The organism is Kitasatospora sp. NPDC001309, assembly GCF_042896295.1.
GTDB lineage: Bacteria > Actinomycetota > Actinomycetes > Streptomycetales > Streptomycetaceae > Kitasatospora.
On the sequence record NZ_JBIAXC010000017.1, the window covers coordinates 113159 to 155941 of the forward strand.

Annotated in this window: 41 protein-coding genes and 1 pseudogene (1 of these 42 running past the window's edge); 14 read left to right on the forward strand and 28 right to left on the reverse strand. The window is 74.1% G+C overall.

Features of this window, described 5'->3' with window-relative positions; genetic code table 11:
• The 5 genes from ACFY2K_RS19180 to ACFY2K_RS19200 all read right to left on the reverse strand — a co-directional run.
• Window positions 1-644: the 5' portion of an SGNH/GDSL hydrolase family protein gene (locus ACFY2K_RS19180; protein ID WP_387712688.1), read on the reverse strand. The gene continues 241 nt to the left of window position 1, outside the view; only the first 644 of its 885 coding nucleotides appear in the window; the start codon lies at window positions 642-644; the stop codon falls past the left edge of the window.
• On the reverse strand, window positions 619-1815 hold the full coding sequence (locus ACFY2K_RS19185; protein WP_387712691.1) for a glycosyltransferase: 1197 nt from the start codon (window positions 1813-1815) through the stop codon (window positions 619-621). The genes ACFY2K_RS19180 and ACFY2K_RS19185 overlap by 26 nt, the downstream gene beginning before the upstream one ends.
• Window positions 1812-3134 (reverse strand): glycosyltransferase family 4 protein, encoded by a 1323-nt coding sequence (locus tag ACFY2K_RS19190; protein ID WP_387712693.1) that lies wholly within the window; start codon window positions 3132-3134, stop codon window positions 1812-1814. The genes ACFY2K_RS19185 and ACFY2K_RS19190 overlap by 4 nt, the downstream gene beginning before the upstream one ends.
• 108 nt (window positions 3135-3242) lie before the next feature.
• On the reverse strand, window positions 3243-3431 hold the full coding sequence (locus ACFY2K_RS19195; protein ID WP_375885888.1) for a YegP family protein: 189 nt from the start codon (window positions 3429-3431) through the stop codon (window positions 3243-3245).
• A gap of 123 nt (window positions 3432-3554) precedes the next feature.
• Window positions 3555-4388 (reverse strand): helix-turn-helix transcriptional regulator, encoded by an 834-nt coding sequence (locus ACFY2K_RS19200; protein ID WP_387712696.1) that lies wholly within the window; start codon window positions 4386-4388, stop codon window positions 3555-3557.
• A 160-nt stretch (window positions 4389-4548) separates the two neighbouring features.
• Between ACFY2K_RS19200 and ACFY2K_RS19205 the strand changes: the two genes are divergently transcribed.
• The 3 genes from ACFY2K_RS19205 (at window position 4549) to ACFY2K_RS19215 (ending at window position 8212) form a co-directional block, all read left to right on the forward strand.
• Window positions 4549-5283 carry an SDR family oxidoreductase gene (locus ACFY2K_RS19205; protein WP_380526768.1) on the forward strand — a complete coding sequence of 245 codons (735 nt, stop codon included), beginning with the start codon at window positions 4549-4551 and terminating at the stop codon, window positions 5281-5283.
• Between the two features lie 206 nt (window positions 5284-5489).
• Window positions 5490-6896 carry a hypothetical protein gene (locus ACFY2K_RS19210; RefSeq protein WP_387712699.1) on the forward strand — a complete coding sequence of 469 codons (1407 nt, stop codon included), beginning with the start codon at window positions 5490-5492 and terminating at the stop codon, window positions 6894-6896.
• Complete coding sequence (locus ACFY2K_RS19215) at window positions 6893-8212, forward strand: MFS transporter (RefSeq protein WP_380526766.1); 1320 nt, start codon at window positions 6893-6895, stop codon at window positions 8210-8212. Before ACFY2K_RS19210 ends, ACFY2K_RS19215 begins: the two co-directional genes overlap by 4 nt.
• Before the next feature lie 14 nt (window positions 8213-8226).
• Here the strand turns inward: ACFY2K_RS19215 and ACFY2K_RS19220 are convergent, their stop codons facing one another.
• Window positions 8227-8895 carry a TetR family transcriptional regulator gene (locus tag ACFY2K_RS19220; RefSeq protein WP_375885901.1) on the reverse strand — a complete coding sequence of 223 codons (669 nt, stop codon included), beginning with the start codon at window positions 8893-8895 and terminating at the stop codon, window positions 8227-8229.
• 149 nt (window positions 8896-9044) lie between these two features.
• Between ACFY2K_RS19220 and ACFY2K_RS19225 the strand changes: the two genes are divergently transcribed.
• Window positions 9045-9962: an SDR family NAD(P)-dependent oxidoreductase gene (locus tag ACFY2K_RS19225; protein ID WP_387712739.1), complete on the forward strand. Its 918-nt coding sequence runs from the start codon at window positions 9045-9047 to the stop codon at window positions 9960-9962.
• 82 nt (window positions 9963-10044) lie between these two features.
• Here the strand turns inward: ACFY2K_RS19225 and ACFY2K_RS19230 are convergent, their stop codons facing one another.
• Both ACFY2K_RS19230 and ACFY2K_RS19235 read right to left on the reverse strand, forming a co-directional pair.
• A complete protein-coding gene (locus tag ACFY2K_RS19230) occupies window positions 10045-10692 on the reverse strand; it encodes an HNH endonuclease family protein (protein WP_380526764.1) in 648 nt (215 codons plus the stop codon).
• 267 nt (window positions 10693-10959) lie between these two features.
• Window positions 10960-12450 (reverse strand): amino acid permease, encoded by a 1491-nt coding sequence (locus ACFY2K_RS19235; protein WP_387712742.1) that lies wholly within the window; start codon window positions 12448-12450, stop codon window positions 10960-10962.
• A 401-nt stretch (window positions 12451-12851) separates the two neighbouring features.
• Between ACFY2K_RS19235 and ACFY2K_RS19240 the strand changes: the two genes are divergently transcribed.
• Window positions 12852-13076: a hypothetical protein gene (locus tag ACFY2K_RS19240; protein WP_375885909.1), complete on the forward strand. Its 225-nt coding sequence runs from the start codon at window positions 12852-12854 to the stop codon at window positions 13074-13076.
• Between the two features lie 69 nt (window positions 13077-13145).
• On the opposite strand, the gene ACFY2K_RS19245 is transcribed toward ACFY2K_RS19240, so the two are convergent.
• Together ACFY2K_RS19245 and ACFY2K_RS19250 are read right to left on the reverse strand one after the other, a co-directional pair.
• Entirely contained in the window at window positions 13146-15233 is a 2088-nt protein-coding gene (locus ACFY2K_RS19245; protein WP_387712703.1) for an MMPL family transporter, read from the reverse strand.
• Between the two features lie 108 nt (window positions 15234-15341).
• Window positions 15342-16286, reverse strand: a complete 945-nt coding sequence (locus ACFY2K_RS19250; protein WP_387712706.1) for a deoxyribonuclease IV — start codon at window positions 16284-16286, stop codon at window positions 15342-15344.
• A gap of 304 nt (window positions 16287-16590) precedes the next feature.
• Here ACFY2K_RS19250 and ACFY2K_RS19255 point away from each other — a divergent pair, with 304 nt between their 5' ends.
• Together ACFY2K_RS19255 and ACFY2K_RS19260 are read left to right on the forward strand one after the other, a co-directional pair.
• A complete protein-coding gene (locus ACFY2K_RS19255; protein ID WP_387712709.1) occupies window positions 16591-17670 on the forward strand; it encodes a nitrous oxide reductase family maturation protein NosD in 1080 nt (359 codons plus the stop codon).
• Window positions 17671-17708: 38 nt separating this feature from the next.
• Window positions 17709-18743, forward strand: coding sequence for a methyltransferase (locus ACFY2K_RS19260; RefSeq protein WP_375885920.1), 1035 nt, complete (start codon window positions 17709-17711; stop codon window positions 18741-18743).
• 67 nt (window positions 18744-18810) lie between these two features.
• Here ACFY2K_RS19260 and ACFY2K_RS19265 read toward each other — a convergent pair whose 3' ends face one another.
• From ACFY2K_RS19265 to ACFY2K_RS19305, 9 genes are all read right to left on the reverse strand, one after another.
• Entirely contained in the window at window positions 18811-19503 is a 693-nt protein-coding gene (locus ACFY2K_RS19265; protein WP_380531181.1) for a class F sortase, read from the reverse strand.
• 109 nt (window positions 19504-19612) lie between these two features.
• Window positions 19613-20080 (reverse strand): hypothetical protein, encoded by a 468-nt coding sequence (locus tag ACFY2K_RS19270; RefSeq protein WP_375885925.1) that lies wholly within the window; start codon window positions 20078-20080, stop codon window positions 19613-19615.
• A 351-nt stretch (window positions 20081-20431) separates the two neighbouring features.
• Complete coding sequence (locus ACFY2K_RS19275; RefSeq protein ID WP_030287701.1) at window positions 20432-20725, reverse strand: TcmI family type II polyketide cyclase; 294 nt, start codon at window positions 20723-20725, stop codon at window positions 20432-20434.
• Between the two features lie 32 nt (window positions 20726-20757).
• The gene (locus ACFY2K_RS19280; protein ID WP_375885927.1) at window positions 20758-21213 is read right to left on the reverse strand and encodes an SRPBCC family protein; all 456 of its coding nucleotides are present in this window, start codon (window positions 21211-21213) and stop codon (window positions 20758-20760) included.
• 1 nt (window position 21214) lies between these two features.
• Window positions 21215-21475, reverse strand: a complete 261-nt coding sequence (locus ACFY2K_RS19285; RefSeq protein WP_375885930.1) for an acyl carrier protein — start codon at window positions 21473-21475, stop codon at window positions 21215-21217.
• 43 nt (window positions 21476-21518) lie between these two features.
• Window positions 21519-22760: a beta-ketoacyl synthase N-terminal-like domain-containing protein gene (locus tag ACFY2K_RS19290; protein WP_380531176.1), complete on the reverse strand. Its 1242-nt coding sequence runs from the start codon at window positions 22758-22760 to the stop codon at window positions 21519-21521.
• Window positions 22761-22765: 5 nt separating this feature from the next.
• Entirely contained in the window at window positions 22766-24022 is a 1257-nt protein-coding gene (locus ACFY2K_RS19295; RefSeq protein ID WP_375885935.1) for a beta-ketoacyl-[acyl-carrier-protein] synthase family protein, read from the reverse strand.
• Window positions 24019-24462 carry a cupin domain-containing protein gene (locus tag ACFY2K_RS19300; RefSeq protein ID WP_380531173.1) on the reverse strand — a complete coding sequence of 148 codons (444 nt, stop codon included), beginning with the start codon at window positions 24460-24462 and terminating at the stop codon, window positions 24019-24021. The genes ACFY2K_RS19295 and ACFY2K_RS19300 overlap by 4 nt, the downstream gene beginning before the upstream one ends.
• Before the next feature lie 32 nt (window positions 24463-24494).
• Window positions 24495-25661 (reverse strand): SchA/CurD-like domain-containing protein, encoded by a 1167-nt coding sequence (locus ACFY2K_RS19305; protein ID WP_375885940.1) that lies wholly within the window; start codon window positions 25659-25661, stop codon window positions 24495-24497.
• Window positions 25662-25963: 302 nt separating this feature from the next.
• Here ACFY2K_RS19305 and ACFY2K_RS19310 point away from each other — a divergent pair, with 302 nt between their 5' ends.
• Complete coding sequence (locus tag ACFY2K_RS19310; RefSeq protein WP_387712717.1) at window positions 25964-27589, forward strand: FAD-dependent oxidoreductase; 1626 nt, start codon at window positions 25964-25966, stop codon at window positions 27587-27589.
• A 128-nt stretch (window positions 27590-27717) separates the two neighbouring features.
• On the opposite strand, the gene ACFY2K_RS19315 is transcribed toward ACFY2K_RS19310, so the two are convergent.
• Window positions 27718-29376, reverse strand: a complete 1659-nt coding sequence (locus tag ACFY2K_RS19315; RefSeq protein WP_375885944.1) for an APC family permease — start codon at window positions 29374-29376, stop codon at window positions 27718-27720.
• A gap of 455 nt (window positions 29377-29831) precedes the next feature.
• Between ACFY2K_RS19315 and ACFY2K_RS19320 the strand changes: the two genes are divergently transcribed.
• Window positions 29832-30695: an EamA family transporter gene (locus ACFY2K_RS19320; protein ID WP_387712720.1), complete on the forward strand. Its 864-nt coding sequence runs from the start codon at window positions 29832-29834 to the stop codon at window positions 30693-30695.
• Window positions 30696-30786: 91 nt separating this feature from the next.
• The gene (locus tag ACFY2K_RS19325; protein WP_360237083.1) at window positions 30787-31038 is read left to right on the forward strand and encodes a hypothetical protein; all 252 of its coding nucleotides are present in this window, start codon (window positions 30787-30789) and stop codon (window positions 31036-31038) included.
• Between the two features lie 10 nt (window positions 31039-31048).
• Here the strand turns inward: ACFY2K_RS19325 and ACFY2K_RS19330 are convergent, their stop codons facing one another.
• The gene (locus ACFY2K_RS19330) at window positions 31049-31378 is read right to left on the reverse strand and encodes a hypothetical protein (RefSeq protein WP_375885950.1); all 330 of its coding nucleotides are present in this window, start codon (window positions 31376-31378) and stop codon (window positions 31049-31051) included.
• Window positions 31375-31701 (reverse strand): SAV_915 family protein, encoded by a 327-nt coding sequence (locus tag ACFY2K_RS19335; protein WP_375885953.1) that lies wholly within the window; start codon window positions 31699-31701, stop codon window positions 31375-31377. The genes ACFY2K_RS19330 and ACFY2K_RS19335 overlap by 4 nt, the downstream gene beginning before the upstream one ends.
• Before the next feature lie 413 nt (window positions 31702-32114).
• Between ACFY2K_RS19335 and ACFY2K_RS19340 the strand changes: the two genes are divergently transcribed.
• On the forward strand, window positions 32115-34334 hold the full coding sequence (locus ACFY2K_RS19340) for an NADP-dependent isocitrate dehydrogenase (RefSeq protein WP_380526075.1): 2220 nt from the start codon (window positions 32115-32117) through the stop codon (window positions 34332-34334).
• A 121-nt stretch (window positions 34335-34455) separates the two neighbouring features.
• On the opposite strand, the gene ACFY2K_RS19345 is transcribed toward ACFY2K_RS19340, so the two are convergent.
• Together ACFY2K_RS19345 and ACFY2K_RS19350 are read right to left on the reverse strand one after the other, a co-directional pair.
• Window positions 34456-35094 (reverse strand): YdcF family protein, encoded by a 639-nt coding sequence (locus ACFY2K_RS19345; RefSeq protein ID WP_380526073.1) that lies wholly within the window; start codon window positions 35092-35094, stop codon window positions 34456-34458.
• 134 nt (window positions 35095-35228) lie between these two features.
• Entirely contained in the window at window positions 35229-36233 is a 1005-nt protein-coding gene (locus ACFY2K_RS19350) for a cytochrome c oxidase assembly protein (protein WP_380526071.1), read from the reverse strand.
• A 268-nt stretch (window positions 36234-36501) separates the two neighbouring features.
• Between ACFY2K_RS19350 and ACFY2K_RS19355 the strand changes: the two genes are divergently transcribed.
• Window positions 36502-37443: an NAD-dependent epimerase/dehydratase family protein gene (locus tag ACFY2K_RS19355; RefSeq protein WP_380526069.1), complete on the forward strand. Its 942-nt coding sequence runs from the start codon at window positions 36502-36504 to the stop codon at window positions 37441-37443.
• 79 nt (window positions 37444-37522) lie between these two features.
• On the opposite strand, the gene ACFY2K_RS19360 is transcribed toward ACFY2K_RS19355, so the two are convergent.
• A complete protein-coding gene (locus ACFY2K_RS19360) occupies window positions 37523-38737 on the reverse strand; it encodes an RNA polymerase sigma factor (protein ID WP_380526068.1) in 1215 nt (404 codons plus the stop codon).
• Entirely contained in the window at window positions 38734-39105 is a 372-nt protein-coding gene (locus tag ACFY2K_RS19365) for a YciI family protein (protein WP_375885966.1), read from the reverse strand. The genes ACFY2K_RS19360 and ACFY2K_RS19365 overlap by 4 nt, the downstream gene beginning before the upstream one ends.
• Window positions 39106-39358: 253 nt before the next feature.
• Between ACFY2K_RS19365 and ACFY2K_RS19370 the strand changes: the two genes are divergently transcribed.
• Together ACFY2K_RS19370 and ACFY2K_RS19375 are read left to right on the forward strand one after the other, a co-directional pair.
• Window positions 39359-40906 carry an MFS transporter gene (locus ACFY2K_RS19370; protein WP_387712728.1) on the forward strand — a complete coding sequence of 516 codons (1548 nt, stop codon included), beginning with the start codon at window positions 39359-39361 and terminating at the stop codon, window positions 40904-40906.
• Between the two features lie 134 nt (window positions 40907-41040).
• Window positions 41041-41943, forward strand: a complete 903-nt coding sequence (locus ACFY2K_RS19375) for a UTP--glucose-1-phosphate uridylyltransferase (protein ID WP_375886200.1) — start codon at window positions 41041-41043, stop codon at window positions 41941-41943.
• Between the two features lie 27 nt (window positions 41944-41970).
• Here ACFY2K_RS19375 and ACFY2K_RS19380 read toward each other — a convergent pair whose 3' ends face one another.
• Window positions 41971-42474, reverse strand: a complete 504-nt coding sequence (locus tag ACFY2K_RS19380; protein ID WP_360237055.1) for a DinB family protein — start codon at window positions 42472-42474, stop codon at window positions 41971-41973.
• A 36-nt stretch (window positions 42475-42510) separates the two neighbouring features.
• Window positions 42511-42783 (reverse strand): annotated as a pseudogene (locus ACFY2K_RS19385) (2-hydroxyacid dehydrogenase); the annotation flags it as partial.

Consider the following 42783-nt stretch of genomic DNA (forward strand, 5'->3'; position numbering starts at 1 on the left):
CCCTGGGTGGCGAGCAGTTCGTGGAAGCGGCGGGCGATCAGGTGGTGTCCTTCGGCACTGGGGTGGAGGCGGTCGACGCTGAGCAGGCCGCGCTGCTCGCACCAGGGCAGTTCGGCGATGTGCAGGTGGACGGCCCGGTGCCGGGTGGTGAGGGCGTGGACGACGGTGTTGACGGCGCGCATCCGTCGGGCCAGTGGTCGGGCGAGCGGGGCGGGGAGCCGGAGGAGGGTGCCGGGGTCGGGCAGGCAGGCGGTGAGCAGGACGGCGCCGTGGCCGGAGAGTTCGCCGAGGGTGGCGTCGAGTTCCCGGGTGGTGCGGCGGATGTCGAAGCCGGCCCGCAGGGTGTCGTTGCCGCCGACCAGGACCGCCGCCAGCTGGGGCCGAAGGGCGAGTGCCGCCGGGAGTTGACGAGTCGTCAGATCTGCGGTCAGTGCGCCGCTGTACGCCAGGTTGGCGAATTCGACGTCCTGGCCCTCGGGGGCCAGTGACCGGGCGAGGACGGCGGCCCAGCCGCGCCACCGTTCGCCGACCTGGTCCCCGACGCCCTCCGTGAGCGAGTCGCCGAGCGCGACGAAGCGCAGCAGTTCGCCCGCGGTGGGCCGGTCGTCGGCGGTCCGGTCAGGCCCCGCGTCGAGCACGCTCATCCCCACTCCTCCCGGTGGCATCGGCGGTCCGGGCCCCGTGCGCGGCCAGGAAGGCGGCCACCGCCGCCGACCAGCCGTACCGTTCGGCCTGGGCCCGGGCGGCGGCCCGCCGGGCCGGTTCCGGTCGGCGGAGCAACTCCGTGACGGCGGCGGCGAATCCGGCCCCGGTGTCGGCGGCGGCGATCCCGGCGGGCCCGATCAGGCCGGGCAGCGCGGAGGAGCGGCTGACCGCGACGGGGGTGCCGCAGGCCAGTGCCTCCAGGGCGGCCAGTCCGAAGGTCTCCACCGGTCCGGGGGCCAGCGCCACGTCCGCGCTGCCCAGCAGTGCGGCCAGCTCCGCCCGCTCGTTCAGGTGTCCGAGGAAGCGTACGGGCAGCCGCAGCCGGGCGGCCCGGGCGGCGAGCCGGGACCGCAGCGGTCCGGTCCCGGCCACCACCAGGACGGCGGGGAGCCCCCGCGCCCGCAGCCGGGCCAGTGCCTCGACGGCGCGTTCGGGCCGCTTCTCGGCGGAGAGCCGGGAACAGAGCACCAGCAGGACGTCCCCGGGCGCCGCGTACCGGGCCCGTTCCAGCGCCCGTACGGCCGTGGGCAGCGGGCGCATCGCCGCCAGGTCGACCCCGAGCGGGGCCCGGACCAGGTTGGGCACGCCGATCCGGCGGAACTCGGCCGCCGCCCAGTCGGTGGTGCAGAGCACCGAGTCGTAGCCGCGGGCGGTGGCCGCGTTGAGCCGGTCGGCGGCCGCGGCGGCGAGCGGGCCGGGCAGGCCCCAGGTCCGCAGCACTCCGGTGGCGCTCTCGTGCGAGACCATCACCGAGCGGACCCCGTGCCGACGGGCCCAGGCGCCGGTCCAGCGCAGGGTGGTGCGGTCGGAGACCTCCAGCCGGTCGGGGCCGAGCCGGGTCAGTTCGGCGGCGACCGCCCGTCGGTCGGCGAGCAGCCGGTAGCCGCCGCTGGCCGGCAGCACCGGGCCGGGCAGGGTGATCACCAGACCCTGCTCGGTGTCCTCCTCGGTGCGCCGTTCGCCGGGCACGATCAGGACGGGCCGGTGTCCGGCGGCCCGGTACCCGGCGCCCAGGTGGCGCAGCGCGGTGCGCAGGCCGCCGGAGACCGGGGTGACGAAGTTGGCGAGCCGCACGATGGTCAGCGGCCCGCCGCGGGGCGGCGCAGTCATGCCGGCAACTCCTCCGGCAGTACGGGCAGCACGGGCAGCACCGGCACCACCGTCCCGGCCGACGCCCCCGGCGGCCCGGGCTCGGCCTCGACCTCGGTCCCGGCCCCGATCCCGACCTCGGCCCCGACCTCGGCCCCGACCCCGGACGGAGCCGCCGAAGGAGCCACCCCCACCCCCCGGTGCTCCGCCAGCACCTCGGCGTAGTGCCGCAGCAGCAGGTCCCCGACCGCCTCCCAGGTCCGGGCGGTCACCTCGGCCCGTCCGGCCTGCCCGTACCGGGCCCGCCGGGCCGGGTCGGCGGCCAGTTCGGCGACGGCCCGGGCGACCGCCGTGCCGTCGCGGGGCGGCACCAGCAGTCCGGTGCGGTGGTGGGAGACCAGGTCGAGCGGGCCGCCGGCGGCCGGGCCGATCACGGGGACGCCGCTGGCCATCGCCTCCTGGATGGTCTGGCAGAAGGTCTCCAGCGGGCCGGTGTGGACGAACACGTCGAGGGTGGCGAAACATCGCGCGAGTTCCTCGCCGGTGCGGCGCCCGAGGAACACCGCGCCGGGCATGGCGGCCCTGAGGCCGGGCGCCGAGGGGCCGTCCCCGACCACCACCACCCGCACCCCGGGCAGCGCGGAGGCGGCGGCCAGCAGGTCGACCCGCTTCTCGGGCGCGAGCCGCCCGACGTACCCGACCAGCACCTCCCCGCCGGGGGCGAGGGCCCGGTGCAGCGCCTCGTCCCGGTGCCGGGGGTGGAAGCGCACCGAGTCCACCCCGCGCGGCCACAGCTGGACCCGGGGCACCCCGTGCGCGGTGAGGTCCTGGGCGGCGGGGGTGGACGGCGCCAGCGTGCGGGCGGCGGCCCGGTGCACGGCCCGGATGCGCCGCCAGGCGGCGGCCTCGCCGAGCCCGCGTCCGGCCCGGTAGGCGTGGGCGTACCCGGCGAGGTCGGTCTGGTAGACGGCGACGGCGGGCACGCCGAGCCGGGCCGCGACCTGCATGCCGCGCGCACCCAGGACGAACGGGCTGGCCAGGTGGACGATGTCGGGCCGGTGCCCGGCCAGCGCGGCCGCCAGCTGCCGGCTCGGCAGGGCGATCCGCACCTGCGGGTACCCGGGCAGCGGCACCGACGGGATCCGCACGACGGGGATCCGTTCCGCGTCGGCGCCGGAGCCGAAGGTCTGCGGCGGGCACTGGGCGCCCCGGGCCGGTGCGGGGGTGACGACGAGGGGCCGGTGGCCCCGACGGAGCAGGTGCTCGGCCGTCCGCAGCACGCTGTGGGCGACTCCGTTGACCTCGGGAGGGAAGGATTCGGTGACGATGGCGACGCGCATGCCTGTGTTGTCTCCGCGCACGGCGTGCACCCGGCCAAAGGGATCTGTCGTACAAGCGAACGCGGGTCGGCGATTTGCACCGCCGACCCGCGCCCCGGCACCGCCGCGTCACATCGACCCGGCCGCCTCCTTGAGCTCCGCGTACGGCGCGAGCTTACGGATCGACTCGATGCTCTTCAGGCAGTCGTCCTTGCTCTCCTGCGGGTCACCGGTCACCACGACGGTCCCGTTGCTCGCCTTGAGCCGGAACCGGTGCATCCCGCTCTCGTCCGTGTACAGCTCGAACTTCCCAGCCATGCCGTCAACAGCCTTTCGCTCGATGGCCCCCTGGGACCGCACCGTAGGCCCAAATCCGTTGGAACGCTCGCCAGTTGACCCAGTCGGGTGGCGACCGTTCGAGTCGCGGAGCCGACCTCCGGCTCAGCCGGCGGCGCGGTTCGCGGTGGCGCGCAGGGACCCGAGCAGGGCGAGGGCCTGGGCGCTGGAACTGCCGGGCTCCGCCTGGTAGACGACCAGTTGCTGGCCGGGAGCGTCGCGCACGTCGAAGGCCTGGTAGGTGAGGGTCAGCGGGCCGACGTCCGGGTGGAGGAAGTGCTTGGCCTCCTGGGTCTTTCCGCGTACGGCGTGGGTGTTCCACAGCCGGGTGAAGTCGGTGCTGTGGTCGGTGAGGGTGCGGACGAGCGCGCGCAGCCGGGGGCTGTCCGGGTCGAGCCCGGCGGCCTGCCGCAGATGGCCCACGACGGCTTGGGCCGTGTGGCCCCACCGTTCGTGGAACTGTCGGCCCGCCGGGTCGAGGAAGGCCATCCGGGCGAGGTTGTCCATCCGCTCGAAGGGCGAGTGCAGGGCCTCGGCCAGGGCATTGGCCGCCAGGACGTCCAGGGTCCGGTTGATGACGAACGCCGGGGCGGTCGGGTAGCCGTCCAGCAGCTGGCGCAGGGCGGGGCCGACCAGGTCGGTGGTGTGGGCGAACCGGCTGCCCGGCACCGTCCCCGCCAGCTGGTGCAGGTGCGCGTGCCCGTCCGGGTCGAGCCGCAGGGCGCGGCCGAGCGCGTCGAGGACCTGGGCCGACGGGTGGCGTTCCCGCCCCTGTTCCAGGCGGGTGTAGTAGTCCGCGTTCACCCCGGCCAGGACGGCGACCTCCTCCCGGCGCAGTCCGGCGACCCTGCGCACCCCGTGGCTCGCCACGCCGGCGTCCTGCGGCCGCAGGGCCGCGCGGCGTGCGCGTAGGAACTCTCCCAGGTGGTTGTCGGTCACGCCCTCACCCTAGGTGGCGCCGCCCGGGCCCTGCCTGGGTGTACCGCACCCAGGCGGGACACGTCCTGGTCGGTCGCCCGAGCCCCGCCCAGACTCGGTCCGGCGGAACGGATCCGCATCCGTCGACGAACCCCGTGCTCCACCAGGAGGAGAAGCAGGCATGACGCAGACATCCAAGGTCGTACTGGTCACCGGGGCGAGCAGCGGCATCGGGGAGGCCACCGCCCGCCGGCTCGCCGCCGACGGCCACCGGCTGTTCCTCGGGGCCCGGCGCACCGACCGCCTCGACGCGCTCACCGGCGAGCTGACCGCCGCGGGCGCCACCGCGGCGTTCCGGCGCCTCGACGTCACGGACGCCGCCGACGTCCGGGCCTTCGTGGCCGCCGCCGGTGAGCGCTACGGCCGGGTCGACGTCCTGGTCAACAACGCCGGCGTGATGCCGCTGTCGCCCCTGGAGGCGCTGAGGACGGACGAGTGGGACCGCATGATCGACGTGAACGTGAGGGGAGTCCTGCACGGCATCGCCGCCGCGCTGCCCGTGATGCGGGCCCAGGGCGGCGGGCACGTCGTGAACATCGCGTCCGTCGGCGCGTACGAGGTCTCGCCCACCGCCGCCGTCTACTGCGCCACCAAGTTCGCCGTCCGAGCGATCTCCGAAGGGCTGCGCCAGGAGTCGGCCGGCGACATCCGGGTCACCCTCGTCTCTCCCGGCGTGACCGAGTCCGAACTCGCCGACGGCATCGCGGACCCCGCCGCGCGGGAGGCCATGAAGGCGTACCGCGCCGTGGCCATTCCCGCCTCCGCGGTGGCGGGGGCCATCGCCTACGCGGTGTCCCAGCCCCGGGAGGTCGACGTCAACGAGCTGGTGGTCCGCCCCGCGGCGAGCGCCCAGTGACCAGGCCGCGTCGGTGGGCGGGGCGACGCGGACCGACCGGTGCAGGCAGTCCTGTGCGGGTCCGGTCCCCTCACTCGATCTGACGAACCGCGCGCTGCGGTCCACCGAGTCGTCCGCGGCTGGCTGGATACTCCGGGATCACATGTGTGCACCGGCCGTGGCGGGGCGCGGGCGCACGCCTCCCAACTGCGGAAGGACACCGGATCATGCAGTCGATTCCCGGCCCCGGCGGCCCCGGCGGCGACCAGGGCGCGGTCGGCGGGCCGACCGGCACGACCACGGTCATGCCGGCCCGACCCCACGTGCCGTCCCCGGACGGGCCCAGGGCCGGCGGGTACACCTGGCCCGGGCTGGACGAGGAGTTCACCCGGGAGGTCGTCGCGATCGCGCGGACGGCCGAGGGGCGCGAGCTCGCCGAGTCGCAGGTCTTCGAGATCGTCCGGGCGCAGCCGCAGCCGCAGGGGCTGCCGCTGCGGGTGCGCCCGCAGCTGCGCAGCGAGCTGGACGCGTTCGTCGCCTCGTACCACCGGGTGATCGAGACGCTGGTGGCGGCCTGGGACCACGACCGCGACCTGCGCGAGGTGCTGACGCTTCCCCAGGTGCTGCGCGAGCACGTGGACGCCGCCCGTGACACCCGGGTGCACCTGCTGCGGATCGATCTGCTGCCCCAGGCCGACGGCACGCTGCGGGTGCTGGAGACCAACGCCAACTGCCCCGGGGGCCTGCCCGGGGCCGGCCGGGGCCGGGCGGCCTGGCGGTCGCTGCTGGCCCGGCACGGCGTCGACGTGCCGGGCCCGCTGCCGGCCGACGACCCGCTCTGGCCGGGGAGTTGGCTGCTGCGCCTGGCGGAGCAGCACACCGGGACCCGTCCGGAGACGGTGGCCCTGCTCTGCCCGGACGGCAGCTACCGCGCCGACACCCGTGACTACGACACCGCCCTGACGGCCCTGGGCGTCCGGGTCCTGCACGCGGACCCGCGCGAGATCTCGCTCGACGGGCGCGGGGGCGTCGTCGTACGCGGGGAGGCGGTGCGGCACGCGTTCGCCAAGGTCGGCATCCAGGACCTGCTGCGGATGGGCGACGGCGCGGCGTCCTACCTGGAGGCCGTGCGCGAGGGCCGGCTGTTCGTGCAGAACGGGCTGCGCGGACGCCTGATCGGCGACAACAAGCTGTGCCTCGCCGTGCTCTCCGACCCGCGCTTCGCCCACCTCTTCGACGCCGCCGACTACCGCCGGGTCCGTCCGGCGATCCCGTGGTCGCGCAACCTCGCGCACTGCGACGCGGCGACGCTGCACGCCGTCGTCCGCGACCGCGACCGCTACGTCCTCAAGCGCCCGCTGGACACCCGCGGCAACGGTGTGGTGATCGGCCGGGAGGCCGCCGACGCACCGGCCTGGGAGGCCGCCGTCGACCTCGCGGGCGCCGAGGGCTGGCTCGTCCAGGAGTACGTGACCAGTCCCCACCTCCTCGGGGTCGTGGACGGGCCGGCTCCCCGCCACGACGTGGCCCTGGGCGCCGTCGACGGCCGGCTGGTCTCGGCCTTCTCCCGCGCCGGTTACGGGGAGCGCCACAACGTCGCGGGCTCCGGACGGCCGCACCCGCTGTACCTGTGAGCCGGCCGGTCGAGGTGGTCCCGCCCCCGGGGCCGGCCGCTCCCGCCCGGCCCCGGTCCCGGCCGCGGCCGGGACCGCTGGTCAGCGTCTGGCGGCAGCGGAACTTCCAGGTCCTGTGGGCGGCGCACACCGTCAGCGAGTTCGGGACGCGGATCACGTTCTTCGTCATCCCCGTGCTCGCCCTGACGACCCTGTCCGCCTCGACCGGCCAGCTGGGACTCGTCTCGGCGATGGAGTCCCTGCCGTTCCTCCTGGTCGGCCTGCCGGCGGGCGCGCTGCTCGACCGGTGGGACCGCCGGCGGGTGATGGTGGTGGCGGACGTCGGCCGGGCCGTGACCATCGCCCTGCTGCCGGCGGCCCACCTCGCCGGGGTGCTGAGCGTGCCGCTGCTCTGCGCGGTCGGGTTCGCCATCGGGCTGTGCACGGTCTTCTTCGACATCGCCGACCAGGCGTTCCTGCCGACGGTCGTGGCGCGGGAGCAGACCCCGGACGGCAACAGCCGGCTGGAGTTCTCCCGCTCGACGGCGGAGCTGGCGGGCCCCAGCATCGGCGGCCTGCTGCTGCAGACCGTCGCCGCGCCCCTGGTCCTGGCCGTCAACTCGGTGAGCTACCTGGTGTCCGCGCTGCTCCTCTGCCTCATCCGGACGCCCCGGGTGCCGGTGCCGCGGACGAGGGAGCGGATGCGCACCCGGATCGCCGAGGGGCTGCGGTTCGTCTTCGGCCACCGGACCCTGCGCTCGCTGACCCTGGCCACGGGCATCAGCAATCTCGTCGGCCTGAGCGGCGCGCTGGGCGCCGTCCTGACCGCGTACGCGCTGCGCGACCTGCGGCTCTCGCCGGGGGAGCTCGGGCTGGCCCTGAGCATGGGCAACTGCGGTGCGCTGCTGGGGGCCACGCTCAGCGGCCGGGTCATCCGGCGCGTGGGCCTCGGCCCCGTCCTGGTCGCGGCCAAGTCCATGTCGGGGATCGCCGTGCTGGTGCTCGCGACCGCGGCGCCGGCCCGTGCCGTGCCGACCCTGGGCGTCGCGACCGGCATCATGGCCTGCGGCATCACCGTCTACAACATCGGCCAGGTGAGCCTGCGCCAGGCCATCACCCCCACCGGCCTGCAAGGCCGGATGAACGCCTCCGTGCGGTTCGCCATCTGGGGCACCCGCCCGCTCGGGGCACTGGCCGGCGGCTACCTCGGCTCGGTCCTCGGCACCCGCCCCACGCTGTGGACGATCGCCGGGATCGGCCTGCTCTCCTGCCTGCCCCTGATCGCGACCGCAGACCTCCGGACGCTGCGGGCCTTCCCGTCCCGGCCGGCCGACTGAACGCGGGACGGACCCTAGCCCTCGGACTTCCCGGCCAGGCCGGTGATCGTCGCGGTGAGGATGCGGGCGAGCCGGGGTTCGACCTCGACGACGGCGTGGGCGAGGCGGGGGTCGCTGCGGTAGAGGGCGGCGACCTCGGGGCCCGGGTTGGCGATCTGCCACATGGCGCCGGCGAGGGAGACGGCGGTGGCGAACAGGTCGGTGACGTCCTGGTCGTCGAGAGTGGGGAGTTGTTCCCGTAGCGCGGCGGTGACGGGTTCGCGGGCGGCGACCGTGGCGAGCTTGAACTCGCGGACCGCGTCGACGGAGACGTGGCGTTCGAGGTTGAGCGGTGCGTGGGCGAGCAGGTCGCAGAAGCTCCCGCGCTCGGCGAGGGTGGCGGCGAAGGCCCGGGCGACGGTCGCCGGGCTCGGGTCCCCGGTCTCCCGCAGCCGCGCTGTGAGGGCCTGCGACCACTCGGCCCAGCCCTCGGCGGTGAGGCGCAGGAAGATCTCCTCGCGCGTCTCGAAGTACCGCAGCAGGGCCGACTTGTGCATGCCGACGGCGGAGGCGATGTCGGTCAGGGTGATCTCCCTGACGCCGCGCTCGCGGCCGAGTGCCGCGGCCGCTTCCAGGATCGCGGCTTCGCGTCGGCGCTTGGCCTCGGGCGAGCGTGCGCGCTGGAACTCCGGTGTGTCTGCCATCCACCCATGGTAGGGCAACGCCGTTGCCGTATTACCGCAACGGCGTTGCACTATTAGCGCAACGGTGTTCTACTAATGGCACGGCACGACACGGCACGACACGGCACGACACGGCACGCCGGAGAACGCGGAGGAGAGTCATGGAGAGCATGAAGAGCGCGGAGAGCATGGAGAACGCGGAGAGCGCACGCCGCCCCGAGGCGCGGGTCTGGTTCGTCACCGGCAGCTCGCGCGGCTTCGGCCGGAGCCTGGTGCGCGCGGCGCTGGAGGCCGGCGACCTGGTGGTCGCGACGGCCCGGCGGCCGGAGCAGCTGGCCGACCTCGTCGAGGAGTTCGGCGAGCGCGTCCGCCCGGTGGCGCTCGACGTCACCGATCCGGCGGCGGCCCGGGCGGCCGTCGCCCAGGCGCGGGAGGCCTTCGGCCGGATCGACGTGCTGGTCAACAACGCCGGGTACGCCAACGTCTCGCCGATCGAGACCACCGAGGACGCCGACTTCCGGGCCCAGTTCGAGACGAACTTCTGGGGCGTCTACCACGTCACCAAGGCTGCGATCCCGCTGCTGCGCGAGCAGAAGGGGGGCCTGGTGATGCAGTTCTCCTCGGTGGGCGGGCGGGTCGGCGGTTCGCCGGGCATCGCCTCGTACCAGGCGGCGAAGTTCGCCATCGACGGGTTCAGCCGGGTTCTGCGGGCCGAGCTCGCGCCGTTCGGCGTGAAGGTGCTGGTGGTCGAGCCGAGCGGCTTCCGCACCGACTGGGCGGGGGCGTCGATGGTGGTGCACGAGGTCCCGGAGGCCTACGTGGGAACGGTCGGCGCGGTCAACGAGCGGCTGCGCAAGGGTGTGGACGGCGCCGCCGGCGACCCGGACCGGGCTGCCGAGATCCTGGTGCGGATGGCCGGGCGCCGCGATGTCCCGGACCACCTGCCGCTGGGGGTCAACGCGGCCGAGGGTTCGATCGCGCAGGACCGCCGGCTGCTGGAGGAGGACAGCCGGTGGCGCGAGGTCTCCCGCTCGGCCGACTTCACCGAGCCCTATCCGGTGGCCTTCCCCGCGGACTCGGAGGGGTGAGCGGGGCCGGGGTCAGGGGGCGAGTGGGTCCGGCCCGGGGACGGGCGCCCGGGTCCGGCACCCGTCCCCGACGTTCGGCGGGTCAGCAGTTGTCGAGGATGCCGGTGAGCGCGGTCTTCTCGGTGCTGTCCACGCCGAGCCCGTAGTACTGCTTCACCTGCACCCAGGCGCGGGCGTAGGTGCAGCGGTAGGAGGCCTGGGGGAGCCACTCGGCCGGGTCGCGGTCGCCCTTGGAGCGGTTGCTGCTCGCGGAGACCAGGACCAGCTGGGGGCGGGTGACGTCGTTGGCGAAGGCCTGGCGCTGGGCGGTGGTCCAGGCCCAGGCGCCGGAGGCCCAGGCCTCGGAGAGCGGCACCAGGTGGTCCACGTCGAAGGTGGACGGGTTGGTGGTGGTGGCGCCGTCGTACGGCGAGGTCCAACTGCCGCTGGTGGCCTTGCAGGAGGTGTCGGTGGTGACGTCGGTGCCGTCCCGCTTGACGATCCACTTGCGGGTGTCGCAGCTGCCGCTGATCTTGATCCAGGTGGGGAAGAGGGTTCTGTCGTAGCTGTCCGCGTGGGTCTCGGGGGTCGCGGTCATCCCGTCGAGGTAGAGCCGGGCGGTGGCGGCGGAGATCGGGGTCGGCAGTGCGGCCTGGGCCGGGCTGCCGCCGGCGACCACGGTCGCGGCGACGAGGGCGGCGGCGGCCGGCAGGCAGGACAGGAACCGGCGTATGGATCCGGTGAGGGCCATGGCGAACGCTCCATCAGAAGATCGGATTGACTGATGAGTTGCGTGCGCCAGTGTGTCGGCTTCGCGGCTACGCGGGTAGACCCCGGGAGTGAAATCCTCGTGGACATCGGACGGGTACGGACAAGTCCGGCACTCCCGGGGGCCGTTCGCACCCGGCCCGGACGCGACGAGGGCCCGGGACGCGGCTGTGCGTCCCGGGCCCTCGGCCGTTCGTCGTGCCGACCTCGCCGACCTCGCCGACCTCGTCGAGGTCGTCGAGGTCGGCGGTCAGTTCACCTGTTCCTGCCGCGCCTGTTCCTGGTCCTGCTGCTCCTGGCGGTGGCGACGGCCGGCCAGCCAGACGTAGACCAGGATGCCGGCGAACAGGAACAACACGCCCTGGTAGACGGCGGCGTAGCCGGCCCCGGCCAGCAGCCAGATCGAGAAGGCGAAGGCACCGAGGCCGAGCACCGCGTCGCGGACCAGGCGGGTGCCGTCGACCTTGTCGGTGGCGCCGCGGACCAGCCAGTACAACTGGGCGGCGGTGGACAGCAGGTAGGGCACGACGGCGGTGAACGTGGTGATCAGGACGAGCACGTCGAAGGCGCCCTTGGCGCCGCTGGCGAAGTTGACGACGGTCAGCACCGAGGCGAGCGCCACGCTGACCAGCACGCCGAAGGTCGGCACGCCGCGCTTCTCCTTGCCGAAGGCGGCCGGGAAGAGCCCGTCCCCGGCGGCCGCGTACGGCGCCTGGGCGGCCAGCAGGGTCCAGCCGTTGAGCGCGCCGGTCATCGAGACCAGCGCGGCGACCGCGATCGCCGCGCCGCCCCAGGTGCCGCCGAACATGGCGTTCACGGCGTCCGAGAACGGCGCGCTGGAGTCGACCAGTTGCTGGTGCGCGACGGTGCCGAACACCGCGAGGGTGCCCAGCAGGTAGACCACCGCGGCGCCGCTGGTGCCGAGCACGCTGGCCCGGCCGACGTTGCGCTCCGGGTCGCGGACCTGGCCGGCGCTCATCGCGGCCGACTCGACGCCGACGTAGCTGAACATCAGGATCGCCGCGGCGGCCGTCATGCCGCCCATCCAGCCCTGGCCGCTGGCCTCGAAGGGGCCGACGTTCTTCGGGTCGAAGAAGAACAGTCCGCCCACCGAGATCAGCAGCAGCGGAATGAACTTGAGGACGGTGGACACGAGTTGGACCGCCCCGACGTACCGGGTGCCGGCCAGGTTGGCCAGTGCGGGCAGCCACTGCAGGACCAGTGCGGCGGTGATCTCCAGCGCGACGTCGTGGTGCATCGGCAGCAGCACGTCCAGGTAGCCGACGGCCGCCACGGCGAGCGCGGCGTTGCTGACCACGGCGGTGATCCAGTACGACCACGCTGACAGGAAGCCGGCGAAGTCGCCGAAGGCCTCGCGGGCGTAGACGTACGGCCCGCCGGTGCGCGGGTTGCGGCGGGCCAGCTGCCCGAAGACCAGCGCCAGCGCGATCGAGCCCACGGTGATGACGGCGAAGGCGAGCAGGCTGACCGTCCCGAAGGGCGCCACGGCGGCCGGGATCATGAAGATGCCGCCGCCGATGATGTTGCCCATCACCAGGGCGGTGGCGACGGGCAGCCCGAAGCGGCCGCTCTTCGCCGGAGCCGGAGCCGGAGCCGGAGCCGGACCAGGAGCCGGAGCCTGGTCCGGGGTCTCCGGGCTGCTCGGTCGGGTCGCGTGCGGGGTCGCGTGCGGGGTCGCCTGCGGGTTCGCCTGCCGGGTCGCGGCGGGGCTGGTCTGCATGAGGGTGGTGTGCCTTTCGTGGTCCTGCCTGCGCTCGGTGGAGCGACCGCTCATGCTCGGACCGGGCGGCACCTTGCACCAAATCGACGGTATTTGTTCATTTCGCCCGAGGGAACACCGCAAGACTTACGGTCGTACGCCTGTCGGACCGGCACTCGTCCGGTGCGCCCCGCGAGGGCGTTCGACCCGGAATGCGGATGTACGAGCACGTTCGTCCGGCCGGGGGAGATGTGTCACCCGAATGACTCAGCGCGGCCGCGACGCGCGCGCCGCCTGCGGGTTCGTGTGCCAACCTTGGCCCGGCGCTCCCCGGTGGAGCGCCGCCCGGCCTTTCGGACCGGCTCGAACTGGCCGTTCGGGGGCGCGGGTTGACGACCAGAGACCAACCAAGAGGACATCAGATGTCGCTTCGTGGGAACATCCGCAAGTTCGCCGTGATCACCGTGGTGACGGGTGCCGCGGCCCTTGCGGCGCCGGCGCCGGCGATGGCGGCCTGGCACGGGTCGCACGCGTCGACCGGGCAGAGCCTGGAGTCGGGCTCGGCGGGTGTCGGCCTGTTCGGCCCGCACGCCAGCTGGCTGAACGCTCACTCGCACACCGAGGACGACTGCATCGGCGACTGCTGATCCGGCTGATCCGCAGCTGAGCCCGGGGACCGCCCGTAGCGGTCCCCGGGCTCACGGCCGTCCGTCCGCCTACGTCTCCGTCTTCGCATCCGCCCCGGGACGCCGGGACAGCCGCCCCGGCCACCACATGTGCCGGTCCAGGTCCATGGTCAGCGCGGTGACCAGCACCGAGCGCACCACCAGGGTGTCCAGCAGCACCCCCAGCGCCACCGCGAACCCGATCTCGGCCAGCCCCACCACCGGCAGCGTCCCCAGCACCGCGAAGGTGCTGGCCAGGATCAGCCCTGCCGAGGTGATCACCCCGCCGGTCGCGGACAGCCCGATCAGCGCGCCCCGCCGGGTGCCGTGGTGGGCGGACTCCTCCCGTACCCGGGTCATCAGGAAGATGTTGTAGTCGATCCCGAGTGCCACCAGGAAGACGAAGACGAACAGCGGGAACGCGTTGTCCTCGCCCTGGAAGTGGAAGACGTGGGCGAAGAACAGCGAGCTGATCCCGAGCGCCGCCGCGTACGAGAGCACCACGGTCGCGATCAGCACCAGCGGCGCGGTGACGGCCCGCAGCAGTACGGCCAGGATCAGCAGCACCACTCCGAGCACCAGCGGGATGATCGCCCGGTTGTCGTCCCCGGCGGCCCGCCCGGCGTCCAGGACGACGGCGGTGTTCCCGCCGACCTTGGCGTCCGCCCCCGGTACGGCGTGCACGGCGGTGCGCACCCGGTCGACGGTGTCCTTGGCGGCCTGGCTGTCCGGGGGGTCGGTCAGGGTGGCCTGGAACAGGGCCCGCCCGTCCCGCACCACCGGCGGCGAGGTGGCCGCGATCCCGGCGGTGGACTGCGCGGCGGCCCGTACGGCCGGGGCGCCGGCCGCGGCGGAGACCACGGTGAGCGGTGCGCCCGTCCCGCCCGGGAAGTGCTGCTCCAGCACCTGCTGGCCGACCACCGAGTCCGGCTTGCCGGTGAAGGAGGCGGCCGTGCTGAGCCCGTTGGCGTTCAGCGAGACCAGCCCCACGCAGCAGGCCGCGAGCGCCAGCGCCGTCCCGACCCACACCTTGCGCGGGCGCCGTCCGATCCAGGCGCCGACGTGCGCCCAGCGGCCGGTCCGGGTCGGCTCCGGGGTGCCGTAGTCCGGTCTGACCGGCCAGAACACCCAGCGGCCGACGAGCACCAGCAGCGCGGGCAGCAGCGTCAGCATCGCGGCCAGGGCCACCACGACACCGATCGCCAGCACCGGGCCGAGGCCGCGGGTGGAGTTCATCCGGGCGATCAGCAGGCACAGCATCGAGGCGACCACGGTGGCCGAGGAGGCCAGCACGGCGGGCCCGGCCCGGTGCAGGGCGTACGCCATCGCCTCGTGCCGGTCCTCGTGCCGGCGCAGTTCCTCCCGGTAGCGGGCGGTGAGCAGCAGGGCGTAGTCGGTGCCCGCGCCCAGCACCAGGACGATCAGGATCCCGGCGCTCTGCGCGTTGACGGTCAGCCCGGCGTGCTTCGCCAGCAGGTAGATGAAGGCCTGGGAGACGGTCAGCGCACCGGCGGCGGAGAGCAGCGGCAGCAGCCACAGCACCGGGCTGCGGTAGGTGAGCAGCAGCAGGACGATCACCACGCCGACGGTGGCGGCGAGCAGCGAGCCGTCGATGCCCGCGAAGGCCTTGGCCTGGTCGGCGGCGATCCCGCCGGGGCCGGTGACGTGGGTGGTCATGCCGTGGCTGTCGGCGGTCGCGGTCTGCCGCAGGGTGTCCACGGCGGGCTTGAGGTCGTTCCAGCCGTTGGTGCCGACGTCGATCGGCACGACGGTCTGCATCGCCTGCCCGTCGGCGGACAGTACCGGGCCGATGACCGGCCCGACCACGTGCGGGACGGCGGCGAACCCGACGGCCTGCCGGGCGGCCTCGGCCCGGTCGGCGGGGGTGATGCCGGTGGTCCGCTGGTAGACGACGACGGCCTGGGCGGTGTCCACCGGCTGGAAGGCCCGCTGCTCGTTCAGCACCTGGGTGGACTCGGCGTTGCCCGGCAGCCAGCTGGACGCCTGGTTGTCCTCGGCGCCCACCAGCTTCCCGGCCAGCGGGCCCAGCGCGATCAGCAGCACCAGCCACAGGGCCAGCACCACCCACTTGCCCCGGCGCCCGCAGGGCAGCGCGGCCAGTTTCCGAGTCGTGGACATGCATCCACCCCCAGGTGGCAGTGACTCGTTCCAGCCTGCCACCGCACCGCCCGACCGGCAGCTCCGGGCGTCCGGCGGTTCCGCGCGTCCGGCGGCTCCGCGCGTCCGCTAGGACACCGGCACGGCCGCCCGCTCGCGCAGCTCCCGCAGCACCGCGATGTCCATCGCGTGCCCGGTGCCGTCCCCGCCGTGCTTGCGGTCCGGGGTCTCCACCAGCAGCGGCACCCCGGCCGTCTCCGGGTGCTCGAACAGCTCGCGGAACGGCTCCGCGCCGATCATCCCGGCGCCGATGTTGGCGTGCCGGTCCTTGCGGGCGCCGACCACGTCCTCCGAGTCGTTGGCGTGGATCAGCCGCAGCCGGCCCGGACCGGCGGCCGAGGCCAGGGCGTCCAGCGCGGCCGTCACCCCGCCGGGGGCGGCCAGGTCGTGCCCGGCGGCGAAGGCGTGGCAGGTGTCCAGGCAGACGCCGACCTTGGGGTGCCCGTCCAGCGCCTCCACGTACTCGGCCAGCTGCTCCAGCCGCGAGCAGAGCGAGCTGCCCTGGCCGGCGGTGGGCTCCAGCAGCAGCCAGGGCGCGTCGTCGCCGAGCGCGTCCAGCTCGTCCAGTAGCGGCCGGACGTCGGCGCGCACCTGCGCCATCGCCTCGGCCCGGCGCGAACCGCCGCCGGGCGCGGTGCCGACCGCCGAGCCGGTGTGCAGCACGACGCCGAGCGCGCCGATCGCGTGGCCGCGGTGCAGCGAGTGCCGCAGCGAGTCGGCCGAGCGCTCCCGGGTGGCCGGGTTGTCCGAGCCGAAGTTGATCAGGTACGGCGCGTGCACCCAGGCCGGGATGCCCTGCTCGGCGCAGGCCGTACGGAACTCCTCGTCCTGGGCCGTGTTGCCCGCGGGCGTGGCCCAGCCGCGCGGATTGGCCACGAACACCTGCACCGTCTCGGCACCGACCCGGCTCGCGTACGCCAGGCCCGTCCCGGCCAGGCCCCGGCCGGCCACCGGGACGTGGGCGCCGATCGGGTTCCGGCGGGCGGCGGGGGTCGGTCCGGTCGCGGTGCTCATGCCCCGAGGATGTCACGGGCCCGGGCGGCGACGGCGCGCGGGCCCGTCCCCGCGCCGGGTGCGCACGCCACGCTGGGGCGCGCCCGGCGGGAACCGCCGGACCCGTCCCCATGGCCGACGGCCCGTCAGTCCGGCAGCCCAGCCCTGGTGGCGGGCCCCCGGGGGCGACCGTACCGTCGACTCGGCCGTACTCACCGAACGTCACCACCCGCACACGCCGGGTCGGAGCGTCCCCTCCGCCCTCCCGCAGCCGACCAGCGCGCCCACCGCCCCACCGCGCGCGCCGAAAGACAGGTCACCACTCATGCCCACGCGCCGGGTCCACCACCTCGCCGCGGCCACCGCCGCCGCCACCGCCCTGACCACCGTTCTCGCCACCCTGGCCGCCGCCCCCGCGGCCCACGCCGCCGAAGGCACCCTGCACCTCGTCCAGCCCGGCGAATCGATCCAGCAGGCCGTCGACGCCGCCGCCCCCGGCGACACGGTCCAGCTCCTGCCCGGCACCTACCCGGGCAGCGTCCGCATCACCACCCCCCGCCTCACCCTGCGCGGCGCCGGGGCCGCCACCGTGATCACCCCCGGCGGCGGCACCGAGAACGCCTGCGCCACCGCCGGGCACGGCGTCTGCGTGGCCGGCACCGAGCAGGCCCCGCTGCCCGGGGTCACCGTCGAGGCCCTCGCCGTCACCGGCTTCCGCAAGAACGGCATCGACGCCAGCGGCACCACCGGCCTGACCGTCCGCGACACCTACGTCCACGACAACGCCCAGCAGGGCATCAGCCAGGAGATCTCCACCAAGGCCACCATCGTGGGCAACCGCTCCGTCGACAACGGCCAGTCCGGCGTCTTCCTCGCCAACTACGCCTACCGCGAGGGCGGCGCGCCCGACACCGGGGGCACCGTCGTCGAGGACAACGTGCTCACCGGCAACCGGGTCGGCGTCACCGTGCGCCGGCTGCGGGTGCTCACCGTCCAGGGCAACGAGATCAGCGGCAACTGCAGCGGTGTCTTCGTGGTCGGCGACGAGGGCGTGCCCCGCGCCGGGGACCTCGACGTCCGGAGGAACCGGGTGGTCGCCAACAACAAGTTCTGCGCGGCCAATCCGCGCCTCGGCGCCATCCAGGGCGCGGGCATCGTGCTCACCGGCACCGAGGACACCCGGGTCACCGACAACGAGGTCCGCGACAACGTCGGATCCACCGACTTCTCCGGCGGCATCGTCCTGTTCAAGAGCGTCGTCGGCATCCCCAACACCCGGGCGACCATCGCCGACAACCGCCTCAGCGGCAACCGCCCGGCCGACCTCGCCGACCGCGACACCGGCACCGACAACTCCTTCGTCCGCAACACCTGCGCGGTCTCCGAGCCGTCCGGCCTTTGCTGACACCCCCGTTGACGTCCCCGACCGACAAGGACCACACCATGACCACCGCCCCCGTCAACCCCACCCCCCAGCCGGCGATGCGCCTGCGCGAACTCGTCTTCGGCGCCGCCTGCGCCGCCGCCGTCCGCGCCGCCGCCCGGCTCGGTGTCGCCGACGTGCTCGGCGACACCCCGACCACCGCCACCGAGCTCGCCGCGCAGCTCGACACCGAACCCCGCCAGCTGCGCCGCCTGCTGCGCGCGCTCACCTGCTACGGGATCTTCGCGGAGACCGGCGGCGACCGCTTCGAACACACCGAGATGTCCCGCCTGCTGCGCGACGACGCTCCCAACTCCCTCCGCCACATCGCCCTCTGGTGCACCGAGCCGTGGACCTGGGAGGCCTGGCCGAAGCTCGACGAGGCGGTGCGCTCCGGCCGCAACGTCTTCCCCGACCTGTTCGGCAAGGAGTTCTTCGACTACCTGCACAGCGACGCCGGCGACTCGGCGAAGGTCTTCGACAAGGCGATGACCACCTCCAGCCGGCAGTCCGCCCGGGACTTCGCCGAGTACCTGGACCTCACCGGCATCGACTCGGTCGCCGACATCGGCGGCGGCCAGGGCCACGTCCTCGCCAGCCTGCTGGAGAAGCACCCGGCCCTCCACGGCACCCTGCTCGACCTGCCCAAGGTGGTCGCCGGCGCCGACCCCCGCCTCCAGGACGGCGGCGCCTTCTCGGCCCGCGCCCGCCTCGTCCCCGGCGACTGCCGGGTGGAGATCCCGGTGCGCGCCGACCTCTACATCATCAAGAACATCCTGGAGTGGGACGACGACAGCACCCGCCGCACCCTCGCCAACGTGGTCGCCGTGGCCCGCCCCGGCGCCCGGGTCGTGGTGGTCGAGAACCTCGTCGACAACAGCCCCTCGATGCGCTTCACCACCGCGATGGACCTGATGCTGATGCTCAACGTCGGCGGCGCCAAGCACTCCGAGGAGAGCATGGTCCACCTCATGCAGGAGGCCGGCCTCGACGTCGCCGCCGTCCGCCCCGTCAACCCCTACCTCCACGCCTTCGAGTCCACCGTCCGCGGCTGACCCCCGCTCCCGGAACGCCCGACGGCCGCTGCTCCCCGACCCGGGGGAGCAGCGGCCGTCGGGGTGTTCAGGCCTTGTGGGAGGACTCCAGGTGGGCGAAGACCACCACGTTGTCCAGGTAGTCCCGGCGCTTCTTGTCGTAGGTGCCGCCGCAGGTGATCAGGCGGAGCTGGGCGTCCGGGGTCCTGCCGTAGACCTTCTGGTCGGGGAAGGCGTTCTTGGCGAAGGTCTCCACGTTGTCGACCGAGAAGACGGCGACGGTGCCGTCGGCGCGGCTCACCTCGACCTTGTTGCCGGGCAGCAGCAGGCTCAGCAGCAGGAAGACCGCCGGGCCCTTGGTGGTGTCGACGTGGCCGGCGACCACCGAGCTGCCGCGCTCGCCCGGGGTGACGCCGTCGCGGTACCAGCCGACCAGGTTCTTGTCGTCCGGCGGGGGCGCGTTGAGCTGTCCGGCCGGGCCCAGGGCGAGTTCGGTGAACGGGGCGTCGACGGCGATCTGCGGGATCCGCAGCCGGGTCGGCTTGGACCGCTTGAGCACCGGTGCGCCCGGCGCCGCGGGCGGGGCCGTGGCGCCGGCGGTGGCCGCCGCGGGGCCGGGGACGGCGGGGGCGGCCGCCGCCGGGGGAGCGGCCTGGCCGGCCGCCTGGTCCTCGGCGGGGCCGGTGTCCACCGAGTTGTAGATCAGCAGCAGGCCGACCGCTGCCGCGCCCATCCCGCCGCGCAGCAGCCTGGGCATTCCGGAGCCGGGACCGCCGGTCATCCGTGTCCTCCGCTCGAAGTGCTTCGTGGGGAGCCTGTTCCGCAACGGCCCGCCGCCCCCGTGCGCCCCGCCCGGGAGGGGGAGCGCCCAGAGGCGGCGGTGGCGGACGTCAGACGGCTGCGGCGCCGGAGGTGCGACGGCCGCGGCGCAGCGCGATCGCACCGGCCCCGAGGCCGCCGAGCAGCAGCACCGCGCCGGAGGCGAGGCCGCCGCCGGACAGTGCCAGGCCGCCGCCGCCGGTGTGCACGCCGCCGTGCGGGGTGTGCTCCTCCTCCCGGCCGTCGGAGCCCTTGCCCTCGGAGCCCTTGTGCTCGCCGGAGCCCTTGCTGTCCGAGCCCTTGTGCTCGCCGGAGCTCTTGCCGTCGGAGCCCTTGCTGTCGGAGCCCTTGTGCTCGCCGGAGCTCTTGTCGTCGTAGCCCTTCGAACTGTCGGAGCCGCCCTTCTCGGGCTGCTTCTCCTGCCAGGTGAGGTTCTTGCCCTGGTCCGAGGAGGAGCCGTCGGCGAAGGCCATGGGGGTGCCGACGGTGAGGACGGCGGCGACGGCCGCTCCGGCGAGCAGCGTGCGTGCAGAACGCATGAGGATGATCCTTCCGGCGCGTGGGCCGCGACCGCCGGCACGGTGCCGGTCAGGGGACTCGCGAACAAGTGGCGCCTGATCCACCGTCAACCAGGGTGGGGCCGCCTGCCACCCGAGCGTGGCAGCTCCGGTACGGAGAGTGCGCCCTTCGGGTGGAGTCCGGGGCGTGTTCACCCGGGTGGCCCGGCGATCCGGGTGATTCGGATTCGAGGCGGGGTGGTAGTGGTGCGCGCACGCACCGGCCCGCCTGCGGCGTGGCGCACGCACGGGCCCGCCCCCCGCGTGGCGCGAGCATGGGCCCGCCCCCGGCGTGGTGCCGGGGGCGGGCCCAGAGCGGAGCGGGGACGCGGCTCAGCGGTCCCAGCGGTAGAACTCGCGCGCCATGGCGTCCTTCGGCTCGCGCCAGGTGGCCGGGTCGTAGGCCTGGACGAAGGCGGTCAGGCGGTCGCTGACGGTCCGGAACTCCGGGTGGCCGAGGACCTTGGCGACGGCCGGGCCCGGCGGGCGGTCGGCCTCGATCAGGTGCAGGTAGACGTCGCCGAACTGGAAGAGGCTGCGCCCGGTGACGCCGATCAGGTGCGGCAGTTCGCCGCGGTCGGAGTCGGCGAACACCTCGGCGATGTCCGGGGCGGCCTCGGGCTTCATCCGCGCGACGATCAGTGCGCGGTGGGCGCCGGTCACTGCTCGGCCGCCCGCTTCTCGACCTTCTCGCGGATCAGCTGCAGCTGGATCCGGGAGTTCTTGTTGATGTGGTTGACCATGCCGTCGTCGTCCACCGGCGCGGTGGGCTTCATCGCGAAGTCCTGGACCCAGCGCATCCGGGTGCCGGCCGGGACCTCGGCGTACTCCCAGTGGATCTCCATGAACTCGAACGGTCCGGGCTCGACCCGGCGGGCGTTGACCTCCAGCGACGACCGGTCGGTGGTGCGTTCGGAGACCCAGCTCCACACCTGGCCGTTCTCGTCGGGGTGCATGGTGAGCCGGAACTGCACCCGGTCGCCGTCGCGCTCCAGCACCTCGACCGAGGCGTACTCGCTGAAGAGGTCCGGCCAGTTCTCCAGGTCGTTGGTCATCTCCCAGACCAGGTCGAGCGGGGCGTTGATGACGATCTCGTTGTCGGTGTGTCCGGGCATCTCAGGCACCCGCCTTCGCGGCGAGGGAGGTGTTGACCAGCTCCAGGAACTCGGCCGGGGTCTTGGCGGACTCGGCGCCGGAGGTGACCTTGAGGCTGTGCCGGTTCTCCAACTCGCCGACGATGCCGAGGAGTCCGAGCGAGTCGACGCCGAAGTCGTCGAACTGCGCGCCCGGCTGCTCCAGGTCGTTCGGGGCGACGGTGACGCCGGCCCGGGCCTGGAGCAGGGCGGCCAGCTCGGGATAGCTGAGGGTGTTGCTCACGGGGTTCCCTTCGAGGAGGTCCAGTGGATCGGGGGTGCGGGGGTCAGGTCGGCTCCCCGCGGCGGAGCACCAGCGCGGAGTTGGAGCCCATCAGCCCGCGGCTGAGCACCAGCGCGGTGCGCAGTTCGGCCGGGCGGGCGCGGCCGGTCACCAGGGCGAGGTCGTGGCAGACCTCGGTGACGTTGGGGGTGGGCGGCAGCACGCCGTCCTCCATGGCGAGCACGGCGGCCGCGACGTCCAGCATCGGGGCGCCGCAGTAGGCCCGCCCGGTGCCGGCCTTGGGGGCGGTGACCGGGACGCGCTCGGCGGCCGGGCCGAGCGCGTCGACCAGCGCCAGGGCCTCGGCCCGGTCGGCGGCGGGGACGCCGAGCGCGTCCGCGAAGACCACGTCGATCTCCTCGGGCGCGATCCGGGCCTCGTCCAGCGCGATCCGGATCGCCGCGGCCAGTCCCTCCCGGGACTGCTCCCAGCGGGAGGCCCCGGTGAAGGTGGCGCCGTGTCCGGCCAGGTGGGCCCGGACGGCGGCGCCGCGCCGGCGGGCCGCCGACTCGTCCTCCAGCAGCAGCATCGCGCCGCCCTCGGCGGGGGCGAAGCCGCAGGCCTGCGCGGTGAACGGCAGGTAGGCGGCCTCCGGCCGGTCGGCCAGGCTCAGCTCGGGGTAGCCGAGTTGGCAGACCATGGAGTACGGAGCGAGCGGGGCCTCGGCGGCGCCGACCACCACGGCGTCGGTGCCGCGCTCGACCGAGCGGGCGGCGTGCGCGAGCGCGTCCAGGCCGCCGGCCTCGTCGCTGGCGACCACCCCGCACGGGCCCTTGTAGCCGCCGCGGATCGAGATCTGGCCGGTGCTGGCCGCGTAGAACCAGGCGATGGACTGGTACGGGCCGACGAACCGCGGCCCCTGGCCCCAGAGTTGCTGGAGCTCGCGCTGGCCGAACTCGCCGCCGCCGGAGCCGGCCGCGGTCACCACGCCGACCGCGAAGGGCCGTTCGGGATCGGGCCGGAACCCCGCGTCGGCCACCGCCAGGTCGGCGGCGGCCATCGCGTAGTGGGTGAAGCGGTCGGTCTGCACGAGGTAGCGGCTGTCGATCACCGACTGCGGCTCGAACTCCCGCACCTCGCCCGCGACCCTGAGCGGCAGCTCGGTGCAGCCCTCGCGGGATATCCGGTCGAGGACGCTCACGCCCTGCCTGGTGGCCTTCCAGAAGGCGTCGGCCCCGACACCGTTCGGTGCCACCACGCCGAGACCGGTGACGACCGCCCGGCGGCCCTGCTGACGTGACGTCATGGAACTCACCCCGTTCTGTTGAGCACGACGGCGGACTGGAATCCGCCGAATCCGCTGCCGACCGAGAGGATGTGGCTCAGCGGCAGCTCGCGCGCGGTGCGCGGCACGTAGTCGAGGTCGCACTCCGGGTCCGGAGTCTCGTAGTTGGCGGTCGGCGGCACCACGCCGTGGGCGAGTGCCAGGGTGCAGGCGACCACCTCGATCGCGCCGATCGCGCCCAGCGAGTGCCCGACCATCGACTTGATCGAGCTCATCGGCGTCTCGAAGGCGTGGCCGCCCAGCGAGCGCTTGACCGCGGCGGTCTCGTGCCGGTCGTTCTGCTTGGTGCCCGAGCCGTGCGCGTTGACGTAGTCGACGTCGCCGCGGTCGACCTTGGCGTGGTCGAGCGCGTGGTCGATCGCCCGTGACATCTCCAGCCCCTCCGTGGTGAGGCCGGTCATGTGGTAGGCGTTGCCGAAGGTGGCGAAGCCGCCGATCTCGCCGTAGATCCGGGCGCCGCGGCGGCGGGCGTGCTCCAGCTCCTCCAGCACCAGGACGGCGCCGCCCTCGCCGAGGACGAAGCCGTCCCGGTGGGCGTCGAAGGGGCGGGAGGCGTGCTCCGGGTCGTCGTTGCGCTCGCTGGTGGCCTTGATGGCGTCGAAGCAGGCGACGGTGATCGGCGAGATCGGGGAGTCGGAGGCGCCGGCGACGCAGATGTCGGCGCGTCCCTCCTCGACCGCCTGGAAGCCGTAGCCGATCGCGTCCAGGCCGGAGGTGCAGCCGGTGGAGACGGTCTGCACCGGACCGTGCGCGCCGACCCGCTCGGCCACCGCGGAGGCCAGCGTGCTGGGCGCGAAGGCCCGGTGCAGGTGGGGCTCGGCGTGCCGGTGGTCCACGTCCCAGCGCGCGCCGGAGGCGCTGACCAGGGCGTAGTCGTGCTCCAGCCGGGTGGTGCCGCCGACGGCGGTGCCGAGCGAGACGGCGATCCGCCACGGGTCCTCGGCGGCCAGGTCCAGACCGGCGTCGGCGACCGCCTCGGCGGCCGCGACCATCGCGAACTGCACGTAGCGGTCGGCCCGTCGGACCTCCTCCGGGCTCAGCCCGTGGGCGGCCGGGTCGAAGTCGCACTCGGCCGCGATCCGGGAGCGGAACCCGGCCGGGTCGAAGAGGGTGATGCCCCGGGTGGCGGTGCGGCCGGCCGTCAGGAGGTCCCAGAACGCGGGGATCCCGATCCCTCCGGGCGCGACCACGCCGATCCCCGTGACGGCGACCCGCCGTGTCACGAGGCCACCTTGGCGTGTTCCGGGGGGTCGGCGGGGGCGGACCCCCCGGCGCCGGAGGTCTCCTCGGTGCTCACGTGGCCCAGGTCGGGGCGGGGCGCGAGCGGGCCGCAGTGGAAGACCATCCGGGCCTCGGTGTCGCCGACGTTGCGGAAGCGGTGGCGCATGTTGATCGGGATCATCAGGCCCTGGTCGGGCTTGAGCGGCCGGGTCTCCCCGTCCAGGTCGACCTCCAGGTCGCCGGAGACGACGAACACGAACTCCTCGGAGTACGGGTGGTAGTGCTCGTTGATCCGCTCGCCGGGCCCGATGATGGCCAGGCCCATGAAGCCGCTGGTCGCCCCGCAGCTGGGCGGGGTGAGCATGGTGCGCAACAGGGCGCCGTGGCGGCGGTTCTCCGGGGCCTCGTCGACGTTGATGATCGGCGGGAACTGCGTGGTCATGATGGCTTTCCTCCGGGAGGGCTGGCCGGGTGTCAGTCGTTCTGCGAGCTGCGGTCGGTGACCGGGCTCATGGCGCGGGCGGCGAGGAACGCGCCCAGGCCCGCGGCGGTGCGCAGGTCCCCGGCGGGGCCGAGGTCGAGCAGGGCGGCCAGTTCGGCGGCCTCCTGGTCGCCGGCCACGCCGAGCGCGGCGGCGGCCTCGGCCTCGGCCGGCACCCGGAGGTCGACCAGGCGCACCACGGTGTCCTCGCGCTGGAAGACGATGGCCGCGGCGACCGGGCCGGTCGGGTCGGCGGTGGCGAGGTTGTCGTGGTCGAAGAGCAGCTCGGCGACGGCCGGCCCCCGGCCCGGGCGCACCGGGTAGAGCACGGCGTGCCGGTGCAGCCGCCCGGAGGAGGGGGAGCTGGCGATCGCCTGGTGCCGGGCGGGCAGCGCGGCCTTGGCGAAGAAGGCCCGGGCGGACTGCGGGTCGCCCAGCTGCCGGGCCTCCTCCAGGTACGGGTTGAGCTCCTCCTCGACCGCCCGCACCTCGGGCTGCATCGCCACGTGGCGCAGCGCGTCGCCGAGGTTGCCGACCACCTCGACCGCGCGCACCACCCGGTTGCCGTGCATGAACAGCGAGGTGCGGCGCAGCCGGGTGTGCTCGTCCACCTCGGCCCGGGGCGAGGTGTAGCCGGACAGGATCCGGGCCACCTCGGCCTCGCTGCCGGGCTTGACGGTGAAGGTCAGCGCGTGGCGCACCACGCCGTCCGGGCCCGGGTCGGCCCGCGGCGGGCCGACGTGCCCGGCGGGCTCGCTGCGCGGCAGGCCGGGCGGCACCTCCATCGGGGCCCTGGTGCCGGTGGACCCGGCCGCCGAGGTCTCGCGCAGCACCGCGTAGCGCAGCGAGCGGAAGTTGTCGCTGACGCAGCCGTGCATCGGCTTGACCATCTCGCGGTGGGCGGGGCTGTCCACCCACTGCAGGAAGGTCTCCTGGTCCTGCCACTCGCTGGTGATCAGCCACTGGCGGGGGTCGTTGATGGACTGGCACAGCTGGTCGCTGACATGGCCGGGCACCGAGGCCACCTGGTGGCGCAGTTGCTCGTAGACGTCGAGGAAACGCTGCTGGGCGCCGTCCTGGATCTCCAGCATCAGCACCACCCTCAGCCGGGTGTCGGATTCCTCGTGCTGCTTCGGCTGCGGTTCGGACAGAGTCGTCATGATCCACTTTCTGCTCTTGGCCGCACGCGGCGGGCCGTGGCGGCCGCGTCCGGCGGGTGCTCCCGGCTGGGGGAGGGCGGTGCGGTGGCGGTCGGCCCGGGGCGCTCGGCGCCAGGCCTGAGGTCGATCGTGAGCGGCCGACCGGGCGCGGCGCGAGATTTGCGGGCCATCCGGGCGAAGGGGCGGCACAGGCCCCCTCGGGCGGGGGATGGAAGAGCGGGGCCCGGCTGAGCGGGCCCGTCCAGGGCGGCGCCGAGTCCAGTCGCCGGGCCGCGGAATCCCCTTACAGGGTGGAGCAATTGATGAATCCGAAGGTGGACGAACGGGTGCCGGTCCTGATCGTGGGCGGCTCCCTGGTCGGGTTGTCGGCCTCGCTGTTCCTCGGTCGGCTGGGTGTCCGGCACCTGCTGGTCGAGAAGCACGCCGACACCTCGCACCACCCGCGCGGGCGCGGCAACAACGTCCGCACGATGGAGCTGTACCGGGTGGCCGGGATCGAGCCGGCGATCCGTGAGGCGGCCTCGGTGCTGGCCCCGAACCACGGCATCCTGCAAGCGCCCTCGCTGACCGGCGAGGAGCAGGAGTGGCTGTTCCGGGAGATCGACCCGGGCGGGCGGCTGGCCCGGTTCAGCCCCAGCTCCTGGTGCCTGTGCAGCCAGAACGACCTGGAGCCGGTGCTGCTGCGGTCGGCCCGCGACCTCGGCGCGGACCTGCGGTTCAGCACCGAGCTGATGTCCTTCGAGCAGGACGCCGACGGCGTCACCTCGGTGCTGCGCAGCCGGGAGACCGGCGAGGAGCGGGTGGTGCGCTCGGAGTACCTGATCGCCGCGGACGGCCCGCGCAGCCCGGTCCGGACCGGCCTGGGCATCGGCCGGACCGGCAAGGGCGAGCTGTTCCACAACGTCAGCATCACCTTCCGGGCCAAGCGGCTGGCCGACGTGGTCGGCGACCGGCACTTCATCGCGTGCTACCTGACCAACCCGGAGGCGGACGGCGCGCTGCTGCCGGTGGACAACCAGTCCGAGTGGGTCTTCCACGCGCCCTGGCACCCCGAGCACGGCGAGCCCCTGGAGGCCTTCACCGACGAGCGCTGCGAACGGCACATCCGCACCGCCGTCGGCCTGCCCGAGCTGGACGTCGAGGTGACCGGCAAGGCGCCCTGGCACGCCGCCGAACGGGTCGCCGAGCGGTACGGCGTCGGCCGGGTCCTGCTCGCCGGGGACTCCGCCCACGAGATGTCCCCGACCGGCGCGTTCGGCTCCAACACCGGCATCCAGGACGCCCACAACCTGGCCTGGAAGCTGGCCGCGGTGCTCTGCGGCTGGGCCGGGCCCGGCCTGCTGGAGACGTACGGGCAGGAGCGCCGCCCGGTCGCCGAGGTCACCGGCGAGCGCGCCTCGGCCCGCTCCGCCGAGCACAGCCACCCCGGCTACGCGGTCGTCCCCGGCGTCGGGCGGCAGGCCGGGGTGCTGTCGGTGGCGCTGGGCTACCGCTACCCGCGGGGCGCGGTGGTCGGCACCGACCCGCAGGGTGCGGTCGTCCCGGAGCAGTTCGAGTCGTCGGGCGAGCCGGGCAGCCGGGCCCCGCACCAGTGGCTGCTGTGCGCGGGCGTGCGGCTGTCCACGCTGGACCTGTACGAGCAGGCGATGGTGCTGCTCACCGACCCCGAGGGCGCGGCCTGGCAGCAGGGCGCCCGGCGGGCGGCGGACCGGCTCGCCGTCCCGCTGGACGCCTACCGGATCGGCGACGGCGCCGAGGACGACCTGGCGCCGGAGCCGGGCAGCGACTTCGCCGCCCTGCACGGGGTGGGCCCGGGCGGTGCGCTGCTGGTGCGCCCGGACGGCTTCGTCGCCTGGCGCTCGCCGGGGCCGGTCGAGGACCCGGAGGCCGAGGTGGAGGCCGCGCTGCGGGCGGTGCTGGACCTTTGAACCTCTGACGCACGCGGACGGGCCCGCCGGTCGTCACGACCGGCGGGCCCGTCCTGTCAGGTCCCAGGCGTCAGGTCCCGGGTGTCATGGGTCAGGAGTCTCGGGGGTCACAGGGGGTGCTCAGGCGGTCAGTGACCGCCCGCGTCGACCACCTCGACGTCGGCCACCTCCCGCTCGATCTCCTCGGCGGGCAGCGCCACCCGGATCGCCCAGTAGTAGATCGCCAGCGCGAACACCGAGACCAGCGCCATGTCGTACCAGAGCGGGATCAGGCCGGTGCCGTTGCCGAAGCCGCCCTGCCAGGAGATCAGGCCGAGGCCCAGCAGGTAGACCGGCAGCCACTGGGCGGCCTTCCAGTTGAGCCGCGGCGCGTTGGGCAGGCGGTTCTTGATCGCGTAGGCCGCGTAGCCGCCGAGCAGGGCGTAGCCGAGCACGATGGCGATGCCCAGGCGGGACAGGGTCTGCCAGCCGGCCCAGTAGATGATCAGGCTGGCGACCACGAAGGAGACCGGGGAGATCACGCCGCCCAGCGGCAGCCGGTAGGAACGCTCGCGGTCGGGCAGCCGGCGGCGCAGGGCGCCGAAGGCCAGCGGGGCGCCGGCGTACATCAGCACGCTGGCGGAGGTGATGAAGCCGACCAGCTGCTGCCAGCTCGGGAAGGGCAGGAAGCAGATCACGCCGGTCACGAAGGACAGGATCAGGCCGAACCACGGCACGCCGTTCCGGTCCAGCTGCTCGAACTTCTGCGGCGCGTAGCCGTTGCGGCTCAGGCCGTAGGAGATGCGCGAGGTGGAGGTGGTGTAGATCAGGCCGGTGCCGGCGGGGGAGATCACCGCGTCGACCTTGAGCACGTAGTACAGCCAGCCGAGGCCGACCAGGGTGGCCAGGCCGGCGAACGGGCCGTCGATGCCGGGGAAGTCCAGCTTCGCCCAGCCGTTGGCGAAGGCGGTGACCGGCAGTGCGCCGATGAAGACGACCTGCAGCAGGGTGTAGATCAGGGTGCCGATGGCGACCGAGCCGAGCACGGCGCGGGGGATGTCGCGCTTGGGGTTGCGGCTCTCACCGGCGATCTGGATGGCCTGCTCGAAGCCGAGCAGGGCGAAGATGATGCCGCTGGTGCTGATCGCGGCGAGCACGCCCTTGGCGCCGAACGGGGCGAATCCGTGCGAGGTGAAGTTGGAGGCGTGGAAGCTGGTGATCGCCAGCATGAAGATCGTGAGCAGAGGAACGAAGATCTTCAACCAGGTGGCGATGCTGTTGGTCCGGGCGAGGACCTTCACACCGAGGAAATTGACCGCGACGAACACCGCCATCAGCATGGTCGCGACAATGAATCCGCTGGTGGTCAGGGTGCCGTTGGTGTGCTGCAGTCCGCTGGCCCAGGGCACGTCCTTGGCGTAGCCGATCATGGCCTCGACCTCGATCGGTGCCACGGTGGCCGCCTGGAGCCAGGAGAACCAGCCGAAGGACATGCCGGCCAGGCCGCCGAAGGCGTAGTGCGGGTAGCGCGCGGTGCCGCCCGAGACCGGGAAGAGCCCGCCGAGTTCGGCGTGCACGAGCGCGAGCAGCACGATGCCGACGGCGCCGATGCCCCAGGAGATGACGGCCGCCGGCCCGGCGGCGGTGACGGCGCTCTTCGCGCCGAAGAGCCAGCCGGAGCCGATGATCGAGCCGACCGAGGCCCACATGAGGCCGATGAGTCCGACGTGGCGCTTGAGCGACCGGTGTGCGGTCCCGGTGGTGCCGGAGCTCTGGTCGGGCGGCGAGATCTGGTTGAGGGAAGCCATGGATGATCTCTCTGTGTGTGGGGGCTCCGGGGTGGGCGGAGCGCGGAGAGTTGCCACACAGTAGGGCTATTCATAGACCTCTGCACAGATTCCATTGCTGAATGTTTACTTTCTTTGCCAGATATCCGTGCAGGTAGGGGGTCGTCTGTTCATGGGCGTGTTACGTGACTCGCGAGTAGGTTCAGTATTTGAGCGGCAATTGAGCTTTGCCGTCCGGTCCGGCAATATGGATCACCCACTCGTTTATGGGAATGACGTGAACCGCATAGCCATGCCGCCGGAGGCGCGGCGTAGGCTTGTTCCGTGCGTTTCGTGATCCTGCCGCCGCCGGTCCGCTAGCGGGCGGCGCACCGATCGGACCCGGCCGGGAGGCAGCGCCCCCGGCGCCGGGGCGATGACCGCCGCCCGCGTACCCCGCGGACCTGAACCGGCGAGCCATCGTGGAGTACCGACGCATGACCTCCTGCACCGCCGTGCCGTTCCGGCACGGCCTGTTGTCCATTTCCGCCGCCGCCGTCGCCTGGGGGGCGGGCGGAGCCGTGGCCGCGCTGCTGATGCGCACCAGCGGGCTCGGCCCGGTGGCCGTCTCCTGCTGGCGCTTCGGCGTCGCGGCGCTCTGTCTGGCACTGCTGCCCTCGGGGGCCGGGCGGGCCTCCGGCGGCGGGCGCGGCTCCGCCGTGCTGACCGGCCTCGGGCTGGCCGTCAGCCAGTGCGCCTACTTCGCCTCCGTGCACTGCGCGGGGCTGGGGCTGGGCACCCTGGTCACCATCGGGGCGGGGCCGGTGCTCACCGGCCTCGGCGGGCACCTGCTGCTCGGCGAACGCCTCACCGGGCGGGCGGTGGCCGCCGTCGCGCTCGCCCTCGGCGGGCTGGCCCTGCTGGTGGCGTCCCCGGCCGCCGGGCCGCGGCCGGTGCTGGGCGTCGGCCTGGCGGTGGTCGCGGGCGCGGGCCAGAGCGGGCTGACCCTGTGGGCCCGGGCCGGCGGGTCGGCCCGGGCCGACCGGGGCGCCTTCGTCACCGGCCTGCTCTGCCTCCTGCCGTTCGCGGCCTTCCAGGGCGTGCTGCCCAGCACCGGGCAGCCGGCGCTGACCGGGGGAGCGCTGCTGTTCCTCGGGACGGTGCCCACGCTGCTCGCCTACCGGTGGTACTTCTCCGGGCTGACGGCCGTCCCGGGCACCACCGCCTCGGTGCTGGTGCTGCTGGAGCCGGCCACGGCGGCGGTGATCGGCGTGCTGTTCCTCGGCGAGCCGGTCACCGCGGGCCTGGTGGCCGGTTCGGCGCTGCTGCTGGCCGCGATCGCGGCCCTGGCCCGCGCGTAGCGGGCGGCGCGGGCGGCGTGGCGCGGCGGCGTGCACCCGGGCGGGCGAGCTGTGGTCGCCGGGGGCGCGCCGCCGTGCTGTCGTGGGCCGCATGATGACCTCACGCGCGGCCCGGGTGGCCGTCACGACCGCGACCGCCGTCCTGCTCGCCGCCGGGGCCGCGGCCCCCACCGCCTCGGCGGCGGGGGCCGCCCGGCGCGACGTCACCGCCGCCACCTGCCGGGCTGCGGGCGGGCACGTCGAGGGCAGCGGCTACTGCGTGGACGCCGGTGGGGTGGACGCCTGGGGGGCGGAGATCGACGGCCAGGCGGTCAACCCGAACCCGCGCCCCGGGTTCGAGTGACCCGGCCGGTTCACGGCACCGGCCGGAGCGTCACCGGCGCCGGGGTCAGCGCCCGCAGCACCAGGTCGATCCTGACCTTGGCGGCGCCGGCCCGATGCAGGGCGGCGGCGACCGCCCGCAGCTCCTCCGGCCCCGTGCAGGCGAGCCGCAGCTCCAGGTCGGCGTCCCCGGCGAGCGCCAGGCCGCTCTGGACCGCCGGGAACTCCGCCGCCAGCCGGTCGAAGTCCAGCGGCACCGGCCCGTGGCTGATCCGGGCGATGGCGTGCAGCGCCCGGACCTGCTCCGGACGGCCCGGAGCGGGTTCGAAGCCGTCCGGGACGAGCTGTAGCGGGGCCGTCACCGGTGCTGGAGGCGGGCGGTCGGGGTCGCGGTCGGGGCCGTGCCGGGGGCGGCCCCGACGGTGGCGGGGGTGGTGACCGGCGGGGCGACCAGCCCCGGGTCGAGCACCAGGGTGTCGACGCCGAGCGGCCGGGTGAGGTTGCGCAGCGCGGCCTCCCCGAGTTCGGTCCAGGCCTGGTCCGGCCCCAGGAGGGCGGCGAGGGCCTCGGGGCTGGAGAAGCCGACGGCGCAGCGGACGCCGTTGCGCATGCGGAAGAGGCGGAGGGCGGCGGTGCTTCCGGTGCCGGTGGTGGTGACCGGAACGTGCCAGACGACGCAGGCCATGCGGATGCTCCCGAGTGGGGTGGTGGTTGCTGCCGGAACTGCTCGTCCCGACGCTAGGCCGGGTCCTGCCGGACCGCGCCGGTCCTGACGCAGCGTTGACCGAATGGGGTGGTGCGTTGACGCACTCCTGACACCCGGCTCACCCGATTGGACTACACCAGTCCCGCGTCGGCCCGAACTCGGCCCGAACGGTGTCGTACAACCGCCCCAACCCCGCCCGTCCCGTACGGCTCCGGAGCGCTCCGCTTGCCGTGCGCCGCGCACCGGACCACGGTGGATCCGGCCGCCGGTCGCGCCCCGCGCGGGCTCCCGGATCCGACCGGCGCGCGCTCCGGGGCGGGGGGAGGTGGAGAGTGGGGCCCGGGACGAGATATCTTGACGTCAAGACGTTGGAGACGTGAAGCGGAGTTTCGATGACTGACTCGACCATCATCTATACGCACACCGACGAGGCTCCGGCCCTGGCGACCTACTCGTTCCTGCCGGTGGTCCAGGCGTACGCCTCGACGGCGGGCGTCCGGGTGGAGACCCGTGACATCTCCCTGGCCGGGCGGATCATCGCCAGCTTCCCGGAGCGTCTGACCGAGGCCCAGCGGATCGGCGACGCCCTGGCCGAGCTCGGCGAGCTCGCCAAGACCCCGAGCGCCAACATCATCAAGCTGCCGAACATCTCGGCCTCGGTGCCGCAGCTCAAGGCCGCCATCGCCGAGCTCCAGGCCCAGGGCTACGCCCTGCCGGACTACCCGGACGAGCCGCGCACGGCCGAGGACGAGGACGTCCGCGCCCGCTACGACAAGGTCAAGGGCAGCGCCGTCAACCCGGTCCTGCGCGAGGGCAACTCGGACCGCCGGGCCCCGCAGTCGGTCAAGAACTACGCCAAGACCCACCCGCACCGGATGGGCGCCTGGAGCTCCGACTCCAAGACCAACGTCGCCACCATGGGCGAGAACGACTTCCGCTCCACCGAGAAGTCCGCCGTGATCGCCGCCGACGGTGCCCTGCGCATCGAGCTGGTCGGCCAGGACGGCGCCACCACCGTGCTGCGCGAGAAGGTCCCGGTGCTGGCCGGCGAGGTCGTCGACGCCTCGGTGATGCGCGCCGCCGCCCTGAACGACTTCCTGGCCGCCCAGGTCGCCCGGGCCAAGGCCGAGGGCGTGCTGTTCTCGGTGCACCTCAAGGCCACCATGATGAAGGTCTCCGACCCGATCGTCTTCGGCCACGTCGTCCGCGCCTTCTTCCCGCAGACCTTCGCCCGCTTCGGCGACGCGCTGGCCGCGGCCGGCCTGAACCCGAACAACGGCCTCGGCGGCATCCTGGCCGGCCTGGACGCGCTGGAGAACGGCGCCGAGATCAAGGCCTCCTTCGAGGCCGAGCTGGCCGAGGGCCCGGCCCTGGCCATGGTCGACTCCGACAAGGGCATCACCAACCTGCACGTGCCGAGCGACGTCATCGTCGACGCCTCGATGCCGGCCATGATCCGCACCTCCGGCCACATGTGGGGCCCGGACGGCCAGGAGGCCGACACCCTCGCGGTGCTGCCGGACAGCAGCTACGCCGGCGTGTACCAGGCCGTCCTCGACGACTGCCGCGCCCACGGCGCCCTGGACCCGGCCACCATCGGCTCGGTCCCGAACGTCGGCCTGATGGCCCAGAAGGCCGAGGAGTACGGCTCCCACGACAAGACCTTCGAGATCGCGGCCGCCGGCACCGTCCGCCTGGTCGACGCCGAGGGCAACGTGGTGCTGGAGCAGGCCGTCCAGCCCGGCGACATCTTCCGCGCCTGCCAGACCAAGGACCTGCCGATCCAGGACTGGGTCAAGCTGGCCGTCACCCGCGCCCGCGCCACCGGCGACCCGGCCGTGTTCTGGCTGGACGCCGAGCGCGCCCACGACGCCGTGCTGATCGAGAAGGTCAAGGCGTACCTGCCGCAGCACGACACCACCGGCCTGCAGATCGAGATCAAGTCCCCGGTCGAGGCCACCAAGTTCTCGCTGGAGCGCATCCGCCGTGGTGAGAACACCATCTCGGTCACCGGCAACGTCCTGCGCGACTACCTGACCGACCTGTTCCCGATCCTGGAGCTGGGCACCAGCGCCAAGATGCTGTCGGTCGTCCCGCTGATGGCGGGCGGCGGCCTGTTCGAGACCGGCGCCGGCGGCTCCGCCCCGAAGCACGTCCAGCAGCTGGTCAAGGAGAACTACCTGCGCTGGGACAGCCTGGGCGAGTTCTTCGCGCTGGCCGCCAGCTTCGAGCACCTGGCCTCCACCACGGACAACGCCCGCGCCCAGGTGCTGGCCGACACCCTGGACCGCGCCACCGGCACCTTCCTCAACGAGGACAAGTCGCCGAGCCGCCGCCTCGGTGGCATCGACAACCGCGGCAGCCACTTCTACCTGGCCATGTACTGGGCCCAGGAGCTGGCCAAGCAGACCGCCGACGCCGAGCTGGCCCAGGCCTTCGACGCGCTGGCCAAGGCGCTGACCGAGCAGGAGAAGGCCATCGTGGACGAGCTCATCGCCGTCCAGGGCTCGGCCGTCGACCTCGGTGGCTACTACCAGCCGGACCCGGCCAAGGCCGCGGCCGTGATGCGCCCGTCGAAGACCTTCAACGAGGCGATCGCCAACCTCGGCTGACACCCTTCGGGTTGACGCACCGGGAGGCCCCCGGGACCGCTGCGGCGGGCCCGGGGGCCTCCTCGCATCTCCACCGGGCCCGCCGGGCCGCCGGACCGGGCGGCGGGCGCCCGTGGCCCGGTCAGGCCAGGCCGAGCACCACTCCCGCCCCGGTCAGCAGCAGGACGGCGGCGCCGTTGGCCCGCGGCAGGGCGAGGGCGGTGCCGACCGCCTCGCGCAGCAGCTGGTACGGGCCGTGGGCGAGCGGACCGTCCGCGCCGAGCACCCGCGCGGGGGCGCCGGCCCGGCGCGCGGCCAGGGCGGAGCGGACGGTGTGGAAGCCGCTGGTGATGACGGCGCAGCGGTAGCCGGGGTGCTCGGCGGCCATCAGGGTGGCGCTGAACCGCAGGTTCTCGGCGGTGTTCACGGCCCGCTCCTCACGCCGGATCCGCTCGGCCGGGACGCCCCGGGCGACCAGGTAGCGGGCCATCGCGCCGGCCTCGGTGCAGTCCTCGTGCGGGCCCTTGCCGCCGGTCACCAGCACCAGCGGCGCGTGCCCGGCGGCCTCCTCGGCGGCGAATCGTTCCAGCGCGGCGTCCAGCCGGGCCGCCAGGGTCGGCGCGGGCTCGCAGCCGTCCAGCGCGGCCCCCAGGACCACCAGGTAGTCGGCCCCGGCGGGCACCGGGCGGCGGCGCTGGAACAGCGCGCAGCCGAGGAAGCCGAGCAGCCAGAGCAGGACGTACCCGCCGAGCAGGACGGCGGGGAGGAACAGGGCGTGCATACCCCTCGAACGCGCCCGGGGGAACGACCGTTCCACGACATGACGGAGCCCACGTCCTCCGGGGGCGTGGGCTCCGGGTGTTCCGGGCGGGCCGGGTGTTCTGGGCGGGCCGGGCGCTGCGGGCGGGCCGGGGCTCAGCCGGCGTCGGCCGCCGGGGTGGCGGTGGGCGCGGCGGCCGGGGCGGCGGCCGGGCGCTGGCCCTTCTTGTGCAGCGAGGCCAGGTAGGCGTTGTACGCCTCCAGCTCGGCGTCGCCGGTGCGCTCCTCGGAGCGGTCCCGGCGGCGGGCCTGCCGCTGCTCGGAGCCCATCCACTGGTAGACCAGCGCGATCAGCACGATCGCGGTCGGGATCTCGCCGAACGCCCAGGTGATGCCACCGGCCAGCTTCTGGTCCTCCAGCAGGTCCGTGCCGGGTGGTGCGCTCTGGACGGTGAAGGTGGTCACCAGCGGGTGGCTGGCCATCATCACCGCCACGCCGAAGAAGGCGTGGAACGGCATCCCCATGAACAGCTCGATGATCCGCATCACGTGGCCGGGGCGGTGCGGGCCCGGGTCGACGCCCATGATCGGCCAGAAGAAGGCCAGACCCGTCATGAGGAAGTGCACCATCATGAAGATGTGCCCGAGGCGGTACTGCATCAGGAAGTCGAACGCGGGGGTGAAGTAGACCCCGTACAGGCTGGCGATGAACATCGGGATGGTGAACGCCGGGTGCGAGATCACCCGGACGTACCGGCTGTGCAGCAGCGCCACCAGCAGCTCGCGCGGACCGCGCGGCCGGCCCTTGCCCGCCGGGCGCAGCGCGCGCAGCGCCAGCGTGATCGGGGCGCCGAGCAGCAGCAGGATCGGCGTCAGCATGGACAGCACCATGTGCTGGATCATGTGCGCGCTGAACAGCACCATGCCGTAGTCGTTCAGCCCGCTGCAGGTGACCAGCAGCAGGCTGGCGACGCCCGCGACCCAGCCGACGACCCGGCCGACCGGCCAGCGGTCGCCGCGCCGGTACAGCCGGACCACGCCGGTCAGGTACAGCGCCAGCGCGACCAGGCCGCCGAGCAGGAACACCCAGTCCGGGGACCAGGTCCAGACGTTGGAGAGGGTGAACGGGCCTAGTGGGGTCATCCCGCCGTGGTGGTGCATTCCTGACATTCCGTCGCCCATCGGCGGGTCCCGCTTTCCGTTATTGTGGTCCCCACTGGGGGTCCGGTTCGCCCGTTTTGCTTGGCATACAGCCTAGGTGGGCCTTACCCCGGGCGTGCCGCCGCCCCCTCCGTACGGGTGGCCCGGCCGGTGGGCGGGGTGGTGGGCGGGGCGGTGTCGGGCCGGTGGGCGGGCCGGTGTCGGGCGAGGGTTCGGGCGGGCCGGGCGTCGCTAGACTGACCGGCCGGTCGGCAGGGAGGAATCAGGCATGGCGGCGGCACAGCGGCCCGTGGTCGCGCTCACCGGGGCCACCGGGTTCATCGGATCGGCCGTACGGGAGGCCCTCGTGGCGCGCGGCGTGCCGGTGCGGGCCCTGGTGCGCGGGGAGCCCGTCGCGGACGGGCACACCGCCTGGGTGCCCGGCGACCTCGCCGACCGCTCCGCGCTGGACGGGCTGTGCGCGGGTGCGGGGGTGCTGCTCCACCTCGCCTCCCAGGTCACCGGCGGCGAGGAGGAGTGCGCGGCCGTGAACGACCGGGGCACGGCGGCCCTGATGGCGGCGGCCACCCGGGCCGGGATCGGGCGGATCGTCCACCTGTCGACCACGGCGGTGTACGGCGGGGGCCCGCACACGGACCTCGGGGTCGGCGGGGCGCCGACCGCGCCGCTGTCGGCGGCCAGCCGCACCCGGCTGCTCGGCGAGGGGCACGCCCTCGCCGCCGGTGCCGCGGTGCTGCGCCCGGCCCTGGTCACCGGGACGGGCGACCGCTGGGTGGTGCCCGCCCTGGCCGAGCTGGCCCGCAGGGTCCCGGGCCGCTGGGCGGGCGGCGCGGCCCGGCTCTCCCTGGTGGACCGGACCGACCTGGCCCGGCTGATCACCGGGCTCGCCCTGGACGCCCCGGAGCGGGTGACGGGCGTCCACCACGCGGCCCACCCGGACCCGGTCCGCAGCGGCGAGCTGCTCGACGCCCTCTCCGGGCTCGGCCTGCTGCCCGCCCAGGACGGCCCGGCGCTGACCTGGGCACAGTGCCGCCGACAGCTCGCCGCCGTGCCGGGCCCGGTCTCCGAGCGCCAGTTCGCCATGGTCGCCCGCGACCACTGGTACCGCAGCGACGCGGTCTGGCGCCTCGCCGCCTGCCCGCCCGGCCCGGGCCCGCTGGCCCGCCTCGCCGGGGCGGCGCCCTGGTACCGGACGGCGCTGGGGCTGTAGGGCGTCGCAGGGTCGTAGGGCGGGTCGGGGTCGTAGGGCGGGTCGGGGTCATAGGTCGGGTCGGGGCCGCAGGAGCGCGTCAGGGCTGGAGGCGGCGGGCCCGGGCCTCCAGGAAGCGCTGCTCGGCGAGGCTCGCGGTGGCCTTGGCCGCGCGGCGGTAGTGGTCGTACGCGGCCGCCCGGTCGCCGGAGCGTTCCAGCAGGTGGGCCCGGACGGAGAGCAGCCGGTGGTGGTCGGCCAGGCGCCGGTCGGCGTCCAGGGTGGCGAGCAGGTCGAGGCCGGCCCGCGGGCCGTTCAGCTCGGCGAGGGCGACGGCGCGGTTGAGGGTGACCATCGGGTTGGGGGCGATCCGCTCCAGGATCAGGTAGAGCGCGTGCACCTGGGCCCAGTCGGTCCGGTCCGCGGTGGCGGCGTCGGCGTGGGTGGCGGCGATGGCGGCCTGGAGCTGGTACGGGCCCAGGGCGGGGCCGGCCAGGGCGGCCTTGGCGAGGGCGGTGCCCTCGTCGAGCAGCGGGCGGTCCCAGCCGGTGCGGTCCTGTTCGGCCAGCGGGACCAGGTCGCCGGTGGCGGTGGTGCGGGCGGCCCGGCGAGCGTGGGTGAGCAGCATCAGGGCGAGCAGCCCGGTCACCTCGGAGTCCTCGGGCAGCTGGGCGTGCACGATCCGGGCCAGCCGGACGGCCTCCTGGGCGAGGTCGGTGCGGTGCAGCTCACTGCCCGAGGAGGCGGTGTACCCCTCGTTGAAGATCAGGTAGAGCACGTGCAGGACGACCCGCAGCCGTTCCTCGCGCTCGGCGCCCTCGGGGAGGGCGAAGGAGCTGCCGGCGGCCCGGATCCGCTGCTTGGCCCGGCTGATCCGGGCCGCCATGGTGGCTTCCGGCACCAGGAAGGCGCGGGCGATCTCGGCGGTGGTCAGGCCGCCGACGGCGCGCAGGGTGAGCGCGGTCTGGGAGGCGGCGGTGAGCGCCGGGTGGCAGCACAGGAACAGCAGCACCAGGGTGTCGTCGGTGTCCGGCACGTCCTCGGGCAGCACCTCGGCGGCCGTGGTCGCGTGCTCGCGCTCGCGGCGGGCGCGGTCGCTGCGGATCCGGTCGACCAGCCGCCGGGAGGCGACCGTCACCAGCCAGCCGCGCGGGTTGTCCGGTACGCCCTCCTCGGGCCACTGCACGGTGGCGGCGAGGACGGCCTCCTGGACGGCGTCCTCGCAGCCCTCGAAGCGGTCGTACCGTCGTACCAAGGTGCCGAGGACCTGCGGCGTGAGTTCACGCAGCAGGCCCTCGAAGTCCGGTGCCGTCATGCCTCCAAGTGTCCGTCGGAGAACATCACCTGGCGCACCTCGACGCCCAGCCCCTCGATCGCCGCGTCCGGGATCCGCGCGGCCAGTTCGACGGCCCGCTCCTTGTTGTCGCAGTCGAGCAGGTAGAAGCCGCCCAGGAACTCCTTGGCCTCCAGGTACGGGCCGTCGGTCACCACCGGCCGGCCGTCCCGGACGGTGACCACGGCGGCCTGCGACGGGTCGACCAGCGCCTGGGTGAGGATCAGTTCGCCGGAGGCCTTCAACTCCTCGATGAACGCGCCGTGCCCGGCGCCGATCGCGGCCTTCTCCTCGTCGGTCAGCGCGTCCAGCACGGCCGGGTTGATGTGCAGGCTGATCAGGAACTTCATCGCGTCCTCCTCGTCGTGGGCGGGCCCCGTGCGGGCCCCTCGACCGTACGGTCGGAGCCGGGGCCGCCGTCTTGACATCCCCGTCGGAGAAATCTCCCACGGGTTTCGTCGCCCCCCTCGGGTCTCTCCCATCCGTCGGGTCTCTTCCCGTCCCCCGGTGCTCCGACGTCAAGAAGTCCCCGGCCGCTCCGACCGACCGGTGCGAGGAACCCGGTGCGGGGAACCCGCGACGAGAGACGACGAGGAGCACGCGATGAGAGCCGACCGGGCCCGGCTGGGGCTGGCCCTGCTGATGCTGCCGACCCTGGTGGTCGCGATGGACATGACGGCGCTGCTGCTCGCCCTGCCGAGGCTGAGCGCGGACCTGGGCGCCTCCGCCGTCGAACAGCTGTGGATCAGCGACGGCTACGGGCTGATGGTGGCCGGGCTGGTGATCACCATGGGCACGCTGGGCGACCGGATCGGCCGTCGACGCCTGTTGCTCATCGGCGCGGCGGCCTTCGCGGTGCTGTCGGTGGTCGCCGCCCTCGCGGTCGACCCGCTGATGCTGATCGTGGTCCGGGCCCTGCTGGGCGTCGCCGGGGCCACGCTGGCGCCGTCCACGCTGGCGCTGATCACGAACATGTTCCGGGACGACCGCGAGCGCGGACGGGCCGTCGCCGTCTGGGCGACCTGCCAGTTCGCGGGCGGTGCGCTGGGGCCGGTGCTGGCCGGACTGCTGCTCCGGTCCTTCTGGTGGGGGTCGGTGTTCCTGGCCGCCGTCCCGGCGATGGCGCTGCTGCTGGCCGCCGGGCCGTTCCTGCTGCCCGAGTTCCGCGGCGGGGAGGTGGGGCGGCCGGACCCAGCCGGGGTCGGGCTGTCGCTGGCGGCGGTGCTGCTGGTGCTGTACGGCGTCAAGCAGTTGCCGGTCGGGGGCGCGACCGGCGTCCCGGCGGCCGCCCTGCTGCTCGGCACCGGCGTCGGCTACCTCTTCGTCCGGCGTCAACGGGGGCTGGAGCAGCCGTTGTTGGACCTGGGACTGCTGCGCAACCGGCTGTTCGCGGCGGTGCTGGTCTCGCTGGTGCTGGCCGGGACGGCGATGGCCGGTACCGGACTGCTGGTCACCCAGTACCTCCAGAGCGTGCTGGGCCGCTCGCCGTTCGCCTCGGCCGTGCTGTTCGCGCCGATGGGCCTGGCGGTGGCGGCCGGCACCCTGGCCGCGCCGCGGCTGCTCGGCCGGGTGCGGCCGACCACCGCGATCGCCGGCGGCCTGGCGCTCTCGGCGCTGGGCGCCCTGCTGCTGGTCGCCGTGGACGGGGGTTCGGGCTCGCTGCCGCTGGTGATGACCGGCAGCGCGGTGCTGGCGCTCGGCACCGGGCCGCTGTTCGCCCTGGGCACCGGGCTGGTCCTCGACTCGGTGCCGCCGGAGCGGGCGGGCTCGGCGGCGGCGATGTCGGAGACCGGCAACTACCTCGGCGGCTCGCTCGGCTTCGCGGTGCTCGGTACCGTCGCCGCGGCGGTCTACCGCGACCGCACGGGCGGCGGCCCCGACTCGCCGGCCGCCGCGGTCGAGGCGGCCCGGCACCTGCCCGCCGAGCAGGGCGCCGCACTGCTGCGCGGCGCGCGCTCGGCGTTCACGGCCGGGCTGCAGGTGAACGGCCTGATCGCCGCCGCACTGTTCGCCGGGCTCGCGCTGCTGGCCCTGGCGGTGCGGCCGGCGGTACGGCCGGCGGGGGGAGTGGCCGGGGAGACGGCAGGGGAGGGGGCCGTGGAGGAGGCCATGGAGGAGGCCGGGGAAACGGCCTCTACCCGGCCCGGGTGAACGGCCGGTGCGGGGGCGGCGGTGGTGTCCGCCGCTTCCCGGCGGGCGGTAATGATCATGGAGTGATCCTTGGTAGCGTCGGTCGCGGTGCCGCTCAACTGCGGCTCAGCACCATCGACATGAGAGAGCATCACATGGCCCCCAGGACCATCCGCCGTGCCGTCATCCCCGCCGCCGGGCTGGGCTCCCGCCTGCTGCCGCTGACCAAGGCCACCCCGAAGGAGATGCTGCCGGTCGGCGACAAGCCGGTGATCGAGCACACCGTGCGCGAGCTGATCGAGAGCGGCATCACCGACATCACCATCGTCGTCAACGGCGACAAGGGCCTGATCCAGGAGCACTTCCGCCCCAACCCGGTGCTGGTCGAGCAACTGCGCCGGGACGGCAAGGCGGCGTTCGCGGACGCGGTCGAGGAGGTCGGGGAGCTGTCCCGCAAGGGGCACATCAGCTACCTCTACCAGCACGGCCCGTACGGCAACGGCACCCCGGTGCTCAACGCCGCCCGGCACTTCGGGGACGAGCCCTGCCTGGTGCTCTGGCCGGACGACGTGTTCGTCGCCGAGGTGCCCCGGGCGCAGCAGCTGATCCGGGCGTTCGAGCAGACCAACGCGCCGGTGCTGGCGCTGATGCCGATGGCGCCCGAGGACTCCTACCGCTACGGCGTCCCGGTGGTGAAGGAGGACCTCGGCGGCGGGTCGCTGCGGATCACCGGCCTGGTCGAGAAGCCCAAGCCGGCCGACGCCCCCTCCGGGTACGCCGCCATCGGCGGGTACGTCATCACCCCCGGCATCGTCGACGAACTGCGCGAACTCACCCGCCGCTGGCACGAGAAGCCCGAGGACGAGGTCTACCTGACCGACGCCATCAACGCCTACGCGGCCCGCCGCGCCGTCTACGGGCAGGTCATCGCCGGCACCTGGTACGACACCGGCAACCCCGCCGCCTACCTGCGGGCGCAGTTCGCGGCGGCCCTCGCCAACCCGGAGTACGGGCACGAACTGCGGCAGCTGGCGGCGGAGTTGGCCCCGGCCGAGTAGGCGGGCCGGGGCCGGGGCCGCTGTCGGTCAGCTCCGGTCGTGGTCCCCGGTGGCGCCGTCGGTGAGTTCGCGCAGGATGTCCAGGTGCCCGGCGTGCCGGGCGGTCTCGGTGGCCATGTGGATGAGCACCCAGCGCAGCGAGACCGTCCGGCCCGACCAGGAGGTGCCGGTGGACTCCAGGTCGAGCTCCTCGATCACCTCGTCGGCGGCGGCCCGGGCGCGGGCGTAGAAGGCCAGCACCTCCGCCGTCGACTCGTGCGGCTCGATCCGCATGTCGGAGCTCTCGTCCGCGTCGAGGTCGAACGGCAGCGGCCCGGTCTCCCGGCCGAAGGTCTCCCGGAACCAGCCGAGTTCGGCGCCGGCCAGGTGCTTGACGAGGCCGAGCAGGCTCGTCCCCGAGGGCGTCATCGGCCGCCGCAACTGCTCGTCGTCCAGGCCCTGGACCTTCCACACCACCACGTCCCGGTGCCGGTCCAGGGCCGTGTGCAGGCTTTCCTTCTCGCCGCCGGTGAACGGCACGGTCTTGATCATGCGCGGGACGCTAGCAGACCCCTCCGCCCCCTTCGGTCAGGGCCCGGGGACGAGGGTGTTCTCGTTGGTGCGGCCGGCGGCGTAGTCGTCGATGTTGCGGGCGGTGGCGTCGATGATCTGGCCGACGGCGGTGCGGGTGAAGTAGGCCTGGTGGCTGGTGACCAGGACCTGGGGGAAGGTGACGAGGCGGGCGAGGACGTCGTCGGTGATGCCCTGGACGGAGCGGTCGGTGAAGAAGACGCCGGTCTCCTCCTCGTAGACGTCCAGGCCGACGCCGGAGAGGCGGCCGGCGCGCAGGGTCTCGACCAG

Coding starts and splice junctions, on each gene's coding strand:
- ACFY2K_RS19185 (WP_387712691.1), bottom strand. CDS start 1,815: ATGACTGCGCCGCCCCGCGGCGGGCCGCTGACCATCGTGCGGCTCGCC.
- ACFY2K_RS19190 (WP_387712693.1), bottom strand. CDS start 3,134: ATGCGCGTCGCCATCGTCACCGAATCCTTCCCTCCCGAGGTCAACGGA.
- ACFY2K_RS19195 (WP_375885888.1), bottom strand. CDS start 3,431: ATGGCTGGGAAGTTCGAGCTGTACACGGACGAGAGCGGGATGCACCGG.
- ACFY2K_RS19205 (WP_380526768.1), top strand. CDS start 4,549: ATGACGCAGACATCCAAGGTCGTACTGGTCACCGGGGCGAGCAGCGGC.
- ACFY2K_RS19210 (WP_387712699.1), top strand. CDS start 5,490: ATGCAGTCGATTCCCGGCCCCGGCGGCCCCGGCGGCGACCAGGGCGCG.
- ACFY2K_RS19220 (WP_375885901.1), bottom strand. CDS start 8,895: ATGGCAGACACACCGGAGTTCCAGCGCGCACGCTCGCCCGAGGCCAAG.
- ACFY2K_RS19225 (WP_387712739.1), top strand. CDS start 9,045: ATGAAGAGCGCGGAGAGCATGGAGAACGCGGAGAGCGCACGCCGCCCC.
- ACFY2K_RS19230 (WP_380526764.1), bottom strand. CDS start 10,692: ATGGCCCTCACCGGATCCATACGCCGGTTCCTGTCCTGCCTGCCGGCC.
- ACFY2K_RS19235 (WP_387712742.1), bottom strand. CDS start 12,450: ATGCAGACCAGCCCCGCCGCGACCCGGCAGGCGAACCCGCAGGCGACC.
- ACFY2K_RS19240 (WP_375885909.1), top strand. CDS start 12,852: ATGTCGCTTCGTGGGAACATCCGCAAGTTCGCCGTGATCACCGTGGTG.
- ACFY2K_RS19245 (WP_387712703.1), bottom strand. CDS start 15,233: ATGTCCACGACTCGGAAACTGGCCGCGCTGCCCTGCGGGCGCCGGGGC.
- ACFY2K_RS19250 (WP_387712706.1), bottom strand. CDS start 16,286: ATGAGCACCGCGACCGGACCGACCCCCGCCGCCCGCCGGAACCCGATC.
- ACFY2K_RS19255 (WP_387712709.1), top strand. CDS start 16,591: ATGCCCACGCGCCGGGTCCACCACCTCGCCGCGGCCACCGCCGCCGCC.
- ACFY2K_RS19260 (WP_375885920.1), top strand. CDS start 17,709: ATGACCACCGCCCCCGTCAACCCCACCCCCCAGCCGGCGATGCGCCTG.
- ACFY2K_RS19265 (WP_380531181.1), bottom strand. CDS start 19,503: ATGACCGGCGGTCCCGGCTCCGGAATGCCCAGGCTGCTGCGCGGCGGG.
- ACFY2K_RS19270 (WP_375885925.1), bottom strand. CDS start 20,080: ATGCGTTCTGCACGCACGCTGCTCGCCGGAGCGGCCGTCGCCGCCGTC.
- ACFY2K_RS19275 (WP_030287701.1), bottom strand. CDS start 20,725: ATGAAGCCCGAGGCCGCCCCGGACATCGCCGAGGTGTTCGCCGACTCC.
- ACFY2K_RS19280 (WP_375885927.1), bottom strand. CDS start 21,213: ATGCCCGGACACACCGACAACGAGATCGTCATCAACGCCCCGCTCGAC.
- ACFY2K_RS19290 (WP_380531176.1), bottom strand. CDS start 22,760: ATGACGTCACGTCAGCAGGGCCGCCGGGCGGTCGTCACCGGTCTCGGC.
- ACFY2K_RS19300 (WP_380531173.1), bottom strand. CDS start 24,462: ATGACCACGCAGTTCCCGCCGATCATCAACGTCGACGAGGCCCCGGAG.
- ACFY2K_RS19305 (WP_375885940.1), bottom strand. CDS start 25,661: ATGACGACTCTGTCCGAACCGCAGCCGAAGCAGCACGAGGAATCCGAC.
- ACFY2K_RS19310 (WP_387712717.1), top strand. CDS start 25,964: ATGAATCCGAAGGTGGACGAACGGGTGCCGGTCCTGATCGTGGGCGGC.
- ACFY2K_RS19315 (WP_375885944.1), bottom strand. CDS start 29,376: ATGGCTTCCCTCAACCAGATCTCGCCGCCCGACCAGAGCTCCGGCACC.
- ACFY2K_RS19320 (WP_387712720.1), top strand. CDS start 29,832: ATGACCTCCTGCACCGCCGTGCCGTTCCGGCACGGCCTGTTGTCCATT.
- ACFY2K_RS19325 (WP_360237083.1), top strand. CDS start 30,787: ATGATGACCTCACGCGCGGCCCGGGTGGCCGTCACGACCGCGACCGCC.
- ACFY2K_RS19335 (WP_375885953.1), bottom strand. CDS start 31,701: ATGGCCTGCGTCGTCTGGCACGTTCCGGTCACCACCACCGGCACCGGA.
- ACFY2K_RS19340 (WP_380526075.1), top strand. CDS start 32,115: ATGACTGACTCGACCATCATCTATACGCACACCGACGAGGCTCCGGCC.
- ACFY2K_RS19345 (WP_380526073.1), bottom strand. CDS start 35,094: ATGCACGCCCTGTTCCTCCCCGCCGTCCTGCTCGGCGGGTACGTCCTG.
- ACFY2K_RS19350 (WP_380526071.1), bottom strand. CDS start 36,233: ATGCACCACCACGGCGGGATGACCCCACTAGGCCCGTTCACCCTCTCC.
- ACFY2K_RS19355 (WP_380526069.1), top strand. CDS start 36,502: ATGGCGGCGGCACAGCGGCCCGTGGTCGCGCTCACCGGGGCCACCGGG.
- ACFY2K_RS19360 (WP_380526068.1), bottom strand. CDS start 38,737: ATGACGGCACCGGACTTCGAGGGCCTGCTGCGTGAACTCACGCCGCAG.
- ACFY2K_RS19365 (WP_375885966.1), bottom strand. CDS start 39,105: ATGAAGTTCCTGATCAGCCTGCACATCAACCCGGCCGTGCTGGACGCG.
- ACFY2K_RS19370 (WP_387712728.1), top strand. CDS start 39,359: ATGAGAGCCGACCGGGCCCGGCTGGGGCTGGCCCTGCTGATGCTGCCG.
- ACFY2K_RS19375 (WP_375886200.1), top strand. CDS start 41,041: ATGGCCCCCAGGACCATCCGCCGTGCCGTCATCCCCGCCGCCGGGCTG.
- ACFY2K_RS19380 (WP_360237055.1), bottom strand. CDS start 42,474: ATGATCAAGACCGTGCCGTTCACCGGCGGCGAGAAGGAAAGCCTGCAC.